Annotated in this window: 59 protein-coding genes (2 of these 59 only partly in view); 39 read left to right on the forward strand and 20 right to left on the reverse strand. The window is 56.3% G+C overall.

From position 1 onward, the window contains the following. Both L384_RS05380 and rimL read left to right on the forward strand, forming a co-directional pair. Window positions 1–468, forward strand: partial view of a glucan biosynthesis protein D gene (locus L384_RS05380; RefSeq protein WP_032609161.1) — the end only. 1,188 nt of this gene lie to the left of the window's left edge; the window shows 468 of its 1,656 coding nt (coding positions 1,189–1,656); its start codon lies beyond the left edge, outside the window; the stop codon is at window positions 466–468. Between the two features lie 105 nt (window positions 469–573). Continuing rightward, the gene (gene rimL / locus L384_RS05375) at window positions 574–1,113 is read left to right on the forward strand and encodes a 50S ribosomal protein L7/L12-serine acetyltransferase (RefSeq protein WP_023324633.1); all 540 of its coding nucleotides are present in this window, start codon (window positions 574–576) and stop codon (window positions 1,111–1,113) included. Here the strand turns inward: rimL and ydcK are convergent. After that, window positions 1,108–2,088: a YdcK family protein gene (gene ydcK / locus L384_RS05370; protein WP_023324634.1), complete on the reverse strand. Its 981-nt coding sequence runs from the start codon at window positions 2,086–2,088 to the stop codon at window positions 1,108–1,110. The genes rimL and ydcK overlap by 6 nt on opposite strands. A gap of 121 nt (window positions 2,089–2,209) precedes the next feature. On the opposite strand from ydcK, the gene tehA reads away from it, so the two are divergent. Next, window positions 2,210–3,205, forward strand: a complete 996-nt coding sequence (tehA, locus tag L384_RS05365) for a dicarboxylate transporter/tellurite-resistance protein TehA (protein WP_023324635.1) — start codon at window positions 2,210–2,212, stop codon at window positions 3,203–3,205. Further along, window positions 3,205–3,798: a tellurite resistance methyltransferase TehB gene (gene tehB / locus L384_RS05360; protein WP_003857227.1), complete on the forward strand. Its 594-nt coding sequence runs from the start codon at window positions 3,205–3,207 to the stop codon at window positions 3,796–3,798. Before tehA ends, tehB begins: the two co-directional genes overlap by 1 nt. Here the strand turns inward: tehB and pepT are convergent. Continuing rightward, window positions 3,795–5,024 (reverse strand): peptidase T, encoded by a 1,230-nt coding sequence (pepT, locus tag L384_RS05355; RefSeq protein ID WP_023324636.1) that lies wholly within the window; start codon window positions 5,022–5,024, stop codon window positions 3,795–3,797. The two genes, tehB and pepT, sit on opposite strands and share 4 nt — an antisense overlap. 111 nt (window positions 5,025–5,135) lie before the next feature. Here pepT and L384_RS05350 point away from each other — a divergent pair, with 111 nt between their 5' ends. Then, window positions 5,136–6,731 (forward strand): ABC transporter substrate-binding protein, encoded by a 1,596-nt coding sequence (locus tag L384_RS05350; RefSeq protein ID WP_023324637.1) that lies wholly within the window; start codon window positions 5,136–5,138, stop codon window positions 6,729–6,731. Between the two features lie 133 nt (window positions 6,732–6,864). Further along, complete coding sequence (locus L384_RS05345) at window positions 6,865–7,539, forward strand: DUF3313 domain-containing protein (protein ID WP_003857221.1); 675 nt, start codon at window positions 6,865–6,867, stop codon at window positions 7,537–7,539. Window positions 7,540–7,573: 34 nt separating this feature from the next. Here the strand turns inward: L384_RS05345 and L384_RS05340 are convergent, their stop codons facing one another. Continuing rightward, window positions 7,574–8,470, reverse strand: coding sequence for a DMT family transporter (locus L384_RS05340; RefSeq protein ID WP_003857219.1), 897 nt, complete (start codon window positions 8,468–8,470; stop codon window positions 7,574–7,576). Window positions 8,471–8,644: 174 nt separating this feature from the next. On the opposite strand from L384_RS05340, the gene L384_RS05335 reads away from it, so the two are divergent. After that, entirely contained in the window at window positions 8,645–9,517 is an 873-nt protein-coding gene (locus L384_RS05335; protein ID WP_003857218.1) for a helix-turn-helix domain-containing protein, read from the forward strand. On the opposite strand, the gene L384_RS05330 is transcribed toward L384_RS05335, so the two are convergent. Then, window positions 9,497–10,663: a benzoate/H(+) symporter BenE family transporter gene (locus L384_RS05330; RefSeq protein WP_023324638.1), complete on the reverse strand. Its 1,167-nt coding sequence runs from the start codon at window positions 10,661–10,663 to the stop codon at window positions 9,497–9,499. The two genes, L384_RS05335 and L384_RS05330, sit on opposite strands and share 21 nt — an antisense overlap. 92 nt (window positions 10,664–10,755) lie before the next feature. Between L384_RS05330 and L384_RS05325 the strand changes: the two genes are divergently transcribed. Next, window positions 10,756–11,283 (forward strand): helix-turn-helix domain-containing protein, encoded by a 528-nt coding sequence (locus L384_RS05325; protein ID WP_003857214.1) that lies wholly within the window; start codon window positions 10,756–10,758, stop codon window positions 11,281–11,283. Between the two features lie 80 nt (window positions 11,284–11,363). Continuing rightward, window positions 11,364–13,328 (forward strand): peptidase U32 family protein, encoded by a 1,965-nt coding sequence (locus L384_RS05320; protein ID WP_023324639.1) that lies wholly within the window; start codon window positions 11,364–11,366, stop codon window positions 13,326–13,328. Here L384_RS05320 and L384_RS05315 read toward each other — a convergent pair. Next, the gene (locus L384_RS05315; RefSeq protein WP_015570548.1) at window positions 13,325–13,558 is read right to left on the reverse strand and encodes a DUF2554 family protein; all 234 of its coding nucleotides are present in this window, start codon (window positions 13,556–13,558) and stop codon (window positions 13,325–13,327) included. The two genes, L384_RS05320 and L384_RS05315, sit on opposite strands and share 4 nt — an antisense overlap. A gap of 243 nt (window positions 13,559–13,801) precedes the next feature. Here L384_RS05315 and L384_RS05310 point away from each other — a divergent pair, with 243 nt between their 5' ends. After that, entirely contained in the window at window positions 13,802–14,164 is a 363-nt protein-coding gene (locus tag L384_RS05310; protein WP_003857209.1) for a hypothetical protein, read from the forward strand. Window positions 14,165–14,312: 148 nt separating this feature from the next. Here L384_RS05310 and ftrA read toward each other — a convergent pair whose 3' ends face one another. Continuing rightward, window positions 14,313–15,311: a transcriptional regulator FtrA gene (gene ftrA / locus L384_RS05305; protein ID WP_022651184.1), complete on the reverse strand. Its 999-nt coding sequence runs from the start codon at window positions 15,309–15,311 to the stop codon at window positions 14,313–14,315. 73 nt (window positions 15,312–15,384) lie between these two features. On the opposite strand from ftrA, the gene L384_RS05300 reads away from it, so the two are divergent. The 8 genes from L384_RS05300 (at window position 15,385) to zinT (ending at window position 23,394) form a co-directional block, all read left to right on the forward strand. Then, a complete protein-coding gene (locus L384_RS05300; RefSeq protein ID WP_023300088.1) occupies window positions 15,385–15,795 on the forward strand; it encodes a rhodanese-like domain-containing protein in 411 nt (136 codons plus the stop codon). Between the two features lie 156 nt (window positions 15,796–15,951). Next, window positions 15,952–17,055 (forward strand): cobalamin-independent methionine synthase II family protein, encoded by a 1,104-nt coding sequence (locus L384_RS05295; RefSeq protein ID WP_023324640.1) that lies wholly within the window; start codon window positions 15,952–15,954, stop codon window positions 17,053–17,055. Window positions 17,056–17,256: 201 nt separating this feature from the next. Next, window positions 17,257–18,528, forward strand: a complete 1,272-nt coding sequence (gene urtA / locus L384_RS05290) for an urea ABC transporter substrate-binding protein (protein WP_023314140.1) — start codon at window positions 17,257–17,259, stop codon at window positions 18,526–18,528. 22 nt (window positions 18,529–18,550) lie between these two features. Next, window positions 18,551–20,125 carry an urea ABC transporter permease subunit UrtB gene (urtB, locus tag L384_RS05285; protein ID WP_023324641.1) on the forward strand — a complete coding sequence of 525 codons (1,575 nt, stop codon included), beginning with the start codon at window positions 18,551–18,553 and terminating at the stop codon, window positions 20,123–20,125. Further along, the gene (gene urtC, locus L384_RS05280) at window positions 20,125–21,198 is read left to right on the forward strand and encodes an urea ABC transporter permease subunit UrtC (protein ID WP_003857195.1); all 1,074 of its coding nucleotides are present in this window, start codon (window positions 20,125–20,127) and stop codon (window positions 21,196–21,198) included. The genes urtB and urtC overlap by 1 nt, the downstream gene beginning before the upstream one ends. Continuing rightward, window positions 21,198–21,995: an urea ABC transporter ATP-binding protein UrtD gene (urtD, locus tag L384_RS05275; RefSeq protein ID WP_015570541.1), complete on the forward strand. Its 798-nt coding sequence runs from the start codon at window positions 21,198–21,200 to the stop codon at window positions 21,993–21,995. The genes urtC and urtD overlap by 1 nt, the downstream gene beginning before the upstream one ends. 9 nt (window positions 21,996–22,004) lie before the next feature. Then, window positions 22,005–22,703, forward strand: coding sequence for an urea ABC transporter ATP-binding subunit UrtE (gene urtE / locus L384_RS05270; RefSeq protein ID WP_023324642.1), 699 nt, complete (start codon window positions 22,005–22,007; stop codon window positions 22,701–22,703). A gap of 52 nt (window positions 22,704–22,755) precedes the next feature. Next, window positions 22,756–23,394, forward strand: a complete 639-nt coding sequence (zinT, locus tag L384_RS05265) for a metal-binding protein ZinT (RefSeq protein ID WP_003857190.1) — start codon at window positions 22,756–22,758, stop codon at window positions 23,392–23,394. Window positions 23,395–23,440: 46 nt separating this feature from the next. On the opposite strand, the gene ydeE is transcribed toward zinT, so the two are convergent. Continuing rightward, complete coding sequence (gene ydeE, locus L384_RS05260) at window positions 23,441–24,658, reverse strand: efflux MFS transporter YdeE (RefSeq protein ID WP_023324643.1); 1,218 nt, start codon at window positions 24,656–24,658, stop codon at window positions 23,441–23,443. A 193-nt stretch (window positions 24,659–24,851) separates the two neighbouring features. On the opposite strand from ydeE, the gene eamA reads away from it, so the two are divergent. Then, window positions 24,852–25,751 (forward strand): O-acetylserine/cysteine exporter, encoded by a 900-nt coding sequence (gene eamA / locus L384_RS05255; RefSeq protein ID WP_023324644.1) that lies wholly within the window; start codon window positions 24,852–24,854, stop codon window positions 25,749–25,751. Between the two features lie 38 nt (window positions 25,752–25,789). Here the strand turns inward: eamA and marB are convergent, their stop codons facing one another. The 3 genes from marB to marR are packed head-to-tail and all read right to left on the reverse strand — an operon-like array spanning window position 25,790 to window position 26,873. After that, on the reverse strand, window positions 25,790–26,005 hold the full coding sequence (gene marB, locus L384_RS05250; RefSeq protein WP_003857184.1) for a multiple antibiotic resistance protein MarB: 216 nt from the start codon (window positions 26,003–26,005) through the stop codon (window positions 25,790–25,792). A 32-nt stretch (window positions 26,006–26,037) separates the two neighbouring features. Then, window positions 26,038–26,418, reverse strand: coding sequence for an MDR efflux pump AcrAB transcriptional activator MarA (gene marA / locus L384_RS05245; protein WP_001303241.1), 381 nt, complete (start codon window positions 26,416–26,418; stop codon window positions 26,038–26,040). A gap of 20 nt (window positions 26,419–26,438) precedes the next feature. Continuing rightward, on the reverse strand, window positions 26,439–26,873 hold the full coding sequence (marR, locus tag L384_RS05240; protein ID WP_023314145.1) for a multiple antibiotic resistance transcriptional regulator MarR: 435 nt from the start codon (window positions 26,871–26,873) through the stop codon (window positions 26,439–26,441). 256 nt (window positions 26,874–27,129) lie between these two features. Here marR and L384_RS05235 point away from each other — a divergent pair, with 256 nt between their 5' ends. Beyond that, the gene (locus L384_RS05235; RefSeq protein WP_023324645.1) at window positions 27,130–27,795 is read left to right on the forward strand and encodes a MarC family NAAT transporter; all 666 of its coding nucleotides are present in this window, start codon (window positions 27,130–27,132) and stop codon (window positions 27,793–27,795) included. Window positions 27,796–27,838: 43 nt separating this feature from the next. On the opposite strand, the gene L384_RS05230 is transcribed toward L384_RS05235, so the two are convergent. Then, a complete protein-coding gene (locus L384_RS05230) occupies window positions 27,839–29,035 on the reverse strand; it encodes a sugar transporter (protein WP_003857178.1) in 1,197 nt (398 codons plus the stop codon). A 176-nt stretch (window positions 29,036–29,211) separates the two neighbouring features. Here L384_RS05230 and L384_RS05225 point away from each other — a divergent pair, with 176 nt between their 5' ends. Then, on the forward strand, window positions 29,212–30,000 hold the full coding sequence (locus L384_RS05225; protein WP_023324646.1) for a PhzF family phenazine biosynthesis protein: 789 nt from the start codon (window positions 29,212–29,214) through the stop codon (window positions 29,998–30,000). A 22-nt stretch (window positions 30,001–30,022) separates the two neighbouring features. Continuing rightward, the gene (locus tag L384_RS05220) at window positions 30,023–30,835 is read left to right on the forward strand and encodes a PhzF family phenazine biosynthesis protein (protein ID WP_032628241.1); all 813 of its coding nucleotides are present in this window, start codon (window positions 30,023–30,025) and stop codon (window positions 30,833–30,835) included. On the opposite strand, the gene L384_RS05215 is transcribed toward L384_RS05220, so the two are convergent. Next, a complete protein-coding gene (locus L384_RS05215) occupies window positions 30,832–31,710 on the reverse strand; it encodes a putrescine utilization regulator PtrR (RefSeq protein WP_017382364.1) in 879 nt (292 codons plus the stop codon). The genes L384_RS05220 and L384_RS05215 overlap by 4 nt on opposite strands. Before the next feature lie 99 nt (window positions 31,711–31,809). Between L384_RS05215 and sad the strand changes: the two genes are divergently transcribed. From sad to L384_RS05175, 8 genes are all read left to right on the forward strand, one after another. Next, on the forward strand, window positions 31,810–33,192 hold the full coding sequence (gene sad, locus L384_RS05210) for a succinate-semialdehyde dehydrogenase (RefSeq protein WP_023324648.1): 1,383 nt from the start codon (window positions 31,810–31,812) through the stop codon (window positions 33,190–33,192). Window positions 33,193–33,318: 126 nt separating this feature from the next. Then, the gene (locus tag L384_RS05205; RefSeq protein ID WP_032628243.1) at window positions 33,319–34,908 is read left to right on the forward strand and encodes a methyl-accepting chemotaxis protein; all 1,590 of its coding nucleotides are present in this window, start codon (window positions 33,319–33,321) and stop codon (window positions 34,906–34,908) included. 62 nt (window positions 34,909–34,970) lie between these two features. Next, the gene (gene glsB / locus L384_RS05200) at window positions 34,971–35,897 is read left to right on the forward strand and encodes a glutaminase B (protein ID WP_003857165.1); all 927 of its coding nucleotides are present in this window, start codon (window positions 34,971–34,973) and stop codon (window positions 35,895–35,897) included. Then, window positions 35,897–36,259, forward strand: coding sequence for a DUF4186 domain-containing protein (locus L384_RS05195; RefSeq protein WP_003857163.1), 363 nt, complete (start codon window positions 35,897–35,899; stop codon window positions 36,257–36,259). The genes glsB and L384_RS05195 overlap by 1 nt, the downstream gene beginning before the upstream one ends. 58 nt (window positions 36,260–36,317) lie before the next feature. Beyond that, window positions 36,318–37,283, forward strand: coding sequence for a sensor domain-containing diguanylate cyclase (locus tag L384_RS05190; protein WP_003857161.1), 966 nt, complete (start codon window positions 36,318–36,320; stop codon window positions 37,281–37,283). An 82-nt stretch (window positions 37,284–37,365) separates the two neighbouring features. Further along, window positions 37,366–37,893 carry a GNAT family N-acetyltransferase gene (locus L384_RS05185; protein ID WP_023324650.1) on the forward strand — a complete coding sequence of 176 codons (528 nt, stop codon included), beginning with the start codon at window positions 37,366–37,368 and terminating at the stop codon, window positions 37,891–37,893. A 116-nt stretch (window positions 37,894–38,009) separates the two neighbouring features. Then, window positions 38,010–39,461, forward strand: a complete 1,452-nt coding sequence (locus tag L384_RS05180) for a tagaturonate reductase (protein ID WP_023324651.1) — start codon at window positions 38,010–38,012, stop codon at window positions 39,459–39,461. 201 nt (window positions 39,462–39,662) lie between these two features. Further along, window positions 39,663–40,577 carry a bestrophin family protein gene (locus L384_RS05175; RefSeq protein WP_003857155.1) on the forward strand — a complete coding sequence of 305 codons (915 nt, stop codon included), beginning with the start codon at window positions 39,663–39,665 and terminating at the stop codon, window positions 40,575–40,577. Here L384_RS05175 and L384_RS05170 read toward each other — a convergent pair. Next, the gene (locus L384_RS05170) at window positions 40,565–41,113 is read right to left on the reverse strand and encodes a GNAT family N-acetyltransferase (protein ID WP_023314155.1); all 549 of its coding nucleotides are present in this window, start codon (window positions 41,111–41,113) and stop codon (window positions 40,565–40,567) included. The genes L384_RS05175 and L384_RS05170 overlap by 13 nt on opposite strands. A gap of 186 nt (window positions 41,114–41,299) precedes the next feature. Between L384_RS05170 and L384_RS05165 the strand changes: the two genes are divergently transcribed. The 6 genes from L384_RS05165 to L384_RS05140 all read left to right on the forward strand — a co-directional run bounded on the left by L384_RS05165 (window position 41,300) and on the right by L384_RS05140 (window position 46,889). Continuing rightward, window positions 41,300–41,908: a hypothetical protein gene (locus L384_RS05165; protein ID WP_023324652.1), complete on the forward strand. Its 609-nt coding sequence runs from the start codon at window positions 41,300–41,302 to the stop codon at window positions 41,906–41,908. Next, entirely contained in the window at window positions 41,905–42,345 is a 441-nt protein-coding gene (locus L384_RS05160; protein WP_023324653.1) for a GNAT family N-acetyltransferase, read from the forward strand. Before L384_RS05165 ends, L384_RS05160 begins: the two co-directional genes overlap by 4 nt. 145 nt (window positions 42,346–42,490) lie before the next feature. Further along, window positions 42,491–43,486, forward strand: coding sequence for an alpha/beta fold hydrolase (locus tag L384_RS05155; RefSeq protein ID WP_003857149.1), 996 nt, complete (start codon window positions 42,491–42,493; stop codon window positions 43,484–43,486). 44 nt (window positions 43,487–43,530) lie between these two features. Next, window positions 43,531–44,271 carry a response regulator gene (locus L384_RS05150; RefSeq protein WP_022651194.1) on the forward strand — a complete coding sequence of 247 codons (741 nt, stop codon included), beginning with the start codon at window positions 43,531–43,533 and terminating at the stop codon, window positions 44,269–44,271. After that, window positions 44,268–45,563 (forward strand): ATP-binding protein, encoded by a 1,296-nt coding sequence (locus tag L384_RS05145; RefSeq protein WP_023324654.1) that lies wholly within the window; start codon window positions 44,268–44,270, stop codon window positions 45,561–45,563. The genes L384_RS05150 and L384_RS05145 overlap by 4 nt, the downstream gene beginning before the upstream one ends. 135 nt (window positions 45,564–45,698) lie before the next feature. Next, on the forward strand, window positions 45,699–46,889 hold the full coding sequence (locus L384_RS05140) for a cytochrome c biogenesis protein/redoxin (protein WP_023324655.1): 1,191 nt from the start codon (window positions 45,699–45,701) through the stop codon (window positions 46,887–46,889). 6 nt (window positions 46,890–46,895) lie between these two features. On the opposite strand, the gene tam is transcribed toward L384_RS05140, so the two are convergent. After that, entirely contained in the window at window positions 46,896–47,654 is a 759-nt protein-coding gene (tam, locus tag L384_RS05135) for a trans-aconitate 2-methyltransferase (protein ID WP_023324656.1), read from the reverse strand. Between the two features lie 84 nt (window positions 47,655–47,738). Continuing rightward, window positions 47,739–48,323, reverse strand: a complete 585-nt coding sequence (locus L384_RS05130; protein WP_023324657.1) for an NUDIX hydrolase — start codon at window positions 48,321–48,323, stop codon at window positions 47,739–47,741. 86 nt (window positions 48,324–48,409) lie between these two features. On the opposite strand from L384_RS05130, the gene L384_RS05125 reads away from it, so the two are divergent. Both L384_RS05125 and L384_RS05120 read left to right on the forward strand, forming a co-directional pair. Further along, entirely contained in the window at window positions 48,410–49,168 is a 759-nt protein-coding gene (locus L384_RS05125) for a DeoR/GlpR family DNA-binding transcription regulator (RefSeq protein WP_023324658.1), read from the forward strand. A 104-nt stretch (window positions 49,169–49,272) separates the two neighbouring features. Then, window positions 49,273–50,565, forward strand: coding sequence for a glycoside hydrolase family 28 protein (locus tag L384_RS05120; protein WP_023324659.1), 1,293 nt, complete (start codon window positions 49,273–49,275; stop codon window positions 50,563–50,565). A gap of 177 nt (window positions 50,566–50,742) precedes the next feature. Here the strand turns inward: L384_RS05120 and L384_RS05115 are convergent, their stop codons facing one another. The 3 genes from L384_RS05115 to L384_RS05105 all read right to left on the reverse strand — a co-directional run bounded on the left by L384_RS05115 (window position 50,743) and on the right by L384_RS05105 (window position 52,475). Then, window positions 50,743–51,228, reverse strand: coding sequence for a GNAT family N-acetyltransferase (locus L384_RS05115; protein WP_003857133.1), 486 nt, complete (start codon window positions 51,226–51,228; stop codon window positions 50,743–50,745). After that, window positions 51,216–51,482: a type II toxin-antitoxin system TacA family antitoxin gene (locus L384_RS05110; RefSeq protein WP_003857131.1), complete on the reverse strand. Its 267-nt coding sequence runs from the start codon at window positions 51,480–51,482 to the stop codon at window positions 51,216–51,218. Before L384_RS05110 ends, L384_RS05115 begins: the two co-directional genes overlap by 13 nt. A gap of 63 nt (window positions 51,483–51,545) precedes the next feature. Then, window positions 51,546–52,475 (reverse strand): LysR family transcriptional regulator, encoded by a 930-nt coding sequence (locus L384_RS05105; protein ID WP_022651200.1) that lies wholly within the window; start codon window positions 52,473–52,475, stop codon window positions 51,546–51,548. A 129-nt stretch (window positions 52,476–52,604) separates the two neighbouring features. On the opposite strand from L384_RS05105, the gene L384_RS05100 reads away from it, so the two are divergent. Then, window positions 52,605–53,993, forward strand: a complete 1,389-nt coding sequence (locus L384_RS05100; RefSeq protein ID WP_023324660.1) for an MFS transporter — start codon at window positions 52,605–52,607, stop codon at window positions 53,991–53,993. Between the two features lie 21 nt (window positions 53,994–54,014). Here the strand turns inward: L384_RS05100 and L384_RS05095 are convergent, their stop codons facing one another. Together L384_RS05095 and L384_RS05090 are read right to left on the reverse strand one after the other, a co-directional pair. Next, on the reverse strand, window positions 54,015–55,010 hold the full coding sequence (locus L384_RS05095) for a DUF2891 domain-containing protein (RefSeq protein ID WP_023314163.1): 996 nt from the start codon (window positions 55,008–55,010) through the stop codon (window positions 54,015–54,017). A 9-nt stretch (window positions 55,011–55,019) separates the two neighbouring features. After that, window positions 55,020–55,815, reverse strand: partial view of a DUF979 domain-containing protein gene (locus L384_RS05090; RefSeq protein WP_003857123.1) — the 3' portion only. 191 nt of this gene lie beyond the right edge of the window; the window shows 796 of its 987 coding nt (coding positions 192–987); its start codon lies off the right edge, out of view; the stop codon is at window positions 55,020–55,022.

Below are 55,815 nucleotides of genomic sequence, written 5' to 3' on the forward strand. Positions count from 1 at the left end.
GAGAAACCGGTGCAGGCGGGTGATGAGCTGGACTTCAAATACCGTCTCTACTGGAGCGCGCAGCCGCCGGTGCGTTCCCCGCTGGCAAACGTCTACGCCACCCGTACCGGTATGGGCGGCTTCCCGGAGGGCTGGGCGCCGGGTGAAAATTACCCGAAAGTGTGGGCCCGTCGCTTTGCCATTGACTTCGTCGGGGGCGATCTGAAGGCCGCCGCACCGAAGGGCATTGAGCCGGTGATCACCCTGTCCAGCGGTGAAGCGAAGCAGGTAGAGATCCTCTATGTCGAGCCATTCGACGGGTATCGCATTCTGTTTGACTGGTATCCAACCTCTGACTCCACCGAGCCGGTGGATATGCGCCTGTTCCTGCGCTGTCAGGGCGATGCCATCAGCGAGACCTGGCTGTACCAGTACTTCCCGCCCGCGCCGGACAAACGTAACTACGTTGACGACCGGATCATGCGCTAGTCCTTATGGGTTTGTGCCGGGTGGCGGCTTCGCCTTAGCCGGCCTGCTCTGGACGCATTTGTAGGCCGGGTAAGCGTTAGCACCACCCGGCAATTAAGAGGCACTATGTCTTCAGAAATCATCCCCGTTAACCAGGAAATCGAGCTTCGCGCCGTCGAAGAGCGCTATACCACCGATCTGCACAACCTCGTAATCAAAAACAAAACCTGGCTGCAAACCGCCTTCGACTGGGCGCAGCATGTCGGCAGCGAAGAGGACACGCGCCGCAACGTGCAGAGCAACCAGATGCTGCACCAGCGCGGTTACGCCAAAATGTTCCTGATTTTCATGAAGGACGAGCTGGTGGGCGTGCTGTCCTTCAACGCGATCGAGCCTGCGAATAAGACCGGGTACATTGGATACTGGCTTGACGAGGCGCATCAGGGGCAGGGTATTCTTTCTCAGGCGCTCCAGACGTTTATGCGCTATTACGTTGAGCGCGGCGAGATCCGCCGTTTTGTGATCAAGTGTCGCGTGGATAACCAGAGCAGTAACCGGGTGGCGCAGCGCAACGGTTTCACGCTCGAAGGTTGTTTGCGGGAAGCGGAAATGCTCAACGGCCGTTACGATGACGTGAACCTGTACGCCAGAATCTTCCCGCTATAGCGCCCCCAGCAGCGGCGTCCGGGTGATCCGCGTGTCGCCGTTGATCACTTTGGCTCCCCGGACGTGAATGCTTTCACCCTCCAGCGCCTCGATAACCGCATCGTCCGTTATTTCCACCTGATGCTCGATCAGGACATCGCCGCTGATACGCGCCCGCCCCTGAATAACCACTTTGTCATCAATCAGGATCGGCCCGCCGCGTAACCACGCCTCGCCGCCTATTAATACGTGGTGTTTAATGACGCAGTTGCCTTCTACGAGGGCGTTTTCCGCGACCTGTGAACTGTACCGCACGGTCGGGATGGCATCATCCTCCAGACCGGCCAGCAAACGGGCGTTGCCGTACACTTTGGCGCAGTCGCACACCCAGACGTTATTCAGCGCGTTGCCCTCAAGAATGGCGCGTTCGAACACCTCGGCACGGTGCTCAACAAAGGCCCAGGTCACCATGGCATCGCCGTAGATTTGCGCCTGATGCACAATACGCGACTGGCTGACCGTGGCTCGGTCATAAATTTGCAGGATCTGCTGACGGTCGGGTGTCAGCCCTTTGGCTGCAATCACCAGGCTGTTATGCAGCACCCGCGCGTCACCCGCGATACGACATTCCCCGCGTACGGTGGAATGCTGAATGGTGACGTTGTCACGTATCATCGCGCCGTGACTCACCTCTGCCGCGTCAAGCCAGCCGTTGCCGCCAACGTGTGCGCGGTGGCTTACGATGCAGGGTTGGGTGAGGCGGGCGTTACCGGATATCCTGGCCCCGGCAAACACCACGCTGTTTTCATCGTAAACCCAGCAATCCCCGTCCTGGGCGAGCGCGTGTTCATCCTCAACCCAACCGCCTTTAGTCCCGCTGGTCACATCGTTAAAATCCTTCACGGCAATAATTTGTCTTAGAGGCGTTGTGCACGGTGTTGATCCGTCCTGCCAGCGCCAGAGACGCGTTTCATTGCTGAGCCGATATTTTGTCATCGTATTATCCCTGAAAAGCCTTTCAATAAACGTAGCAAAGTTTTGGTTTTTCGAAGTGCTGGCGTCCGCACAGGAAACCCCTTAAAATGGCATTTAAAATACATTTTAAACTTTAAAAAAAATGCATAACCTAAACCAACGCGTTCTTAACTTGCCCGCCGGGTATTTCGGTATGGTCCTCGGGACCATAGGTATGGGGTTCGCCTGGCGTTATGCCAGCACCATCTGGCCGGTGACGCGCTGGCCGGGCGAGATCCTGGTGGCGCTGGCGGTGGCGATCTGGTTCCTTCTGAGCGTGGCGTTTCTTACCCGTGCGGTACGGTTTCCACATAGCGTGTTGGCCGAGATGCGGCATCCGGTAATGAGCAGTTTTGTCAGCCTGTTTCCTGCCACAACGCTGCTGGTGGCCATCGGCTTTGTGCCGTGGTATCGCCCGGTGGCGCTGGGGTTGTTTAGCGTGGGCGTGGTGATCCAGCTTGCGTATGCCGCCTGGCAAAGCGCCGGGCTGTGGCGCGGCAAGCATCCGGAAGAAGCCACGACGCCGGGACTCTATCTGCCGACGGTGGCGAACAATTTTATCAGCGCGATGGCCTGCGGTGCGCTAGGCTTCCACGACGCGGGGCTGGTGTTCCTTGGTGCCGGGGTCTTTTCCTGGCTGAGCCTGGAGCCGGTCATTTTACAACGCCTGCGCAGCGCGGGCGAGCTGCCCGCTGCCCTTCGTACCTCGCTCGGGATCCAGCTTGCGCCTGCCCTGGTGGCCTGTAGCGCCTGGTTTAGCGTCAACGGCGGCGAAGCGGACACCTTCGCCAAAATGCTTTTCGGCTATGGCCTGTTGCAACTCCTGTTTATGCTGCGTCTGATGCCGTGGTATCTGTCGCAGCCGTTCAACGCGTCGTTCTGGAGCTTCTCGTTCGGGGTGTCGGCGCTGGCGACCACCGGTTTACATCTTGGGCAGAGCAGTCCGTCAGGGTTCTTTCATGCCCTCGCTGTTCCCCTGTTTATTTTCACCAACGTCATCATCGCGATGCTGCTGGTCCGTACTTTTATCTTGCTGATGCAGGGCAAACTTCTGGTGCGCGCTGATAAGGCACTGCTTATGCAATCTGAGGAAAAATAATGACTGTCGATGAAAACTACTTTACTGAGAAATATGGGCTGACCCGCACGCACTCAGAGGTGCTGCTCAGCGCGGACATTGTTAAGCCGGGAAAAACGCTCGATCTCGGTTGCGGAAATGGCCGTAACAGCCTCTACCTCGCTGCCAATGGCCATGACGTGACGGCGTGGGATAAAAACCCGATGAGCATCGATAACATTGAGCGCATTAAGGCGGCGGAAGGGATCGCGAATCTGCAAACGGCGATTAAGGATCTGAACAACCTGACCTTTGACGGCGAATACGACTTTATTCTTTCCACCGTCGTGTTGATGTTCCTCGAAGCGAATACCATCCCTGGTCTTATCGCCAATATGCAGCGTTGCACTAAACCAGGCGGCTATAACCTGATCGTTGCCGCCATGGATACGGAGGATTATCCGTGCACCGTCGGCTTCCCGTTTGCCTTCAAACCCGGTGAACTGAGTAACTACTACGAAGGCTGGGAGCTGATCAAGTACAACGAAGAGGTGGGGGAACTCCACCGTACCGATGCCAACGGGAACCGTATCAAGCTGCGCTTCGCTACCATGCTCGCACGCAAGCCCGCTTAACGCGCGGCCAGCAGACAGAGTTGCAGGGCCGTGCGACAGGAGGCCTCGAACGACGACAGCGGTAAAAACTCAAACTTCGAGTGGAAGTTATGGGCGCCGGTGAAGAAGTTCGGGGTGAGCAGGCCTTTGGCTGACAGGGCCGCCCCATCCGTGCCACCGCGCATGGGGATCGGTTTTGGGGTGATGCCGAGCGATTCCATCGCCTCGAACATCAGGTCGATCGCGCGGCGGTCTTCGCCAATCGCATTGCTGATATTGCTGTAGGTATCCTCAATGCGATACTCCACGTTTGCCGTGGGATGCTGCGCGGCTATTTGCGCCGCCACATCGGCAATGTGCTGCTTGCGGGCGGCGAAACCATCTTTGTCAAAATCACGAATATTGGCTTTCAGTATCGCTTCGTTCTGCCCGGCCTGGATGCCGTTAAACCAGATAAAACCTTCGCGCCCCTCGGTGCATTCCGGGGTTTGCTGGCGATCGAAATGGCTGATGAAATCCGTTGCCATCAGCAGCGGATTGACCAGCACCCCTTTGGCGGACATCGGGTGCGCCGTGACGCCGGTAAAGCGAATTTCAGCCGCCGCCGCGTTAAAGTTCTCGTAAACAATTTCGCCCAGCTCGCAGCAGTCGATGGTCCAGGCAAAATCGACGTCGAAGCGCTTTAAATCCAGCGCTTTCGCGCCGCACAGGCCAATCTCTTCATCGGGCACAAACGCCACCACAATATCGCCATGGTTGTGCTCAGCGGTGAGGTTTTCCAGCACCGTCATGACCACGGTGACGGCCGCTTTATTATCTGCGCCTAATACGCTGGTTCCGTCGCTGAAAATAATCTCCTCATCAGGATAAGCCAGAATTTCCGGGTGCTCTTTTACGCGCAGCCAAATATCTTTCTCTTTATTCAGACAGAGATCATCCCCCGTAAAGGTTAATATTTGTGGATGAATATCCGGGGATAAACCGACGTCGACGGTGTCGATATGGGTAATAAAACCAATCCGCGGCGCGCCGGGAACATTACCTTTTTTCACGGCGGTAACGGTGGCGAACTCATCTATCACAATATCGTCTAACCCCAGCGTTTTCAGCTCCTTCGCCAGCTCCCGCGCCATGTCGTGCTGGCCCGGGGTGGAGGGCAGGGTTTTGACTTTCGGGTCGCTCTGGCTGGTGATGGCGAGATAGCGGAAAAAGCGTTGGGTTAATTGTCTGGAGAGTTCTGAGCCCATAGTGTTTCCTTCTGTATTTATTTTTCATGTGTTTGCGCCATCACTTTAATGTTATTTATGAAATGGCAAAAGAAGTAATTAGCCGTCGAATTAAAAAGACAGGAATAAATGATGAAAAGCACATTCACAATGATAACGCTGGCGCTTGCTGCACTGACGGTCAGTTCCACCGTCGCGGCAAAAACGCTGGTGTATTGCTCCGAAGGATCGCCGGAAAATTTCAATCCTCAGCTCTATACGTCGGGGACCAGCGTGGACGCCAGCGCCGTACCGGTTTATAACCGTCTGGTCGATTTCAAACCGGGCACTACCGAACTGGTGCCGAGCCTGGCGGAAAGCTGGGAGGTAAGCGAGGATGGCAAGGTCTACACCTTCCACCTGCGCAAAGGGGTGAAATTCCACAGTAATAAGCTGTTCACGCCGACGCGCGATTTCAACGCGGACGACGTGATTTTCTCGTTTATGCGCCAGAAGGATGTGAATCATCCTTACCATAACGTCTCCAACGGCAGTTATTCCAACTTCGAAAGTCTGGAGTTCGGCAGCCTGATTACCGCCATTGATAAAGTTGACGATCGCACCGTGCGCTTCACCCTGGCGCATCCGGAAGCGCCGTTTGTCGCTGACCTGGCGTGGTACTTTGCCTCCATTCTGTCGGCAGAGTACGCCGATGCCATGCTGAAAGCGGGCACGCCAGAAAAGGTCGATATGCAGCCGATTGGCACCGGGCCGTTTAAGCTGTCGCAATATCAGAAGGATTCCCGCATCCTCTTTACCGCTTTCCCTGACTACTGGCAGGGAAAATCGAAGCTGGATCGTCTGGTGTTCACCATCACGCCGGACGCCTCGGTACGTTTTGCCAAAGTCGATAAGAATGAGTGTCAGGTGATGCCGTTCCCGAACCCGGCGGACCTGCCGCGTATGAAGGCTAACAAAGACATCAACCTGATGAGCAAGGCCGGTCTGAATACCGGTTTCCTGGCGTTTAACACGCAAAAGCCGCCGCTAGATAACGTAAAAGTGCGCCAGGCGCTGGCGATGGCGATTAACAAACCGGCCATCATTGAGGCGGTCTTCCACGGCACCGGCACGGCGGCAAAAAACCTGCTGCCGCCTGGCGTCTGGAGTGCCGACAGCGAGCTGAAAGACTACGATTACGATCCAGAAAAAGCGAAAGCGCTGTTAAAGGAGGCGGGGTTTGCCAACGGCGTAAGCATCGATCTGTGGGCCATGCCCGTGCAACGGCCGTATAACCCGAACGCGAAGCGTATGGCGGAGATGATCCAGGCGGACTGGGCGAAAGTTGGCGTGCAGACCAAAATCGTGACCTACGAATGGGGCGAATACCTGAAGCGCGTGAAGGGCGGGGAGCATCAGGCTGCGCTGATGGGCTGGACAACGGCGACGGGGGATCCAGATAACTTCTTCGGCCCGCTGTTTACCTGTACGTCCGCCAACGGCGGGTCGAACTCGGCCAAATGGTGCTATAAGCCGTTTGATAACCTGATTGCCGAAGCTAAATCGATAACCGATCGCGATAAACGCGTGGCGCTGTACAAGCAGGCGCAGCAGATGATGCACGATCAAATGCCGGCGGTAATGATTGCCCACTCGACGATTTTTGAGCCAGTCCGTAAAGAGGTCACGGGCTATGAAATTGATCCCTTCGGCAAACACCTGTTCTGGCAAGTGGACCTGAAAGAGTAATTTTCACTGCCCGGTTTCGGTCGGGCAGTTTTTTCGCTATTTGTGCTGTCTTCGTCATTTTTTGCCACAACACATCGCCCCATTTTTTGTTATAACTTCAAGTGCATACTTGCAGATAACATGGAATACCATCATGCGTACTCACACTTTTTTTAAAGTTGCAGTGCTTTCTGGTCTGTTGGCCCTTTCAGGCTGTGCGTCCAAAGTCGCAGCCCCCGATCAATATTCAGGCTTTTTAAAAGATTACTCAGGCTTGCAGGAGATGAAATCTGCAACCGGGAAGCCAACCCTGCGTTGGGTTGATCCTTCTTATAATGAGGCGAATTATGACAGCATTATCTGGACGCCGATAACCTATTACCCGACGCCAAAACCGACCACTCAGCTTGGGCAAAAAACGCTTGATGAGCTGTTGAATTATACCAATACCAAACTGAAAACCGCGATTGGCCAGCGTAAGCCGATTGTGACGACGCCGGGCAAACATAGCCTGATCTTCCGCGGCGCCATCACGGGTGTGAGCTCAGACAAAGAAGGTTTGCAGTTCTATGAAGTGGTGCCTGTCGCGCTGCTGGTTGCGGGTACGCAAATGGCCACGGGCCATCGTACCATGGATACGCATCTGTTCTTCGAAGGTGAGTTAATCGACGCGGCTACGAACAAACCGGTGATTAAGGTTGTTCGTAAGGGGGAAGGGAAAGAGCTGGCGAACGAGAATACGCCAATGGGCTTCGGCACCCTGAAGCAGGTTGTGGATGACATGGCAACGGATGCCACTATGTTTGATGTTCATCAGACAGCAAATTAATAAAAAAAGGCCTGCATTTTCGCAGGCCGTTTTTTTATGCCGTCCGCAGGCGGCGGAACCAGGTTTCCGGCTTCGTAAACATCACCATATTCCCCCCCAGTATCAACAACAGGCCGACGATCCCGTTGAGATGCCACACGTAACCCTCGTACACCGTTGAAATCGACAGCGCCACCAGCGGGAACAGCAGGGTGCTGTAGGCGGCTTTACCGGGACCAATGCGGCCTACCAGCGTAAAGTAGGCGCCGAAGGCAATCACCGAGCCAAACAGCGCAAGATAGAGCAGCGCCCCCATATAGCTCACCGTCCATTCCGGCATAAAGTTATCGCCTCTGAAGAGGGCGATAAGTCCCATCACGACGGTGCCATACAGCATCGCCCAGGCGTTGGTGGTCATGGTTTCCAGCCCGTTTCGCTGATGACGCATGCTGATCATATTCCCCAGCGAGAAGCCGTAGGTGCCGAGGGCGGAAAGCCCGATGCCCGTAAGCAACGACGCGCTCCAGCCGCTGGCGAGCAGATCGTTCCAGAACAGGGTAATGATCCCGATAAGCCCCAGCGCTGCCGCCGTCCAGAAGCGTGCGGGTGGACGCTGGCCGAAGAAGATAAAGCTGTTGATGGCGTTATACAGCACGGCCATCGAGAAAATCACCGACTCAAGGCCGGTATTGATATGGGCGGCGGCGGTGTAAAAGCACCAGAAGTTGAAACAGAAAACGCAGCAGCCCTGAAGCATGCAGTAGAGATGATCCCGCAGCGCCAGCCTGCGCAGGCGGCGAAGGGCGACCAGGACGATCATCATCGTGGCGCTGGCCACGGCGAAGCGCCAGAAAATGGAGACCGGCGCTGCAACCGGCCCCTGTTGCAAAAAAATGGCGATCCAGGTCGTGCCCCAGATAACAACAACCAGCCCATAGAGTAATGCGTTCATGGTTTCTCTCTTCTCATACCGCGAAAAACAACAGTGTGGCGAAAGAAGATGGGCCCTGCTTTCATCGCCTTGCGCCGGACTTGCAAATTCTTGCGCTTTTTTCTCGCACAATGGCTGGTAACAGGCTGCAACACTTCTTAGACTGACAGTCTGATTAATCACCTGTTTACGGCCATGTCTCTCGTTTACGACACCTTTGAAACGTTACGCCAACAAAATGCGGTGCTGCGGGAAACCGTCGCGCTCAATACTGGCATTCAACTGGCGGCGTGGTACAACAAGCACGACACGATCACCGTGAAAAGCAACCATCACACCCTTAGCCTGTACGTGGCAGATGGCTATGAAAGCTATCAAAAAACGCCGGGTGGCTGGAAAAATGGCGGTGGGCCGGATCGTTTTTGTCTGATGCCGGAAGAGAGCGAATCCACGTGGGATATTCGTGACGACCTGTCGTTCGTGCACCTCTACTGCACCGATGAACACCTGCGGGACGTGGGGGAGAAAATCTGGGATAAACGACCGCTATCGCTGACGCTGGAGGAAAAAATATTCGGCAGCGATCCGAAAATCACCGCCCTTTATCGCCAGTTTTTGCTCGGCTGCGACTGGCAGCAAAACGCCAATCAGCTCACCCTGAGCACCGCGTCGACCTTATTGCTGACGCATTTAGTCCAGCACTATTCCAGCGTACAGTGGAAGCTGCCGGTAGTGACCGGCGGGTTATCGCCGTTTGTGCTGCGCAACGTGCTGGCCTTTATCGAGGAAAACCTGGCGCAACCCTTAACGCTGGCGGAACTGGCGGGCCAGGCCGCACTCAGTGAGTATCACTTTGCGCGGATGTTCCGCCAGTCGATGGGCCTGGCGCCGCATCAGTACGTCATGCAGCGCCGCATGGAGAAGGCCAAAGCGATGGTGCAGCACACGACCACGCCGCTCACCGACATCGCGCTGGCCTGCGGATTTAACTCCGCCAGCCATTTCAGTAACCGTTTTCGCAGCATGACCGGCATTACGCCGTCGCAGCTACGCGCGGCGAAGGCGTGAGAAGACGGCGTAACAGATCCCTCCCAACACCAGCCCCCAGAAGGCGGAGCCAATCCCCAGGAGCGTGACGCCGCTGGCGGTCATCAGGAAGGTGACGATCGCCGCGTCGCGCTCTGCTTCATGATTCAGTGCCTGATACAAACTCCCGCTGATAGTGCCGAGCAGGGCCAGCCCGGCCAGCGCCTGGATGCCGCTCAGCGGCAGGGCGGCCATCAGCCCCGAAATCGTCCCGCCGAACACCCCCGCCAGCAGATAAAACCCACCTGCGGCCGCCGCAGCCAGCCAGCGTTTACTGGCATCCGGGTGGGCGTCCGGGCTCTGGCAGATGGCGGCGGTGATGGCGGCGATGCATATAGAATAGACGCCGAAGGGGGACAACAGCAGCGCCAGCCCGCCTGTGGCAACGATCAGCGGTGAGACCGCCAGCGGATAGCCCGATGCCTGCATGGTGGCGAAGCCGGGCGCATTCTGCGACGCCATGGTCACCAGGAAGAAGGGTAAGCCGATGCTGATCAGGCTGGTGAAGGTGAACGCAGGGGCAATGAATTCCGGCATGATGACCGATAACGTCATCCTGTTCGTGACAACGTCACCTCCAGCCCAGGCAACGAACACGCCCACCAGCAGCGTGGCGACAATGGCGTACCGGGGCGCTACAGCTTTGGCCACCAGCCAGGCGGCCAGCATACTGCCGCAAAGAAAAATGTGTCCCTCAAGATTGCTGAATGCCTTCAGGCCAAACTGTAACAGCACGCCCGCCAGCATAGCGGCGGCAAGCGAGTGCGGGATCAGTTTCATCAACCGGGCAAACAGGCCGGTGACGCCGCACAGCAGAATCAGCGTATTCGCGAATATAAATACCCCGATGGTTTCCGCCAGCGTCACGCCATGCAGGCTGGTGGCGAGCAACGCCGCGCCAGGAGTCGACCAGGCGGTCAGCACGGGGGCTTTATACCACCACGACAATGCCAGCGTGCTGATCCCCATCCCGAGCCCTAGCGCGGTCATCCATCCGGCGATTTGCTGTGTACTGGCGCCAGCCGCCGCAGCCGCCTGCCAGATAATGGCGGCAGAGCTGGCATAGCCCACCAGAACGGCAACAAAACCGGCCAGCACGGCAGGAAAGAGAGAGGCAGTCGATCGCATGGAAACTCCGTTGTGCGTTATAACGTCCGGGATAAGGTATCACTGTGCGCTATAGCGTACAAGTGGTATGCTTTACCGCAACGGGAGGAACTATGGATATCACTCAACACCTGGCAACCACACTGAAAGCGCTGCGTCTGGCGCGGGGCTGGAGCCTGTCAAAACTGGCGGAAGAGACGGGCGTGTCGAAAGCGATGCTTGGGCAAATCGAACGCAATGAGTCCAGCCCGACGGTCTCTACCTTGTGGAAAATCGCCACCGGGCTGAACGTACCTTTTTCGGCGTTTATCACTCCAGAAAGCGAACCGCAGGCGGTATTCGATCCGCAGCAGCAGGCGATGGTGGTGAAACCGCTTTTCCCCTGGGATGAACAGCTTAAGTTCGACCATTTCTCCATCACCCTGTCGCCCGGCGCGCTGAGCGAGTCCACGCCGCACGAAGCCGGGGTGATCGAACATGTGGTGGTGATAAGCGGTGAGCTGGATATGCAGATCGACGGTGTCTGGCGCACAATATACGCTGATTCCGGCGTGCGTTTTGCCGGCGATAAACCGCACGCGTACCGCAACAGCAGCGCCCGTACGGTGCATTTTCACTCCCTGATCCATTATCCCCGCTAAAGCGTCGCAAAACGGTTTCACTGACACAGACTTCTGACTACAATAGCCGCCATTTTGACCATAACGGATAACGACGAAGTATGCGCCTGCACTCCCATCATCTTGAACTGCTAAGCCCGGCCCGCGACGCCGCCATTGCCCGTGAAGCCATTCTTCACGGTGCGGATGCCGTCTACATTGGCGGCCCTGGCTTCGGTGCCCGGCATAACGCCAGCAACAGCCTGCGCGACATTGCCGAGCTGGTACCGTTCGCTCACCGTTTCGGGGCGAAGGTGTTTGTGACCCTGAACACCATTCTTCATGATGATGAGCTGGAGCCCGCGCAGCGTCTGATCACCGATCTCTACCAGACCGGTGTTGACGCCCTGATCGTTCAGGATATGGGTGTTCTGGAACTGGATATCCCGCCGATTGAGCTGCACGCCAGCACTCAGTGCGATATCCGCACCGTCGAGAAGGCGAAGTTTCTTTCGGACGTCGGGTTTACGCAGATTGTGCTGGCGCGCGAGCTGAACCTGAACCAGATCCGCGATATCCATCAGGCGACCGACGCGACCATTGAATTCTTTATCCACGGTGCGCTGTGTGTGGCCTATTCCGGGCAGTGTAATATCTCTCACGCCCAGACGGGGCGCAGCGCTAACCGGGGCGACTGCTCTCAGGCCTGCCGTCTGCCGTATACCCTGAAAGACGATCAGGGCCGCGTGGTGGCATTCGAAAAACACCTGCTGTCGATGAAAGATAACGACCAGACGGCGAACCTCGGTGCGCTGATCGATGCTGGCGTACGCTCCTTCAAAATTGAAGGGCGCTACAAGGACATGAGCTACGTGAAAAATATCACCGCCCATTATCGTCAGATGCTGGATGCCATCATCGACGATCGCGGTGATCTGGCGCGCGCCTCCGCCGGGCGTACAGAGCATTTCTTTATTCCGTCTACGGACAAAACCTTCCACCGCGGCAGCACGGACTATTTCGTGAATGCCCGTAAAGGGGATATTGGCGCGTTCGACTCACCGAAGTTTATCGGCCTGCCGGTGGGTGAAGTGCTGAAAGTGGCGAAAGATCATCTTGACGTTCAGGTGACAGAGCCGCTGGCGAACGGCGATGGTCTCAACGTGATGATCAAACGTGAAGTAGTGGGTTTCCGCGCCAATACGGTGGAGAAAACCGGCGAAAATCGCTATCGCGTCTGGCCGAACGAAATGCCTGCCGATCTCTACAAAGCCCGTCCTAATGCGGCGCTTAACCGTAACCTGGATCACAACTGGCAGCAGGCCTTGCTCAAGACCTCCAGCGAGCGCCGCATTGCGGTGGATATCGCGCTGGGGGGCTGGGAAGAGCAGCTGATCCTGACCATGACCTGCGAAGACGGCATCAGCGTGACGCATACGCTCGACGGCCTGTTCGAGGTGGCGAACAATGCGGAGAAAGCGCTCAACAACCTCAAGGATGGCGTGGCGAAGCTGGGGCAGACCATTTATTACGCGCGCAATATTGAGGTGAATCTGCCGGACGCGCTGTTCGTGCCGAACAGCCTGCTGAACCAGTTCCGCCGTGAAACGGCCGAGATGCTGGATGAAGTACGCCTGGCAAACTATTCGCGCGGCAGCCGTAAGGCCGAAGCGGTGCCTGCGCCGGTCTACCCGGACACGCATCTTTCTTTCCTCGCGAACGTATACAACCACAAAGCGCGTGCGTTTTATCATCGTCACGGCGTGCAGCTGATTGACGCCGCGTATGAAGCGCATGAAGAGAAGGGCGATGTGCCGGTGATGATCACCAAACACTGCCTGCGGTTTGCTTTTAACCTTTGTCCGAAACAGGCGAAAGGCAATATTAAAAGCTGGAAAGCGACGCCGATGCAGCTGGTGAATGGCGATGAAGTGCTGACGCTGAAGTTTGACTGCCGTCCGTGTGAAATGCACGTTATCGGCAAGATGAAGAATCACATCTTCAAAATGCCGCCGCCGGGAAGCATTGTGGCCTCCGTCAGCCCTGACGATTTGATGAAGACCCTGCCGAATCGTAAAGGCAGCTAACCCGCAGAGTGGGTATCCGGTTTGCGCGATTTCTGCCAGGCATGGTGCTCGCGCAACCCCTCCGCAGACTCCTCAGCCGCGCTGCGTAACTCGTCGCTGTCAGCTTCATGACGAAGCTGATGGTCGGCGTTTTTCACATACACAAATTCATGCCCTTTGTGCTCCGCCATAATCTGCCCTGAGAACAGGGCGCTAATCACCAGCAGTAGCGAAAATTCTTTTCTGAACATCCTTTATCCCCTGAAAATACGCTACGGTCATCGTAGGGATAATTTCATAGAGTAATTATTCGACTCTTTAAATTTGAGAAAATAGACTGTCAAAAATTGTGGTCGCAATAAAACTCACTTAAGACTATTCTTAAAAGCAATATCGCCGTTGTAAACTCCCATTTCTGGTATGCAAAGAGAAGCTAGATTTATTGGGAAATCATTTACAATAAGATTTTTCTGGCTAAGGATTGGATCGAATAAATGAAAAAAATAATCGTGCTATCACTTCTGGGCGTAGTGGTTGCGGTGGGTGCTGCGGCCAGCATCTATTCAAATGAAGAACCAGAATATATTCAGTCAGCAAAAAGCCGTGTCGGATCGTATTTAACCAGCGATTACGGACGTGTCGAATGTAATAGCACCCAGGTAAGTGAAGATCGCTGGGAGCTGGGCTGTACCAATAAGGCGAGAGGCAAAACCTTCCAGTTCGCCGTTTACCCACCCGAGCAGGCACCGTATGGGGTCTCACGTGCGTTTTATCTCGAAGCGATTAATGATGATGCCCGCCAGAGTGCAGATCAGGGGCTGATGCGTTATCTGCAAATTAATACCAAAGCGGGTTAATCGATTCGTTTATGCTTCGTTGAGGCTCACAGTGGTAGATTGCTGGTGATCCACATCCCGGTAGGGAATACCGGAGCGTAGATACCAAAATACAAATCTATCCATGCAAGCATTTACCGCCAGATTATGGCGGTTTTTTTTTGCCCGTTTATCGTACCGGCTGTAAAAATTGTTTGCGATATTGCGCGGGCGAAAGCGCAAATTGCTGCCGGAAATGGTGGCGCAGCGTGGCGCTTTGTCCAAATCCGGTTTGTTCCGCAATATTATCAATGCTGAGCCGACTGTTTTCGAGATAATCTTTTGCCCGCTGCAATCGCGCAGTCAATAACCAGCGCGCGGGCGTTGTCCCGGTCGCGTCCTGGAAACGGCGCAGAAAGGTGCGTTGACTCATACCCACCCGCAGGGCCAGCGATTCGACGGTATGGGAAACGGCCAGATGCTGGTGAAGATAATCGAACAGCTGGCCCAGGCGCTGGCTCTCCCGCAACTGAGCCACCGGTCGGCTAAGTTGCTGGGTTTGCGAGCCGTCCCGATGGGGCGGGATCACCAGTCGACGCGCCACGCGGTTTGCTGCCTCCATACCGTAATTCCGGCGCACCACGTGCAGACACAGATCAATCCCCGCGGCGCTGCCGGCGGAAGTGAGAATATCGCCTTCGTCCTGGTAGAGCACATCTTCGACCACGGTGATGGCGGGAAAGCGTGTTTTCAGAGCTTGCGTGTAGCGCCAGTGGGTGGTTGCCTTCCGCCCGTCAAGCAGGCCTGAGGCTGCCAGAACGAAAACGCCAGAACAGATCGAGAGTAGCTGGCAGCCGCGGGCATGCGCCGCGCGGAGCGCCTGGCAGAGCGCTTCGGGTACGGGTTCATCCAGCCCTCGCCAGCCGGGTACAACAACCAGATCCGCCGTTTCAAGCAGACGCAGATCGCCGTCGGCCAGAATACGGATCCCGCCCGTTGCCCGGAGCTCGCCGCCATCCACGCTCGCCACGGCGAACTGATACCAGTCATCGCCCATCTCCGGGCGCGGCAAGCCAAAGATTTCTACCGCCACGCCAAACTCAAAGGTACATAAACCGTCATATGCCAGCACGACCGCGCGCGGCGAGGGATGTCTTAAGTTTGTCATCTTTTTGCTGTTTTCTGGCATAGGCGGACGCATTCATGAGCTGAATTAAGGGATAGAGTAGTGTTAACACAAACACCACAAATGAGGAAGATTCATGAGCTATGTTACTGAATTTCCGGCTGCTGAACCGCAGGAAGCCGTGGGGCATTTCCTGCGTCGTCTGAGCGTCGAGACGGACTGCGCCGATGTCCATCACGCGGTATCCAGCGGTGAGCAGGACTTTGTTCTGCTGCACGTTGTCGGGAAGCCTGAACATTTTGCCCGGCGGCATCTGCCCGGCGCGCTGCATTTACCCTGGAGCCAGATCACCGCCGAGCGGATGAAAGCGTGGCCAGAGGGCACGCTGTTTGTCGTCTATTGTGCAGGCCCGCACTGCAACGGGGCGGACAGGGCGGCGCTGAAGCTGGCGCGTCTGGGTTTGCCGGTCAAGATTATGCTCGGGGGCATGACCGGCTGGGAAGATGAGCGGTTCGCGTTTGCGGGATCTTCATCACCCGCTCTGTGAACATGAATTTTTTTCAACACAGATGAAATTTTCTCGTTTGTCGGCGGCGAGTCGGTATGACATCTTTTTAGGACGTTTAGACATCCAGAAGTCTAAAGATTCAAGAGATGAATTATCACTGTGGGCAATTAACGCCGACAGACAGAGGAGATTTCCATGCAGCGACACCACGCCCCGTACCGCGCCGATGTAGTCGGCAGTTTTTTACGCCCGGATTCCATTAAACAGGCCCGTCTGCAATTCGCCAGCGGTGAGATCGATGCCGGTCAGCTTCGCGCGGTTGAGGACGAGGCCATTCGCCATGTTGTCGAGCAGCAGTGCGCCTGCGGTCTGCATGTGGTAACGGACGGTGAATTCCGCCGCGCCTGGTGGCACTTTGACTTCTTTGACGGGCTACAGGGCGTGGAGCGTTATGATTCGCAGCAGGGCATTCAGTTCAACGGGGTGCAGACCAAAGCGCATGGCGTGCGCGTAACGGGCAAACTGGGCTTCGGCGATCATCCTATGCTGGAAGATTTCCGCTACCTCAAAAGCATCAGCGGTAACGCACAGCCGAAGATGACTATTCCGAGCCCGAGCGTGCTGCACTTCCGCGGTGGCCGCAAGGATATTGATGCCACGGTCTACCCGGATCTGAAAGATTACTTTGACGATCTGGCGACCACCTGGCGCGATGCCATTCGGGCCTTTTACGATGCAGGCTGCCGCTATCTGCAACTGGATGACACCGTCTGGGCCTACCTTTGTTCAGAAGACCAGCGCCGCCAGATCCGCGAGCGCGGTGATGATGCAGACGAACTTGCCCGAACCTATGCCCGGGTGCTGAATAAGGCGCTGGAGGGCAAACCGGACGATTTGACCATCGGGCTACACGTCTGCCGCGGTAATTTCCGCTCAACCTGGATTTCCGAAGGCGGCTATGAGCCGGTGGCGGAGGTGCTGTTCGGCACGGTGAACGTCGACGCGTTCTTCCTGGAGTACGACAACGACCGTAGCGGCGACTTCGCGCCACTGCGTTTTGTGCGCCCGGGTAAACAGCAGGTGGTGCTGGGGCTGATCACCACCAAGCACGGTGAGCTGGAGAACCCGGAAGGGGTGAAAGCGCGTCTGGAAGAGGCCGCGCGCTACGTGGCGAAAGAGCAGATTTGCCTCAGCCCGCAGTGCGGATTTGCCTCCACGGAAGAGGGTAACAGCCTGAGCGAAGCCCAGCAGTGGGATAAAGTTCGCCTGGTGACGCAAATCGCCAGCGACGTCTGGTAACATCGTTTACAACGCTGCATTATTACAGTGCAGCGCTGTACCATTCTGAGTCGTTTCCCGTAGATCCTCTCTTCGAACCCGTTTAAATCCTGCCTCTGCAACCTGGCACTCTTTTTGCTCTCCTGCAACTGACGTTACTTTTTTCTGCGTCCGGGCGGTAACGGACGTCTTCGCACAGCTTTCTTTTTCAGGAGTGAAAATATGCACCGTCGTACCTTTATAAAAGCGTTCGCCTTGTCCGCCTCCGTGGTCGCCATGGGAGTGAGTTTTGGCGTTCAGGCCGCAGAGACCATTAAAGTCGGGATCATGCACTCACTCTCCGGCACGATGGCCATTTCAGAAACGCCCCTGAAAGATGTCGCCCTGATGACCATCGACGAAATCAACGCCAAAGGCGGCGTACTCGGGAAAAAGCTGGAGCCGGTGGTGGTTGACCCGGCCTCCAACTGGCCGCTGTTTGCCGAAAAGGCCCGCCAGCTTCTGAGCCAGGATAAGGTCGCCGTGGTGTTTGGCTGCTGGACCTCCGTATCGCGTAAATCGGTTCTGCCGATTTTTGAGGAGCTGAACGGTTTGCTGTTCTATCCGGTGCAGTACGAAGGTGAAGAGATGTCACCTAACGTCTTCTATACCGGCGCGGCGCCTAACCAGCAGGCGATCCCGGCGGTGGAGTACCTGATGAGCGAGGACGGCGGCAGCGCGAAACGCTTCTTCCTGCTGGGAACGGACTACGTTTACCCGCGCACCACGAACAAGATCCTGCGCGCCTTCCTGCACTCGAAAGGCGTGGAAGATAAAGATATTGAAGAGGTCTACACCCCATTTGGTCATAGCGATTACCAGACCATCGTCGCCAGTATCAAGAAATTCTCTGCGGGCGGTAAAACGGCGGTGGTCTCCACCATCAACGGTGATTCCAACGTGCCTTTCTATAAAGAGCTGGCGAACCAGGGGCTGAAAGCCACGGACGTGCCGGTTGTGGCGTTCTCGGTGGGCGAGGAGGAACTGCGCGGCATTGATACCAAACCGCTGGTGGGTAACCTGGCGGCGTGGAACTACTTTGAATCCGTCGATAACCCGACCAACCAGACCTTTGTCGCGGCCTACAAAGCTTACGCGAAAGCCCATAAGCTGCCGAATGCCGATACCGTCGTCACCAACGATCCGATGGAAGCGACCTACGTCGGCCTGCATATGTGGGCGCAGGCGGTTGAAAAAGCGGGGACAACCAACGTGGACAAAGTGCGCGCGGCAATGGCGGGCCAGTCGTTCAACGCGCCGTCCGGCTTTACGCTGACCATGGATGCCACCAACCACCACCTGCATAAGCCCGTCATGATTGGTGAAATCGAAGGCAACGGCCAGTTCAACGTCGTCTGGCAAACCGAACAGCCGGTACGCGCTCAGCCGTGGAGCCCGTTTATCGCCGGGAATGACAAAAAACCTGACCAGCCGATGAAAACCGCCAGCAACTAAGCCACCACCAGGGAGAGACGTCATGAACGCCATACGCATGATGATTGCGATTGTGTGGCTTACCGGACTGCTGCCAGGGATGGCGCAGGCATCGGATGCCGATGATTTCGTTGCCGCTAGCCGCAGCCAGCAAACCGCCATGCTGACCCGCTGGGCAGCCACGCCGGAACCTGCACGTTTGCCGCTGCTTAAGGCGCTGCAACAGGAGAACCTTTATACCGACAGCCAGAAGAAGGCATTTACCCGCATCGACGGCGAAATGGTTGCCCTGGGCGCGGCAAAGAGCGCCGAAGGAACGACCAAAGCCGTGCGGCTGACCAACCGGCTGCGCGTGTTAACCGTCACGGCGCTGGCGACGCATCAGCTTGTTAGTGACAGTGTCACAGAAAGGCGTCATGCCGCGCGGCAACTTCAGCGTGACGCCCAGCCGGATATGCTCGGGTTTCTGCAACAGCGGGCTAATCGCGAAACGGACGACGTCACCCGACAGTCGCTGAGGCTGGCGCTGGCAAATCTTCAGCTGGCGAGTCCGCAGGCGGAAACGCGCCTTAACGCGGTTGAACTGCTGGGACAGTCTGACGATCCGGACGTGCAGGCCACGCTGACGCCATTCACCCGGGCGCAAACCGAGCCGGACGCACGGGTACGTGCCGCCGCCGCTGAGAGCCTGGACCGTATTCAGCACCGGCTGATGTGGGGCGAACTGCTGGGGCAGGCCTTCATGGGCCTGTCGTTGGGATCGGTACTCTTGCTGGCCGCGCTCGGGCTGGCTATCACCTATGGTCTGCTGGGGGTGATTAACATGGCCCACGGCGAAATGCTGATGCTCGGGGCGTATGCCACCTGGATGGTGCAGCAGGTTATGGCGCAGTGGATGCCTCAGTGGCTGGCGCTCTATCCGGTGGTGGCGCTGCCGGTGGCGTTTTGCCTGACGGCAGGTATCGGGATGGTGCTGGAGCGCACGGTGATCCGCCATCTGTATGGCCGCCCGCTGGAAACCCTGCTCGCCACCTGGGGGATCAGCCTGATGCTTATCCAGCTGGTGCGCATGACCTTTGGCGCTCAGAACCTTGAGGTCGCAAACCCGGCCTGGCTGTCCGGCGGGGTGCAGGTTTTCGCCAACCTGACGCTGCCGTGGAACCGTATTGTGGTGCTCGGGTTTGTGTTGCTGGTGCTGTTCTTCACCTGGCTCATTCTGAATAAAACGCGTCTGGGGCTGAACGTGCGGGCGGTGACGCAAAACCGCAGCATGGCGGCCTGCTGCGGCGTCCCCACCGGACGGGTAGATATGCTGGCGTTTGGCCTCGGGTCCGGCATTGCCGGGCTGGGCGGCGTGGCGTTGTCCCAGCTGGGGAACGTGGGACCGGAGCTGGGCCAGGGATACATCATTGATTCGTTCCTGGTGGTGGTGCTCGGCGGCGTCGGCCAGCTGGCCGGTAGCGTCGCGGCGGCCTTTGGTCTGGGGATCTTCAATAAAATTCTTGAACCGCAGATGGGCGCCGTGCTGGGCAAGATCCTGATTCTGGTGGCGATCATTCTGTTTATCCAGAAACGTCCGCAGGGGTTATTCGCACTTAAAGGGAGGGTGACAGACTGATGAGCCAGCCATTGACCTTAACACTGGCGCGCAGGGCACCGCGCACCGCGCAAATCTTCGGCAGTCTGCTGGTTGCGGCGCTGCTGGTGCTGCCTTTTCTCGCGCTGTTGCCCGCCACCCATCCGCTGGCCGTTTCCACGTGGATGTTGACGCTCATCGGCAAGATCCTCTGCTACGCGGTGGTCGCCGTGGCCCTCGATCTGGTCTGGGGCTATGCCGGTATGCTCTCGCTGGGGCACGGCATATTCTTCGCCCTGGGCGGCTATGCGATGGGCATGTACCTGATGCGCCAGGCGGCCGGAGACGGGCTGCCCGCGTTTATGTCGTTTCTCTCGTGGAGCGAACTGCCCTGGTTCTGGTGGGGAACGCAGCATTTTGCCTGGGCACTGGTGTTAATTGTGACGATACCCGGCCTGCTGGCGCTGGTCTTCGGCTGGTTTGCTTTCCGCTCGAAGATCAAAGGGGTCTATTTCTCCATCATGACCCAGGCGCTGACCTATGCGGGCATGCTGCTGTTCTTTCGCAACGAAACCGGCTTTGGCGGCAATAACGGCTTTACCGGCTTTACCACGCTGCTCGGGTTTTCCGTCACGGCGACTACCACGCGGATCGCGCTGTTTCTCGCAACGGTCATGCTGCTGCTGCTGGCCCTGGGCACAGGCTACGCGCTGGCGAAGAGTAAATTTGGCCGCATTTTAACGGCGGTGCGCGATGCGGAAAACCGTCTGACGTTCTGCGGCTATGATCCGCGCGGTTTCAAGCTGCTGGTCTGGACGCTTTCCGCCGTGCTGTGTGGCCTGGCGGGGGCGCTGTACGTTCCGCAGGTGGGCATTATCAACCCGGGTGAAATGTCGCCGACCAACTCGATTGAAGCGGCCATCTGGGTGGCGCTGGGCGGCCGCGGCACGCTGGTGGGCCCGGTGATGGGCGCGGCGCTCGTCAACGGTGCGAAGAGCTTTTTCACCGTGGCGATGCCGGAGTACTGGCAGCTGTTTCTGGGGCTGATTTTCATCGCCGTGACGCTGTTTTTACCACGCGGCGTGTTCGGTCTGTTTCGTAAGGGAGAGAATTAATGCAGCCCTCTGAAGGACTCTTTACCCGCCAGCTACCGGGCGATCGTTACCGTGAGCAGACCGATCCGGTGTTGCAGCTCGAGGCCATTAACGTCAGTTTCGACGGTTTTCAGGCGTTGACCGATCTTTCGCTGAATATCGGCGTCGGAGAATTGCGCTGCATCATTGGCCCTAACGGCGCCGGTAAAACCACGCTGATGGACGTGATCACCGGCAAAACCCGGCCAAAAAGCGGGAAAGCTATTTACGATCAGTCCATCGATCTGACAGCCCTGGAACCGGCGGCCATCGCCCGTCAGGGCATTGGCCGTAAGTTCCAGAAGCCGACCGTGTTTGAAGCGCTGACCGTAGGGGAAAACCTCGAAATCGCCATGAAAGCCGACAGGTCCGTCTGGGCGAGCCTGCGGGCCACGCTCAGCGGCGAGCAGCGCGACCGCATTGACGAGATGCTGGTTTTGCTGCGGCTTGGCAGCGAGCGCGATCGCCGTGCCGGACTGCTTTCCCACGGACAGAAGCAGTTTCTGGAGATCGGCATGCTGCTGGTGCAGGACCCGCACCTGTTGCTGCTGGACGAACCCGCCGCCGGTATGACCGACGCAGAGACGGAATACACAGCCGAGCTGTTCCGAACCCTGGCAGGCAAGCATTCGCTGATGGTGGTTGAGCACGATATGGGCTTCGTCGAGACCATCGCCGACCACGTCACGGTGCTGCATCAGGGGCGGGTACTGGCGGAAGGTTCGCTTCGCGAGGTACAGGCCAATGAACAGGTAATTGACGTCTATCTGGGACGTTAAGGAGAGGGGATGTTACAGGTTTGCGAACTGAATCAGTACTACGGCGGAAGTCATATTCTGCGCGGGGTGAGCTTTGAGGCGGTCGTCGGGGAAGTTACCTGCCTGCTGGGGCGCAACGGGGTGGGCAAAACCACGCTGCTGAGGTGCCTGATGGGGCTGATCCCGGTGAAAGCCGGGGAGGTCGTCTGGCAGGGAAAGACCATCACTCACAGTAAACCGCACCAGCGAGTGCAGTCCGGCGTGGCGTATGTTCCGCAGGGGCGGGAGATTTTTCCGCGTCTGACCGTAGAAGAAAACCTGCTGATGGGGCTGACGCGCTTCTCAGCGGGAAACGCAAGGAGCGTACCGGAGGAGATTTGGCAGCTTTTCCCGGTGCTGAAGGAGATGAAGCACCGACGCGGAGGCGATCTTTCCGGTGGTCAGCAACAGCAGCTGGCGATTGGTCGCGCGCTGGCGAGCCGTCCACAGTTACTGATTCTGGATGAACCCACGGAAGGTATTCAGCCGTCGGTGATTAAAGAGATTGGGCAGGTGATCCGCAGCCTGGCGAACCGGGGGGATATGGCGATCCTGCTGGTGGAGCAATTTTATGATTTTGCGGCAGAGCTGGCCGACAGCTATCTGGTGATGTCGCGCGGCAGCATCGTCCAGCAGGGGCGCGGGGAGAATATGGAGCAGGAGGGCGTTCGCGGGCTGGTTGCGATCTGAAATGTTATAATATAACATCCCTGTTCTTATAAAACGGAATGAGGATTTTGCTGTGGCTGCACAACCTGGAAAAATTGCGCTGACTTTGGGAACGCTGCTGGTAAGCGGCTCGCTTTTTGCCCATTCGCACGGTCATCAGATGACGGAGGCGGAACAGAAGGCGGCAAACGGCGTCTTTGAGGATAAAGACGTCAGGGACAGGAAGCTGTCTGACTGGGACGGAACATGGCAGTCTGTTTACCCGTTCCTGCTTGATGGTTCGCTGGATCCGGTTTTCGAAAAGAAAGCGCAGAAGGGAGAAAAATCTGCTGCCGAGGTGAAGGCCTACTACCGCAAGGGTTACGCGACGGACGTGGACGCCATCGGCATTGAAAACAACGTGATGGAATTCCACCGAGGCAAAACGGTGAGCAGCTGCCGCTACGACTACAGCGGCTACAAAATTCTGACCTATGCGTCGGGGAAAAAAGGTGTGCGCTACCTGTTTGAGTGCAAGGATAACGCGAGCGAGGCGCCTAAGTTTGTGCAGTTCAGCGACCATATCATCGGGCCGAAAGCCTCTTCACACTTCCATATCTTTATGGGCAACACCTCCCACGAGGCGCTGCTGAAAGAGATGGATAACTGGCCGACCTACTACCCGAATGAGATGTACAAGGAGCAGGTGGTGGAGGAGATGTTGCACCACTAAGGTGTTGGTTTTGCCGGGGGACGGCTTCGCCTTACCCGGCCTGGGATTAGGGTTTTCCAGGTCGGGTAAGCGCAGCGCTACTCGACACGCTATCTTCACTTTTCACGCGCATCCCGCGCAATATCATCAGCCAGGCAGCAATGATGGCGGCCATCATAATGATAAATAATGACCAGTGCGGCAGATGGGTCAGGATGAGCCCGGTGATCATCGGGTTCGCCGCCGCGCCCAGCCAGCCCAGCGCTTGTGCGGAGAAGTAGCTCGCCTTCATGCCCGGCGGGGCGATATTGTCGATCAGCATGTATTCACCCGGTGCATAAATAATCTCACCCAGGGTGAAAATCGCTGCCGCGATCCCCCAGTAAATCAGGTTCTCGCCGGAAAGCATAAACCCCCCCAGCCCGAGGATGAAAAAAAGCGTCGCGGCGGTCATTAGCGGACGGATATTGCTGGCGGTGATCTTCCGTCCAAGCGCATATTGCAGGGTGACGACCACCGCCGCGTTGACGGGCAGCACAACGGCCACCACCTTTTCTGCGAAATCACTGTCCGCATGTGCGGCGAGGACATACTGGGAAATGCAGGTGGCGAACGATCCACCCACATACGACGCCAGCAGCCCGGAGAGCGTGTACCAGAACAGCGCCCGGTCTTTCAGCAGCACCGAGGGTTGCCATGGCATTTTCTCCTCAGGGCTGTCCGAGGCTATGCTTTTCTGCACAAAGAAATGGATAAACCCGAGCGGCAGTGCGGCGCAGAAGGCCGCCAGCCAGAACGGCAGTTGCAGGCTGTACATCACAAGCAGGGTGCCGATCGGCGGCCCGATCGTCCAGCCGATGTTCAGGAAACTGTAGTTGAGTGAGAAAACGCGCGCCTTTTCGCTGGAGGTCAGCACGTCGGCAAACCATGCTTTCAGCACCGTTGAGAAGACGGAATAGGCGCAGTTAATCAGGGCAAAGAACAGCACTACCAGCGTCACGTTATTCACCAGCGGAATGGCCACAAACCCGGCGATAAAGGCGACGATGGCGATCAGCATATAGCGTTTTTTGTCGAATTTATCCGCCAGGATGCCAAACCCCAGGCTAAACACCACGCCAATGGTCAACGCCACGGTAAGGGCATAGCCAATATTCTCCACGCTCATATCGTACACGCGTGTGAGATATATGGTCATAAAGGGCAGCGTTGCCCCGCGGCCAATTGTTAATAACAATGACGATGCCAGCAGCGCTGCGGTTGAGCGCCTGATTGATGGTTTCATTTTCCTGCCCGACAAATGCTTATGCTTTTTTTGTTGTGTTATTACAGGATTATCATGGGATAGGCAGCTTGTATAGCACCCAATTTATCCGCAAGTGCTTCTCTTCAGTACCAGAATTAATGATCTTCTCGCGGGGCTATTTTTTCTGTTACCTTGAAGTGTTTACAAAATTTTAATATTTCAGGGGCGGAAAATGACGCGGAAAGACGGGCTGTTAGCGTTGCTGGTTGTCGTGGCGTGGGGACTCAATTTTGTGGTCATCAAAATGGGGTTGCACAACATGCCTCCACTGATGCTGGCGGGTCTGCGCTTCCTGCTGGTGGCGTTTCCGGCGCTGCTGTTCGTCGCCCGCCCGAAAATTCCCCTCAAGCTGCTGCTGGGCTACGGCCTCACCATCAGCTTTGGTCAGTTTGCGTTTCTTTTTTGCGCTATTAAATTCGGTATGCCTGCGGGCCTGGCTTCGCTGGTGCTTCAGGTGCAGGCGTTCTTTACCATCATTCTCGGCGCGTTTGTCTTTGGCGAACGCTTGCAGGGCAAGCAGCTGGCGGGCATTAGCCTTGCGGTCTTTGGCGTGCTGGTGCTGATTGAAGGCAGCCTCAACGGTCAGCATGTCGCGCTGCTGGGCTTTATGCTCACCCTGGCGGCGGGTCTGAGCTGGGCGTGCGGCAATATCTTTAACAAGCTGATAATGCAGCACGAGGCGCGTCCGGCGGTCTTATCGCTGGTGGTCTGGAGCGCGTTGATCCCCATCGTACCATTTATGGCCGCGTCATTTATTCTGGAGGGGCCGCAGGCGATGCTGAAAAGCCTGGTGGAGATCGACCTGACGACTATTTTGTCGCTGATCTACCTGGCGTTCGTTGCCTCAATCATTGGCTATGGTATCTGGGGATCGCTGCTCGGACGCTATGAAACCTGGCGCGTGGCGCCATTATCGCTGCTGGTACCGGTGGTCGGGCTTGCCAGCGCCGCACTGTTGCTGGATGAAACGCTCGGCGTGCTGCAACTGTGTGGCGCAGGGCTGATTATGGCCGGGCTGTATATCAACGTCTTTGGCTTGCGGGTGCGTCGGGCGACGCGGGTGCAGAGTTAAGGCAGAAAAAAGCCCCGCATTAGCGGGGCAAAAACGAATTACAGGTCGTGGTTGTAATACGGCACGCCTAATTCGTCGGATTTGTCGCTGCCAGCGCCCATGTGATTGAAGTCCCAGGGCGACTGGTTTTGCGTGGACGGCATAATCATGGTGTCACGATTATTTTGCTGCCCCGCACTGGGGGTTTGCTCCGCGAAGCTCTGGCCGGAAACCAGCACCAGCAAGGTGAGGGCGGCGGAGGCGATAAATTTCATGATTTCCTCGGTTACGTCTTAACAGGCGATGATTAACTGCAATGTTTTAGCGGATACAGATAACGGGATTCACCCGGCATACTGGTAATACGGTACTTATGAGGCGGCACGTCAAAGTAGTTCTTGAACGTACGCGTCAGGGTTTGTTGCGATTCAAATCCGTAACGTTCCGCCAGATAGAGGATCGGCTCATTGCTTTCTTTCAGTTTTTGGGCAATCTCCGTCAGCTTGCGGCTGCGAATATATTGTCCTAATGAATGGCCGGTCTCTTTTTTAAACATCCGTTGCAGGTGCCATTTTGAGTAACCTGAACGCTCAGACACTTTCTCAAGGGAGAGCGGGGATTCCAGGTTATCTTCGATCCAGTCCAAAATGCTATGAATGGTGATAGCGTCAGTATTGCGTCTGGACATCGTCATACCTCTTTTTCTGTTTACGGCAGAATTTTCTTGAGTAAAAGCTCAAGCGTTGCCACTTCATCTGCCGATAAGTTTTTTGTCAGTTCCTGGTGCAGTGTTTGTCCTACTAATTGATGACATTGCTCACACATGGCCGCGCCATCGCTGGTCAGTTTCACCAGTACGCCACGTTTGTCATTTGGGTTAGGGCTTCGTTCTACCCATCCTTTACAGACGAGACGATCCAGCATGCGGGTTAACGCACCCAGATCGACAGAGAGCACCTTTTTCAGCTCAACCGGCGTGATACACACTTCGCAGCGAATGGAACACAGCACTTTGAACTGTGTTGCGGTGATATCCAGCGGTGACAGATAGTCATTGAGCAGGCGATCTTTTTTCTGATTAACCATATGAATAAGACGACCCAGTGGGATTATGTCGTTAAAGAGGTCACTGGTGCTTTTCACAATGGTTGCCCTGGCAAGTAGTTTAGTCACGGCAGATATTATTGCTCAGGCAAGTATAAGTCAACTGAATGAATCGGCCGATGCCACGAAATGCTAAAACGCTTCAGGAACTCATTCTGTACGCTTTTAAATCATACAGATAATCTGGGGTTATCAGTTACGCGAGACAATTATGGTTACGCTGCGCGGATGGCTACGGACGAGGATTTGCCCCTATAATTGCGATGTTGAATAAGGATAAGGACTGCGGTGCATTATGTTGGATTTGATTAAAGCAGTGGGACTTGGGCTGGTGGTGTTGCTGCCGCTAGCGAACCCGTTAACGACGGTGGCGCTTTTTCTGGGGCTGGCGGGGAACATGAACAGCACGGAGCGCAATCAGCAGTCGATGATGGCCTCTGTGTATGTCTTTGCCATAATGATGGTGGCTTATTACGCCGGGCAACTGGTGATGAATACCTTTGGTATTTCGATTCCCGGTCTGCGTATCGCTGGCGGGCTGATCGTGGCCTTTATTGGTTTCCGGATGCTGTTCCCGGCGCACAAAGCGCACGAATCCCCGGAAGCCAAAAGCAAATCGGAGGAGCTTGAAAGCGAACCGAGCGCCAACATCGCGTTTGTGCCGTTAGCCATGCCGAGCACGGCAGGGCCGGGAACGATTGCGATGATCATCAGTTCCGCCTCAACGGTGCGTGATGGGTCGACATTTCCGCACTGGGTTATCACCGTTGCGCCGCCGATCATTTTTGCGCTTATTGCCATTATTGTCTGGGGGTCATTGCGCAGTTCCGGGGCGATTATGCGCTGGGTGGGCAAGGGGGGGATTGAGGCTATCTCCCGTCTGATGGGCTTCCTGCTGGTCTGTATGGGCGTGCAGTTTATTATTAACGGCGTGCTGGAGATTGTTAAGACGTATCATTGAGAACGTTGCCGGGTAAGCGCAGAGCCACCCGGCACAACAAACGTCAACCGTGGCTGGTCTGTTCTTCCATCGCGACCGGCCATTTACGGAAGATAAGCACCGACCAGATCAGCGCGATCAGCGCCGGAATCGCCCCGAGATAGCCAATGGCCGACATCGATACATGCAGGCTGATCTGATTTCCCACCAGCGCACCGGCGCCAATCCCCAGATTAAAAATCCCGGAGAAGAGCGACATCGCGACGTCCGTGGCGTCCGGGGCCAGCGCCAGCACTTTGACCTGCATTCCCAGACCAATAATCATGATCGCCACGCCCCAGAACAGACTGAGGATCGCCAGATGACTCTCGCTGCCTGCCGCAGGCATCAGTAACAGCAGACATGCCAGCAGCAGGCCAATCGCACTGCTTACAAGCGCAGACGCATGCTGATTGCCCAGCTTCCCGAACAGGATGCTGCCGATAATCCCCGCGCCGCCCAGGATCAGCAGCAGAACGGTGGCAAAGTTAGCGCTAAAGCCCGCCACAACCTGAACAAACGGCTCAATATAGCTGTAGGCCGTGTAATGGGCGGTCACCACAATCACGGTCAGCAAATAGATGCTCATCAGCGCCGGTCGACGCATCAGCAGCGGAAGACTTTTCAGCGAGCCGGAGTGTTCGCTGGGCAGTTTTGGCAGCAGTTTGATCAGACACACCAGGGTGATCAGCGCCCCCATGCCGATGGCAAAGAAGGTGGTGCGCCAGCCGAAGTATTGACCCACAATGCGCCCGATCGGCAGGCCTAACACCATCGCCAGCGCCGTTCCGGTGGCAATCAGGCTCAGCGCCTGGGCGCGTTTCCCCGCCGGGGCCAGACGAATGGCGAGCGATGCGGTGATCGACCAGAAAACGGCATGGGCAAACGCGATGCCGACGCGGCTGATGACCAGCACGGTGAAGTTCCATGCCATAAATGACAGCACATGGCTGGCAATGAACACCACAAACAGCCCAATCAGCAGCTTACGACGTTCCATCTGGCTGGTCAGCAGCATAAACGGCAGCGACATCAGCGCTACCACCCATGCATAGATGGTCAGCATAATGCCAACCTGTGCCGTTTCCATATGGAAGCTGGCCGCAATGTCGGACAGCAGCCCAACCGGAACAAATTCCGTGGTGTTGAAAATAAACGCTGCGATGGCGAGCGTGACCACGCGTAGCCACGCGACCCTGCGGGAAACCGTGTGTGTTGTCATAGGGATATCTGGGATTCGTTGCCTGAAAGATGAGGAGACGATCTTAAAGCCTTAAACGGCGAAAACTCAACCGTTATGTGATATGAATCACAAAATTTACCTTCATGCAGCGGTAGCGAACGCGGTTGTTTTCATTGAAGATAAAGAACAACACAACAAAAACAGGCGGTAACACAATGCAGGAGATTGATTTTTATCTGGTAGATGCGTTCAGCGCGTCCTCCTTTGGCGGCAACCCGGCGGCGGTGTGCCCCCTCGACGCGTGGCTACCGGATGAGACGTTACTGCGGATGGCACAACAGCATAACCAGTCGGAAACCGCCTTTTTTGTGTGTACCAAAGGGGGGATCGAGTTGCGCTGGTTCACCACGCTAACCGAGGTTAATCTGTGTGGTCACGCGACGCTTGCCGCGGCGTATGTTCTGTTTAACGAACTGGATTATCCGGACTCACGCCTTCATTTTGACACTGCCTCTGGTCGCCTGACCGTCAGCCGTGAAAGTGACTGGATGACCCTGGACTTCCCGGCCTGCCCGACGCAGGCACAGACGCCGCCACCGGAGTTGCTCACCGCACTCGGTATCAGCCACTACGTCGAGGCGCGAAAAGGCCGCGCCTGGGTGCTGGTACTGGAGAGCCGCGAGCAGGTGGAAGCCATTAATCCGGATTTCTCCGCCATGACGCCGGGGGAGCATAAAGTGGCCGTCACCGCCCGGGACGAAGGAGAATACGACTTTATCAGTCGTTTCTTCTCGCCGGGCGTGGCCGTGCCGGAAGATCCTGTCACCGGCTCCGCGCACACCATGCTGATCCCTTACTGGAGTGAACGGCTTGGCAAAACACAGATGTTTGCCCGCCAGGTTTCCGCCCGTGGAGGAGACGTACGCTGCGAACTCAAGGGCGACCGCGTGCGGATGGGCGGGCAGGCGGCGCTGTATCTGAAGGGCACAGTATTTCTGCGCTGAATAAATCTAAGAGGAACAAATGATGCAGGAAATTGATTTTTATCTGGTAGATGCCTTCAGCGACAGGGCGTTCGGCGGCAATGCGGCGGCGGTGTGTCCGCTGGAAGCGTGGCTATCGGATGAGACGCTGCTGAAGATGGCGAAGCAGCATAATCAGTCAGAGACGGCGTTTTTTGTCCGAACGGATAACGGGTTTGAGCTGCGCTGGTTTACCACGCAGGATGAAATTAACCTCTGCGGCCACGCAACCCTCGCGGCTTCTCACGTTATTTTTGAATACCTGGATTATCCGCATACGGAAATCACCTTCACCACGCGCTTTGTCGGCGAACTGACGGTACAACGCAGCGGCGACTGGCTGACGCTTAATTTCCCGGCGTGGTCAACCGAGGTTGTCGATACTCCACCCCCAGTGCTGTTCAGCGCGCTGGGCATTAACGCGGCAAACGAGGTGCGTGTGGGGCGTGACTACATGGTGGTGCTCGACAGCCAGCGGCAGGTGGAGGCGCTGACGCCGGATATTACTGCCATGCTCCCGCTGGGGAAAATGGTCTGCGTTACAGCGCCGGGAGATGAGTATGATTTCGTCAGCCGCTTCTTCTGCCCGGGGGAAGGGGTGCCGGAGGATCCGGTGACGGGATCAGCTCACAGCATGCTGATCCCGTACTGGAGCGAAAAGCTTGGTAAAACGCAGATGTCGGCCCGCCAGGTCTCCTTGCGCGGCGGGGATCTGCGCTGCGAGCTGAAAGGCGACCGCGTGCTGATTGGCGGGCAGGCCACGCTGTATATGAAGGGAAAAATTTTCCTTCGACTCCAGGACTACGTTCAACTTTAACAACTGGGCGCAGGTGGCTGACGCTCGTTCAGCAGCGCGATAAATGCCTCCAGCTGGCGGGTCATCGCCCCGCGTCGCCACACCAGCCAGGTGGTGAGCCAGCGCCAGTTTTCCGCCAGCGGCCACGCCGCCACCTGATGATGCCCCGGCATGCTCTCCAGCATGGAGCGGGGCATCAGCGCAATGCCTGCCCCGGCAATCACACAGGCGAGCATCCCGTGGTAGGACTCCATCTCATGGATCCTTCCCGGCGTTACGCGGTCGGCATGGAACCAGCTCTCCAGATGACGCCGGTAAGAACAGTTGGCGCGAAAGGCATACACGTCGCTGCCGCTCACCTGCGTGGCTTTTGACACTTCCGCGTGGCCCGCAGGGGTGACCAGCATCATCTCTTCCCGGTAAACCGGCATCCCTTCCAGTTCCGGGTGCGAGAGCGGCCCGTCGACAAAGGCGGCGCTAAGCGTCCCTTCAAGCACGCCGTCAATCATCGTACCGGAAGGCCCGGTGGATAACGCAAACTGAATGCGCGGATAGCGCTGGTTAAACCGCGCCAGACTTTCCGGAATGCGTACGGCGGCGGTACTTTCCAGCGCGCCGAGCGAGAATAATCCCTGCGGTTCATCCCCGGCGACGACCATTCGCGCTTCGTCGACCAGCGCCAGGATCTGTTTGCTGTAGCGCAAAAAATTGTGCCCGGCGGGGGAAAGCCGCAGGCGCTGATTCTCGCGAATAAACAGCTCCACGCCGAGATCCGCTTCTAGCTGTCGGATGCGGGTGGTGAGGTTTGAGGGCACCCGGTGTACCTTCTGCGCCGCCTGGGTAATGCTGCCGGTCAGTGCGACGGCGTTAAACATCTCAAGCTGAGTTAAGTCCATACCGTTCTCGATTCGTGAATAAGGTGGTGAGTATTATTCATTTTTAAGAAATAGCAGAGTAGGCCACAATCAATCAACTGTTATTACGTGGAGAACATCATGACCTATTCATCTGCTACCCATGCCCACTCTGTCAACCCGGCTACCGGCGAAACGCTGGCTGCTTACCCGTGGGCAACGTCCCGTGACGTTGAGCGTGCCATTGCACAGGCGGATACTGGTTTTCGTCAATGGCGACGCGAAAGCGTGGCGCACCGGGCGCAAAAACTTCGCGATCTGGGTGCGGCACTGCGTAGCCGTGCGGAAGAGATGGCGCAGACTATCTCCCGGGAGATGGGCAAGCCCATTGTGCAGGCGCGTGCGGAGGTGGCTAAGTCCGCCAGCCTTTGCGACTGGTACGCTGAACACGGCCCGTCGATGCTGCACCCGGAATCAACCCAGGTCGAAAATGCGGTGATTGAGTACCGTCCGCTGGGACCTATTCTTGCGGTGATGCCGTGGAACTTCCCGCTCTGGCAGGTGCTGCGCGGTGCGGTGCCGATCCTGCTGGCAGGGAACAGCTATCTGCTTAAACATGCGCCTAATGTGCTCGGCTCGGCGGAGCTGATCGGGAAGGTATTCGCGGATGCCGGTTTCCCGGAGGGGGTCTTTGGCTGGGTGAACGCGACGAATGACGGCGTCAGCCAGGCGATTAACGATCGGCGTATCGCGGCGGTGACCGTAACCGGCAGCGTTCGGGCTGGTGCGGCAATTGGCGCGCAGGCGGGCGCGGCGCTGAAGAAATGCGTGCTGGAGCTGGGCGGTTCCGATCCGTTTATCGTTCTGAACGATGCGGATCTTGATCTGGCCGTCAACGCGGCGGTGGCCGGACGTTATCAGAATACCGGACAGGTTTGTGCGGCGGCAAAACGCTTTATTGTGGAAGCGGGCGTAGCGGACGCCTTTACCCAACGCTTTGTTGACGCGGTCAAGGCGCTGAAGATGGGCGCACCGGATGAGGAAGATAACTATATTGGCCCGATGGCGCGATTTGATCTTCGCGATGAACTGCATCAGCAGGTGCAGGCTACGCTGGCGGAAGGGGCGACCCTGCTGCTCGGCGGAGAGAAGCTTGCCGGGAGCGGTAACTATTATGCGCCAACCGTACTCGGCGGCGTCACCCGACAGATGACGGCCTTCCGTCAGGAGCTGTTTGGCCCGGTGGCCGCGATTACCGTCGCCAATGATGCGGCGCACGCGTTGCAGCTGGCTAACGACAGCGATTTTGGCTTATCGGCGACGGTCTTTACCGCTAACGATGCGCTGGCTGAAACCTTCTCTCGCGAGCTGGAGTGCGGCGGAGTCTTTATCAACGGCTATAGCGCAAGCGATGCGCGCGTTGCCTTTGGCGGAGTGAAGAAGAGCGGCTTCGGGCGAGAGCTATCTCATTTCGGTCTGCATGAGTTCTGTAATGTGCAGACGGTGTGGAAGGATCGCATCTAATATTGTTGCCGGGTAAGGCCAGGCCGCTACCCGGCAGTTCACGTTTCCTGTCATTTTTGCGTAATGGTTCTGTCATTTTCGTTTCGTAGACTCGCCGCGTCTAACGTATTGTTACAGAAGAAAATTATGAACCTAACGCAAATTTTTAGTCGTCTTGCGCCGCGCTTTATTCCTCGTCAGTTTGGCCTGCTGACCGGCATCTTTTGTATTATTGGCCTTTTCTCCGCCCTGCAACTCTCTTCCTCCTTCCTGCTCACCGCCTCCCTGAATCAAGCCCAGCGTAACGAACAGCGCAATCAGCTGGCCTGGCAGCAACAGAGCAGGCTGGATCAGGCCCGTATTTCGCTGCTTGCGGCGAGCGATCTGCTCAACCGCTCCGGAGTGTACTTTATGCAGGATAAAGAGACCGGTTCGGAAGGGAGCTGGCATAGCCTGATGGACGAGGCGCAAAAATCCCTGGCGGCGTCTCAACAGGCATGGCAAGCATGGCTCGCGCTTAATCCTCCGCAGGACGAGGGGCTTGTTAACAGCTATCAGCTGTTCTTCGGTGCCATTAGCGAGCAGGCGGAAGGGCTGGTGAAAACCAACAGCATCGACCTCTTTTTTGCCGTACCCGCCCAGGCCTTTCAGACCGATTTTAATGACAACTTTGCACGCTATCAGCAACGGAGTGAGAAGCAGGCGATACAGGGGCGTCAGTTGCTCATGGAACAACTCTCAGGCCTGCAACGGCTGTTCCTGTTTGCGCCGCTGGTGCTGCTGGCCATTGCCATAGCCGTCTGGTTTGGAATGGCGAAGTGGGTGATATCCCCGCTACGCCGTCTGATTATCCATATTAACCAGCTTGCGGCAGGGGATTTATCAGGCACGCCGCCTGACGTTGTGCGCTTTAACCGTGAAATCAGCCAGCTCTGCGGCAGTATTACCGCCATGCAGCTTGGGCTACAGCAGCTGGTGACTCAGGTCAGCGAGGCCACTACCGCCATGGTTGAAAATATTGGGTCACTTGCGCAGGGGAATCAGAAGCTTTATCAGCAGTCTACGCGACAAGCCAAAGAGCTGGAGGAGGTGACCGCGCATATCGCCGATCTCGAAACCCACGTTGAGGGGAACACAGGTTATGCAAAACTCGCCCGCTCGCGCGCGGATGAAGCCCGACAGGCTGCCGTAGGCGGGGAGCAAATGATGACGGCGGTGAATGGCTCGATGCAGACGATCGTCGACCGATCCTCAGAGATGCGCGGGATCGTCGCGATGATCGACAGCGTGGCGTTTCAGACCAACATTCTCGCCCTCAATGCTGCCATTGAAGCCGCCCATGCAGGAGAGCAGGGGCGCGGATTTGCGGTGGTCGCCCGGGAAGTGGGGTTGCTGGCCAGAAAAAGCAGTCACTCTACGCAAACCATCCAGGCGCTGATTAACCACTCGCTTCAGGGCATTGAGGAAGGATCTCAGGTGGTAAACCGTCTGGAAGAGAATTTGCAACAGGTCACCGGGCTGGTGGCGAATCTGAGCAGCCTGCTGAATGATATTTCCTTGGCCACCCTGAATCAGGGGGATAGCATCCATCAGATGACCCGTCAGCTTCAGGCGCTGAATCAGGTATCACGTCAGACTGATGTGCTGGTTAGCGAAGCGTCAAATGCCTCTGAGCGCCTGCATCAACAGTCCGATCTTTTGTTGCAGGCCGTCTCGCGTTTTCGTCTCCCTGCCTGACGTGACGTATAAGCCTCTGTTATACTCGCAGCCCGTTTTAGCCTGAGGGCAAGGAGCAAAGTGTGGCTGCGGTCATCCATAATGAGATGCTGGACGAGATTCTGGCGCAGGTTCGTCCGTTACTGGGGCAGGGTAAGGTTGCCGATTACATTCCCGCGCTGGCCTCGATCAGCGGTAATAAGCTCGGCATCGCCATTTGTACTGTCGACGGGCAGCGTTTTCAGGCGGGAGACGCGCTGGAGCGATTTTCCATTCAGTCGATCTCAAAAGTGCTTAGCCTCGTTGCCGCCATGCGCCAGTATGACGAGCAGGAGATCTGGCAGCGGGTGGGCAAAGATCCGTCCGGTCAGCCGTTTAACTCCCTTCTTCAGCTGGAAATCGAACAGGGTAAGCCGCGTAACCCATTTATTAACGCCGGGGCGCTGGTGGTGTGCGATATGCTGCAAAGCCGGCTGAGCGCGCCGCGCCAGCGGATGCTCCAGATTGTGCGGCAGCTTTCCGGCGTGCAGGATATCGCCTACGATCCGGTGGTAGCGCGCTCTGAGTTTGAACACTCTGCACGTAACGCCGCCATCGCCTGGCTGATGAAGTCCTTCGGCAACTTTCATAATGACGTTGCCACGGTGCTGCAAAACTATTTTCATTACTGCGCGCTGAAGATGAACTGCGTTGAACTGGCGCAGACTTTTCTGTTTCTGGCGCATCAGGGCCATGCCCCTCATCTGGGCGAGGACGTTGTCTCCCCGATGCAGGCCCGGCAGATCAACGCCTTAATGGCAACCAGCGGAATGTATCAGAATGCCGGGGAGTTTGCCTGGCGCGTGGGGCTGCCGGCTAAATCCGGCGTTGGCGGTGGGGTCGTGGCGATTGTCCCCCACGAGATGGCGATTGCCGTCTGGAGCCCGGAACTGGACGAGACCGGAAATTCACTGGCGGGCGTAGCGGCGCTGGAACAGCTGACCAAACGTCTTGGACGGTCCGTATACTGATGTCCACGTTAGATCCTCTGTTCGCGCGCCTGGCTCGCTCCACGTTTCGTTCACGATTTCATTTAGGGACGAAAGAGCGGCAATACTGCTGGGATAAGGGCGCAGAGACTATCGATAAGCATGCCGCCGATTTTGTCGCCGCGCGGCTGGCGCCTGCACACCCGGTGAATGACGGTAAGCAGACGCCGATGCGCGGCCATCCGGTTTTTATCGCCCAGCATGCCACGGCAACCTGCTGTCGGGGCTGTCTGGCTAAGTGGCACGCTATTCCGCAGGGCGTGCCGCTGAGTGCGCAGCAACAACAGTATATCGTCAACGTAATCCATCATTGGCTGGTCATAGAGGTAAATCGTGCCTCCTGAACTGACAATGTCTCTGTTTAAGCTACGCTTTTACTAATGCTCAGCGTCAGGAGACGTTATGAAGGCACCTCAAATTCCCGTTAATGAAGCGGAGCGCATGAATGCGCTGCGCGAATCCGGTCTGCTTGAGATCGACAATTATCCCGCGTTTGATCGTCTTACGCGGCTGGCAACACGCTTTTTCAGGGTGCCGCTGGCGATGATTACGCTGGTGGATGACCACGCCGCGATCGTGAAATCTGCTGACGGCCGGGCACTCGCCAGCCAGCCTCGCGACCTCTCGTTTTGCGGTCATACGATCCTGGGTGACGCGCCGCTGGTGGTGAGTGACACGCTCCTGGACGAACGCTTCGCGGATAATCCGCAGGTGGCGGGAGGTCCGGGCGTGCGCTTTTATGCCGGTTTCCCGCTGCGTTTACGCGACGGGGCGTGCGTAGGATCGTTGTGTCTCATTGATTACGCGCCGCGGGAGTTTACCGCTGCGGATGCCGCCGTACTGGCCGATCTCAGCGCGCTGGCGGAGGATGAATTTGCAGCCGTTAGCGCCGCCACGACCGATGAACTCACGGGATTGTTTAACCGTCGCGGGTTTAACCAGTTTGCGCAGTTTGCACTGTCGGTTTCGCAGCGTCGGGCAGAACCGTTAACCCTTGGCTGGCTGGATCTGGACCATTTCAAAACCATTAACGATCGCTTCGGACATCAGGAGGGTGACAAAGCTCTGAAAGCGATGGCCGCCCTGATGCGTTCCTCGTTCCGCGAGGCCGATCTGCTGGTACGTTTCGGGGGAGATGAGTTCGCGGTGCTGTTTGCGGATACCGATGAGCCTGGCGCCTGGATCGCCATGCAGTATCTCGTCGAACAAACGGAAAAGTATAACGCGCGTCAGCTGCATCCCTGGTCGTTACAGTTCTCCTGGGGGCTGAGCGAGTTCGATCATCACCGCAACGATATTCAGGCATGGTTAAAACACGCGGATGCGCAAATGTACGCCATGAAGCGGCAACACCACGGCGAAAAATGACATAACGAAATCCTATGTCATCGCTTATTGCGTTACAAAAATGTTAATAGCAAAGTGGAGAGATTCAACCTAAGGACGCGCAATGAACTCTCCCATGCTGATTAAACCTCTCTCCCGACAGGACATCCTCACCCACATTGATGCCCTGAACGATATTCTCGTCAACTGTGTCAACGGCGGCGCCTCCGTCAGCTTTATGCTGCCTTTTTCTGCCGCGAAAGCCCAAACCTTCTGGCTCGGCGTCGCAGACAGCGTCGGGCGCGACGAGCGTACCGTCCTGGGCTGTTTTGATGCGGAGCAGGGGCTGGTTGGCACGGTCCAGCTGATTACCGATCAGCCTGAAAACCAGCCGCACCGTGCTGATGTCGCGAAACTGCTGGTTCATGAGAAAGCGCGCCGTAAAGGGGCGGCAATGGCGCTGATGGAATCCCTGGAGGCGGTTGCGCGTGAAAAAGCGCTTACGGTGCTGGTGCTTGATACCTCAACCGGCAGCGGCGCGGAGACGTTTTATCAGAGAGCGGGCTGGCAAAAGGCGGGGGAGATCCCACGCTACGCCCTGATGCCGAACGGGGACATGACGGCGACCTCGATGTTCTATAAATTTCTTTGATATTTTTCACCATCGCGTCCTGAGTTGATCCAGACAGGGGTTCTGGTCCTGAAGTTTTGATAAGTTATCACACCAATCTTATCAGGCTGTATGACTAATCATAAAGGACCTCCATTGTGAACACTCTCAACCGTCGTGATTTTCCCGGTGCGTGCTACCCTGAACGTATCATCCAGTTTGGCGAAGGTAACTTCCTGCGCGCGTTCGTTGACTGGCAAATCGACCTCTTAAACGAGCATACCGATCTCAATGCCGGTGTGGTGATTGTGCGGCCGATCCAGAGCGATTTTCCGCCGTCGCTGAGCACCCAGGATGGTCTGTATACCACAATTATTCGTGGTCTGAATGAGCAGGGAGAAGCGGTAAGCGATGCGCGTCTTATTCGTTCCGTAAATCGTGAAATCAGCGTCTACAGCCAGTACGATGAATTTCTGGCGCTCGCCCATAACCCGGACATGCGGTTTGTCTTCTCCAATACCACGGAGGCGGGCATCAGCTATCATGCGGGGGATAAGTTTGACGATGCGCCTGCTGCCAGCTATCCGGCCAAACTGACGCGTCTGCTGTTCGAACGCTTTACCTACTTTAACGGGGCTGCGGATAAAGGCTGGATCATTATTCCTTGTGAGCTTATCGACTACAACGGCGATGCCCTGCGTGAACTGGTGCTACGTTATGCACAGGAGTGGGCACTGCCGGCGGCATTCATTGCGTGGCTGAATGATGCTAACACTTTCTGTTCGACGCTGGTTGACCGCATTGTTACCGGCTATCCGCGTGATGAGGTGGCAGAGCTGGAAGCCGGGCTGGGCTATCACGACAGCTTCCTCGACACGGCGGAACATTTCTATCTGTTTGTTATTCAGGGGCCGAAATCACTTGCAGCTGAACTGCGCCTGGATAAATACCCACTCAACGTCCTGATTGTTGACGATATCAAACCGTATAAAGAGCGTAAGGTGGCGATCCTCAACGGCGCGCACACGGCGCTGGTTCCGGTCGCTTTTCAGGCCGGCCTGGATACGGTTGGGGAAGCCATGAACGACGCGGAAATTTGCGCGTTCGTAGAGAGAGCTATTTATGAGGAGATTATTCCGGTCCTGGATCTGCCGCGCGACGAGCTGCACTCCTTCGCCAGTGCCGTAACGGGGCGTTTCCGTAATCCGTACATTAAGCATCAGCTGCTGTCGATTGCACTGAACGGGATGACCAAGTACCGCACCCGCATTCTGCCGCAACTGCTGGCAGGGCAGAAGGTGACCGGCAAACTGCCAGCACGTCTGACCTTTGCTCTGGCGGCGCTGATTGCATTTTACCGTGCCGAGCGCAACGGTGAGCGCTATCCGGTGCAGGACGATGCGCACTGGCTTGAACGTTACCAGCAGCTGTGGACGCAACATCACGACAAACAGGTCACTACCCGTGAACTGGTATCGTCGGTGTTAAGCGTGAGCGAGCACTGGGAACAGGATCTCACTCTGGTGAACGGACTGGTAGAACAGGTTGCGCTGGATCTGGATGCAATTTTAAGCAAAGGCATGCGCGATGCGGTAAAACCGCTCTGCTAATCATAATGCCCGGCGTTGGCCGGGTTTTTTAAAGACCCTATTTAGTTACAACATACTATCCGTTCTTTTTTTAGAAAGCACTTGCGGCACCGTGCGGTTCAGGCTTAACAGGTCAGAAAATGCAATGAACTATTAACATGCTTGCAACCGTGAGGGGGATCACGTTTAATAGCCGCGCTCTTTACTTTTCTGAAGCTGATTATGATTGTTCGTCCTCAACAGCACTGGCTGCAACTGATTTTTGTCTGGCATGGTTCGGTACTTCCCAAAATTTATACCCGACTGCTGCTTAACTTCCTGCTTTCCATCGCCGTGATTGTCATGCTGCCGTGGTACACCTCGCTGGGTATCCGGTTTACCGTCGCGCCGTTCAGCATTCTGGGTGTGGCTATCGCCATCTTCCTGGGGTTTCGCAATAACGCCTGTTATTCGCGCTACGTTGAGGCGCGTCTGCTTTGGGGGCAGTTGATGATAGCGGCGCGCTCGCTGTTTCGCGAGGTAAAAAACACCTTGCCGGATGATAAACATCTTGGAGAGTTTGTCCGCCTGCAAATCGCGTTTGCTAACTGTCTGCGAATGACTCTACGCAGAGAAACCAATGCCGATCAGCTGTCCCGCTATCTGGCTCCAGACGATTTACGCAAAGTGATGGACGCCAACTCGCCGGCGAACCGTATCCTGCTGATCATGGGGGAGTGGCTGGCCGTGCGGCGGCGTAGCGGGCACCTTTCAGACATTCTGTTTCACAGCCTCAACAACCGCCTGAATGATATGTCCATCGTGCTGGCTGGCTGTGAGCGTATCGCCAATACGCCAGTCCCGTTTGCCTATACGCTGATCCTGCACCGGACGGTGTATCTGTTCTGCATCATGCTGCCGTTTGCGCTGGTCGTTGACCTGCATTACATGACGCCCTTTGTCTCTGCACTGATTTCCTACACCTTTATCTCGCTGGACACGCTGGCGGAAGAGCTGGAAGATCCGTTTGGGACGGAAGATAACGATCTGCCGCTGGACGCCATCTGCAACATGATGGAGCGCGATCTGTTGCAGATGAACGATGAAGAGAACATACCTGAAAGACTGATGCCGGATAAGCATTATCAGCTGACCTGACGGGCATTCCACTCGTCGCGGGTGATTTCCCACAGCTCCGAATCCAGCAGACCGCTGACATAGGCTTTCTTCTCCGTCCTGATGAGCCGCATGCCGCTGCTGTCTGAAATACATCGGGAGCGGCTGTTTGCAGCCGCTTTCGGCGCGCGCAACACCGGTTTATTGAGCGTATTGAACCAGTAATCCGTGGCCGCAATACTCGCCTCGCGCATATATCCCTGGCCCTGAAATTCCGGCGCGAGCCAGAAGCCCCGATTGTTGTCCTCCACGTCATACAGGCAAATCAACCCCATCAGTTCGTCAGGCGCTTCGCGACGGCGAATCGTCCAGAACCACGCAATCCCTTTGGCCATATCGGGCAGTGCAACGTTGTTGACATAATTTTCTGCACCGTTTTCCGGGTAGGGCCAGGGGACTGAAGCCACCATATAGCGGACAATCTCCCAGCGCGGATAGTGTTGCTGGATCTGGACGGCATCTTCTGCAATCAGGGGGCGTAATATCAGGCGCTCGGTGGTAAGCGTGGGTATGGTCATCCGCTGATCTCCATAATTAAGCGTTATGCTTTTGTTTGGGTTCTGGTATTTTCATCTTAATAACATTCTGTTGCGATGTACTGTACTTTAGATACGATGAAAACGATGTTGAGTTAACGTAATCAACCGGCCTGAAAAGGTGAAGGAATACATTATCGGTACTATCCAGTCACTGGCGGTTTTTTGATGAAAATTCTGCACTTGTTAACCGGACACGTTTCTTACGAGCTCCTGCAACACGGAAAACGGATTGAGGACGCTATTGCCCGCCATGACAATGATTTATTAAACCATTCCACACCCGAACTGGAGCGGTATTTTTCACGCCCGCTTAGTGAGCTGCCACGGCAAAATGCTTATCCGGTAGCGATATTATTACCGCTATTTCTGGTGATTTTTGCGTTTAATTTGCTGCCATTTCTCCAGACAATATCCAGTATGTCGCCAACGCTACATACACTCAGTTTTTTTGTCCCATCGCTAGCGATACTTATCTTCCTGATGCTCGCGAGTGCCTTCCTTGCCCGGGGATACACTTCAGGGCTATCAGGGTTTTTAGCGCTTTTCATCATCCTGCTGACATTAACGGTACTGCAATGGCTTCACTATCTGACCATTTCTGATGGCAGTAGCTGGCAGCTGATCATTGCAACGATCGCTTTGGTAATTAGCCGTATGGTGTTAAACAGTCGAGGCTTTGTGCTGTTCACGCTATATTGTCGTTCGAAGCGTCTTGCCACGCTGGCTCGCATCATGCGCCTAAAGAGCGGCAAGGATAATGTGAGGAACACATGACACTCATCGTACGCCCGTTACAGACAGAAGATTACCCACAATGGCGACCGCTGTGGGATGGCTATACCCATTTTTATGAGTGCTACCTTGACGAGTCCGTTACCGCGGCCACCTGGGACAGGGCGCTCGCAGATTCATCATCTCTGTTTTGCCGTGTCGTGGAGAAGGACGGCCGCGTCATCGGCTTCGCCATGTGCGTCCTGCATGAAGGGACCTGGTCAACCGCGCCCGTTTGCTATCTGGAAGATCTGTTTGTTGACGCTGCCGAACGTGGCGCAGGGGCGGGTAAAGCGCTTATCGACGCCCTGATCGATGAAGGCAAGCGGGAAGGGTGGTCAAAACTCTACTGGGTAACCCGCATGAACAATCCGGCGCGTAAGCTGTATGATCACTATGGTGAAGCCGACGATTACGTCCGGTACCGAATCTCGCTTTAGTCGTTTAATACCTGGGTTTGTATCACACTGTATCTGCCTCTGTGATACATACACAGGTATGCAATAAAACCGCATCCGCACACATCTCCTGTACAAACGCATGGTGTTATATCTCCGTCAACTGAACTTACCCGGAGATAACATCATGTTTAATAAACTCGCATACTCAGCCGTCGCCCTGACCGTATCACTTGGCACCGTGATGTCCTGCCAGGCAGAAGCGACGGGTAAGGATTACGCGTCGGCCTTTAACCAGGTTAAACAGATTAACGCTGGCGATTTGAACGTCGGTTACGTCGATATCGGGCCAAAAGAGGGGCAACCGGTGATCCTGCTGCATGGCTGGCCGTACGACATTCACAGTTATGCAGAAGTGGCCCCCGCGCTGGCCGCGAAGGGGTATCGTGTCATTGTGCCGTCCCTGCGCGGGTACGGCACCACACGCTTTATTTCTGATAAAACGCCGCGAAACGGCCAGCCTTCGGCAATGGCAAAAGACATCGTCAACCTGATGGACGCCCTGAATATCAAACAGGCGGTGTTTGCCGGTTATGACTGGGGGGCACGTACGGCAGATATCGTTGCAGCGCTCTGGCCGGAACGGGTGAAATCGCTGGTCTCGGTAAGTGGCTACCTGATCAGCAGCCAGGCGATTGGCAAACAACCTTTACCGCCGAAGGCAGAGGTTCAGTGGTGGTATCAGTTCTATTTCGCCACGCCGCGCGGGGCGGAGGGCTATGCTAAAAATACGCACGATTTTGCCCGGTTGATTTGGTCCCAGGCTTCGCCTGACTGGAAATTCAGCGATGCCACCTTCAATGCCAGCGCCAAATCCCTCGATAACCCGGACCACGTTGCCGTCACGCTCAGTAATTACCGCTGGCGTCTGGGGCTGGAGAAGGGTGAGCAGAAATATGACGCCTACGAACAAAAGCTAGCTACGCTGCCGAATATTACGGTGCCGACCATCACCATCGAGGGTGGTAACAACGGAGCACCACATCCTGCACCCGCAGCCTATGCGGGGAAATTCACCGGAAAATATGAGCACCGTACTTTCGGCGCAACGGTTGGCCACAACCCGCCGCAGGAAGATCCGCAGGACTTTGTTAAAGCCGTTGTCGACGCGGATAAGCTCTGATATGTGCTATTTTCAATCCGTTACCTCTTAATCAGGAGCCTGCGGTGGAGCATATTGATCACATCCTTGTCGTCGATGACGACAGGGATATTCGTGAACTGATTGTCGATTACCTCGTGAAATCCGGCTACCACGCCTCTGGCGCGGCGAACGGGAAAGAGATGCGCGTAGTGCTCGACAAACAGCATATCGACCTGGTGGTGCTGGACGTGATGATGCCCGGCGATGATGGCCTGACGCTGTGTCGACAGCTGCGCAGCAGCAGGCATAAGGATCTGCCGATCCTGATGCTCACCGCGCGCAACGAGGACACGGACCGGATCCTGGGACTGGAGATGGGCGCCGACGATTATGTGGTGAAACCGTTTGTGGCCCGCGAACTGCTGGCGCGTATCAAAGCTATCCTGCGTCGTTTTCGTACAATGCCGCCTAATCTTCAGGTGACCGAGGCAGGGCGCCTGGTGGTGTTCGGTGAATGGCAACTGGATACCGTGGCGCGTCATCTGATTGATAACGAGGGGATGGTTGTGGCGCTCAGCGGGGCGGAATATCGCCTTTTGCGCGTATTCCTCGATCATCCTCAACGGGTGCTGACCCGCGATCAGCTGCTGAACCTGACGCAGGGACGTGATGCCGAGCTGTTTGAGCGTTCGATTGATCTCCTGGTGAGCCGCGTGCGACAGCGCCTGAATGAAGATGCCCGCACGCCGGCCTACATTAAAACCGTTCGCAGCGAAGGCTACGTTTTTACCATGCCGGTGACCATCGTCGAGGCCAATGAATGACGCTGTGGCCCCGCACCTTACTGGCCCGGCTGCTGATCATTGTGCTGCTTGGACTCTTACTGGCTAACGCGCTCAGCCTGACGCTGGTCATGGTTGAGCGAATGCACAGCGCGCGCACGGTTATGCTGGGCAATCTTGAGAATGACGTGGCGACCAGCGTGGCCATTCTCGACCGGCTTCCGGCCAAAGAGAGGCCAGAGTGGCTGGAACGGCTCAGTCGCGGTAATTATCGTTATATCCTTGGCCCCGGCGAGGCAGGCGCCGCACCAACGGACAAGCGCTCGCGGGATGCAATTCGCACCCTGAAAGAGACGCTTTCAGCCCAATATCCGCTCCAGTTTACGGCGGTGCCAGGGCCAATCTCCCATATTCAGGCCCATCTGACGCTCCGCGACGGCGCACCGCTCACTATCGATCTGATCCCGCGCATGCCGCCTGTCGCCAGCTGGTTACCCGTGGTGCTAGTTCTTCAGCTGTTACTTGTCGCGCTCTGCTCCTGGATTGCCGTACGCCAGGTTGTCCGGCCTTTCCTGCAATTCACGCGTGCGGTTGATTCCCTCGATCCTGCGGCCCATTCACCGATGACTGAAAAAGGACCGGTTGAAGTGCGCCAGGCTGCACACGCTTTTAATGAGATGCAGTCGCGGATACAAACGTATCTGCGTGAACGCGCGCAGATTCTGGCGTCCATTTCTCACGATCTCCAGACGCCCATCACGCGAATGAAGCTGCGGATCGAAATGGCAGATCAGCCCGAACTCCGCGATAAGCTGCTGAGCGACCTGGATAATATGTCGCGCCTGGTACGGGAGGGGATTGCCTATGCCCGGTCATCAGAATCACTGGAAGAGACCACGCTGAAGCTGGAGCTGAACGCGTGGGTTAACAGCATCGCCAGTGATTATCAGGACATTGGTAAAAACGTGCAGTTTCATGCACGCAATGCGCGTCTGCCGATCGTTACTCGTCCACAGGCATTGCGCAGGGTAATGACCAATCTGCTGGATAATGCGCTCAAGTTTGGCGATAGCGCGGTTATAGAGATTGATGAAGATGAAAGGCAGGTAGCGATCCGCATTATGGATAACGGCCCCGGCATCCCGGAGGCAGAACTGGAGGCGGTGTTACAGCCGTTCTACCGGGTTGAAACGTCGCGCAACCGCGAAACGGGCGGCACCGGGTTAGGCCTCGCCATTGCCGCGCAGCTCACCGCCCAGCTTGACGGGAAATTGCATATTGCAAACCGGGCAGAGGGCGGGTTGGCCGTAAGCGTGACTCTTCCGCGCGGTTAATTGTACGCCTGTGTATCTGCACCCCATGCCGATACGCAGGCAGACAAAATTCAGCTTTTCGCACACGGCCTGAACACATTCGTACGGTCAAATAACCTCACTGCACCTTCGCAGCAACCGTATCGTGAGGTCGTTATGTTTCTGATAATCGCTTTTTTGGGCGGCATGATTAGCCTGCTCAGTCCGTGCACGCTTCCCGTCATTCCTCTGCTGTTCGCTGGCTTTCAGGGGCAGCGCAAACACATTCTGGCGCTTCTGGCGGGAATGATTGTGATGTTCACGTTGGTGGCGATGGTAGTAACGGTTGCCAGCGAGTGGATCGCTGACGCCACCGTTATCGGTCGCTGGATTGCGCTGCTGATACTGAGCATTGCCGCCCTGGCTCTGATCTTCCCGCAGTTTGCTCAGCGCATTGCCCGTCCGGCGGTCAGTGCGGGAAACGTTCTCAACACCCACAGCGTTCAGCGACACGGCCTGGTTTCGGCTTTTCTGGCAGGGCTGGCCGTTGGACTTCTGTGGTCCCCCTGTGCCGGACCGATTCTCGGGGCGATCTTCAGCATTAATATTGCGGGCCACTCGGCCATCGCAACCGGAGCGCTGTTAGCCGCTTACGGCAGTGGGGGCGCGTTGATGCTGGGGCTGCTTGTCGCGGGGGGCCGTAAGCTGATAACCCCTCTGAGAGCCAAATCCGCATTGATGGCGCGTTTGCGTCAGGGAGCGGGAGTGATGATGTTAGCTGCCGTTGCGTTCAACGCCAGCGGGATGACCTCAGCCCTGAAAGGTGCCAACGGTATTGCCGACCAGCTGGAAAACGCTCTGTTGAGCCTTGCGCAACCATCCTCCACGCAGGTGAAACTGCAACCAGTCGCTGACGCAACGCCAAGCAGCCAGCTACCATCATTAAGCGGCGGTACGGGCTGGGTAAACGGTGACCCTGTCACGTCTGAGGCCTTGCGGGGGAAAGTTGTGCTTATCGATTTCTGGACCTGGGACTGTATCAACTGCCAGCATACCCTTCCGCATGTTCGAGACTGGGCGAAGAAATATGAGTCACAAGGTCTGGTGGTGATTGGCGTCCATACCCCGGAATACCCCTGGGAAAAGCCGTTATCATCGGTGAAAAACGCGGTCAATAAATGGCAGCTGCCGTACCGCGTAGTGACGGATAATAACTACAAAATCTGGAGCGCGTTCGGAAATCAGTACTGGCCAGCGCATTACTATTTCGATGCGAAAGGGCAACTGCGTTACACCGCGTTTGGCGAAGGTAACTACGACAAGCAGGAGGCCGTGATTCAGCAGTTGCTCAAGGAAGCGCGTTCCTGATCCGGCTTACGGAACCCGCTGAGCCACCATAAACAGGCGCGGAAAAGCCAGCAGTATCTGCCCGTTCTCCTGGAGCGGATACTGCTCTTCCAGCAGCTCAAGGTAGCGTTTCAGATAGTTTTTCTGCTCGCTTTCGTTGAGTTCCTGTAACCACGGCCGTAACCCCGTCGCGCTGACCCAGTCAATAATCGCCTGATGAGAGCTCATCTGATGGAAGTAGGTGGTGCGCCAGATATCCACGTCACATCCCGCTTCCGTCAGAATATCGTAGTAGGCATGGATACCCGGCAATGGCTCGCGGCCACGATCGGGGTAGCCCTGTTCCCAGGCAACTTCACGCATCAGGGCGTGCGTCGGCTCAAGCCAGTTGTCAGGCATTTGCACCGCCAGCACGCCGTTTAACTGGAGCAGTGAAACCAGGTGTGGCAGAAGGTGGTAATGGTCCGGGATCCATTGCAATGAGGCGTTGGCGTAGATCAGGCTGAGCGGCTGGTCAGGTTTGTAGTGACGGATATCCGCCTCAATAAAGTAGCAGTCTGGCAGGGCCTGTCGGGCTTCCTCCAGCATGGCCGGGGAGTTATCCACGCCGGCGATCTGCGCAGAAGGCCAGCGCTGTTTCAGCAGCGCGGTGCTGTTGCCTGGCCCGCAGCCCAAATCCACGGCTGAGGTTATGTCAGCAAGCGGCACCCGGGCCAGTAACTCAGCGGCGGGACGAGTGCGTTCTGCGCTGTACTGTAGATAAAGAGAGGGATCCCAGTCGGCCATTTTCGCATCTCCATGTTGAGGTGTTCAGCAAGAATAGCACAGGCAAATACCTGCGCCGGGGCAGGTATCTGGCTAATGGTGAGATTATAAAATGCCTTTGAGGGCCAGGTGATAGAGCAGCATGATGGTTTTTCCGTCGACGATCTGCCCATTTTCAATGCCCCGAAGCGCGTCGTCCAGCGTCATTTCCAGCACGTCGATATCTTCCCCCTCAGCTTTAACGCCGCCGCCCGCGCTGGTCCGATCCTGCGGATGATATTCCGCCAGATAGAAGTAGAGTTTCTCGGTAACCGAGCCCGGGCTCATATAGGCCTCAAAAATTTTCTCTACGCGCGTCACCTTAAACCCGGTTTCTTCTTCCGCTTCGGCCTTAATCCGGCTTTCCGGGTCAAGGTTATCAAGCAACCCGGCGGCCGCCTCAATGAGATCCTCTTCGTGACCATTGATAAACACCGGGAAACGGAACTGACGCGTCAGAATGACGGTTTTGCTGTCGCGATTATAGAGCAGGATCGTCGCGCCATTCCCCCGGTCATACACTTCACGCTCTTGCCGCTGCCAGTCGCCATCGCTGCGCTGGAAGTCAAAAGTGTATTTTTTTAGGTTATACCAGTTGTCGGACAACGTTTCGCTGTTGATGATGCGTATATCTGCACGTTTTGATTGCACGTTTGGCTCTCCTCTCGTAGAGTAAGCATCATAAACAGCACTATCGTGCAAATACAAGACACATCGTGCAACATCAGGAATAAATCATGCTCACAAGCCAGCGTAAACAGTTGATTCTGGAAAAACTGGAGGCGGAAGGCCAGGTCCAGTCAACTGCGCTCAGCCTCTTTTTCTCGGTGTCTGAGGACACTATCCGCCGGGATTTACGTGAACTGGCGGCAGAAGGGCGTTTGCAGCGTGTTCACGGCGGTGCACTGCCAGCATCTTCAGCGATTGCGCCTTTTGCCGAGCGTCAGTCCGTCAAAATGGATGCAAAAAAACGCGTGGCACGGCGAGGCGCGCAGCTCATTTCACCGGGGCAGGTGGTGATCATTGATGGCGGGACGACCACCTCTGAACTTATTACATTCTTCCCACCCGATTTACCGATAACCGTGGTGACGCACAGCCCGGGTATCGCATTGGGTCTGGTCGGCCATCCGAGCATAGAGGTGATCCTGATTGGTGGTCGTTTGTATAAACACTCCATCGTCACGGTCGGCGCGGCCGCAATTGAAGGCATCAATAATATTCATGCGGATCTGTTTTTCATGGGTGTCACCGGCGTGCATCCTGAGGCCGGGCTGACCACCGGAGATTATGAAGAAGCGTGCATCAAACGTGCATTTTCCGGCAGAGCGGCGGAAACGGTGGTACTGGCCTCGCCGGAAAAGATCAACACGGCCTCGGCGTTCGTGATTGGCGACCTGTCGCTGGTGAATACGCTGGTTGTTGAAAACACAACGGATGAACGCTGGGTGAGCGCCATGAAAGAAAAGGGCGTTACGGTGATCGCAAGCCAGTAAATATCCGCTTTTTTGCCAGCCTGACCGCCAGGCTGTCAAAAAGACAAAGGTTATCCTTCACGCGGATTTCTAGACTAAGGCTTTCATTTGTTTAAGGACAAGCCATGAAAGCGATCTCCATTCTGGCGTGTGGCGCGGACCCAACCGCGCAACGCCTGTCAACGTCTGCCATTCAGCAGGCCATAAACAGTGCTCAAGAGAACGATGTCATTCTTATTCCGCAAGGCCGTTTTCTGACCGGCGCACTGTTTCTGAAAAGCGGTGTTTCGCTTCGCCTGGATGCTGGCGCACAGCTCGTTGGAAGCCAGGATCTGGCTGATTATCCCCTGATAAACACCCGGGTGGCCGGCATTGATATGCGCTGGCCGGCAGGCATTATTAATATCATTGATTGTGAAAACGTCAGCATTACCGGTACAGGCACGATAGACGGGCAGGGTGTCATCTGGTGGCAACGCTTCTGGGGCGACGACGAACGCAGCGGCATGGTTGGCGATTACAGCGCCAGAGGATTACGCTGGGTGGTTGATTACGACTGTCAGCGCCCGCGCAATATCCTGGTCTTTGAAAGCCAGAACATTCTGCTGCGTGATTTTACCAGTCGGGAGTCCGGATTCTGGAACATACACCTCTGTTATTCGCGCCGTATCGCGGTTGAGGGTGTGCAAATCAGCAATTCTGCGGGGCCGAGCACCGACGGGATTGACGTCGACTCCTGCGAACAGGCGCGGATTGAACGCTGCATTGTGTCCTGCAATGACGACAATATTTGCATCAAATCTGGACGAGGACGCGAAGCGGCGCAAAAAGCACGTACCGCGCGCGATATAGTGATTCGAGGATGTACGCTGAATAAGGGATCCGGGATCACGCTGGGGAGTGAAACTTCAGGTGGCATTGAACGCGTCCTGATAGAAGATAACGCGTTTAACGGAACGGGCGTCGGGTTCCGCATTAAGTCGGCCCGCAACCGTGGCGGGTTTATCCGTGATATCACCGTCCAAAATTTACGTCTTACGGACGTACGTTTTCCGGTGCTGATCCAGCTGAACTGGTTTCCGCAGTACAGCTATGGCGACCAGAGCAATTTATCTGATAAACCAGAACACTGGCGCAAGCTGGCTGAAGGTGTTGAGGGCGAAGCCGGTCTTACTGAGGTCAGCGGACTGACGATTAAAAATATGACGGCGCGTCGCTCAGACAACAAATATTTCTCGCGGGCATTTTTCATTGCAGGGTATCCGGAGCGTCCTGTGGCCGGGTTAACGCTGGAGGGGATTTTTATTGACGCGACAGAGTTTGGGAAAATTTCCGGTGTGGATGGGTTGCGCTTTCAGGATGTGCAGGTGACTGCCGTAGAGAACACGCAAGACTGTAACGACAGTTATGAACGTTGATGGCATAGAATCTATGGGCATAATTCGCTGAATGAGCAGAACAAGGCTGGGCCCGAAACGGCTGGATTTGTTCTTAATTAATATTAGTGCGCATAATGTATATTATGTTAAATTGGATATTATGAAGCCTATCCCTCGTCAGATAAGCCCATCGCATCCTACCCCCTCCCTTTGCCTCTACTGAGGAAGCCTGAGAAACAGTGTCCGTTCCTGAGTCTGCGATGCTTTAAAACCATGGTGGATATAAAACGCTTTGGCTTCCTCAGTGAGTGCATGAACCATAATCGCCCGCACCCCGATATTCTCAGCTACCCGATAACAGCGTAAAACCGCATCGTGGAGTAAATCGGCTCCCAACCCGTTTCCGCGTAACGAGACATCAACTGCCAGACGGGCAAGAATAATCACGGGAATGGGATCCGGCATGTTACGCCGCAGATTCCCTGTCGCTTGCGTATGGTTAACGCTGCCGGTAGCCAGTGAGTAAAATCCCGCGACCTGCTTCGTGCCCGTTTTACAAACGACAAAGGTTCGGGCTGCGCCGAGCGCCTGGTTTTTCAGACCTCTTTGTTTTAGCCATTCGTCAAGCACGGCCTCTCCGCTGACGAACTCCGCCAGTTGATGGACGCTGGATAAGGGCTCTGGTGCTGTTACACGTCCCACTGTGGTTTCCTTGCCAGCAGTTTTTCTATGGCCGGATCGTCCGCGACCGGGGCATCGAGCATGTCAATGAACTCTGCGTACTGTTCATCGTTAAAATTGAATACACGTCGATCGAGGATCACATTCTCGGCTGCCTGACAGGCCATCTCCAGAATGAAGTCCGTGCGTGATTTATGGAGGATCTCTGCGGCGGCATCGATAAGCGCCCGCTGGGATTCTTTGGCTCTGAGATTGAGTTGAACATCTGATTTCATAGGTATACCTCTTGTATAGCAATTGCTTTACAAGCATAGCATAAGCGGTGTGTATAGCAATCGCTATACAGAGCCCGAAATTATGTCTGACCTCTCCACACCGCATATCGCAAGAATTTGCTCTCTCAGCCAGCGGTGACCAGGGTCGCGTTCCATTCTTGGGTGCCACATCTGTGAAACCATAATACGACGGCTTTTGAACGGCAGCTCGAACAGATGTACCTGGTCCGTTACCTGCTGATTGAGTAAATAGAGCGCGGGTATCATGGTGATAAGATCCGATTCCAGCGCCACGGACAGTGCCGTCGGAAATCCCGGTACGACGCTGGCGATTTTACGTTTTGTCCCCAGTTCGGCCAGCGCATCGTCAACGGAACCGTGCAACGCGCCCTCGGGTGACGCTACCACATGGCCCCAGGCGACATAATCCTTCACGCCTATTTCTGCCTGCTTAGCCAGCGGGTGTCCCTTACGCACGACGCCCACAAACCGATCCTCAAACAGTCGTTGCAGCCGTATTTCAGGCCCCATATTGCTCTGGACGCCAATCTCCAGATCAACCAGCCCTTCCCGAAGATAGCGCGACGTTTTTTCCGGCTTAGGCGCAAAGCGTATACAGACGTCCGGCGCGGCGTCGGCCACAGCCGCTATAAGCGCAGGCCCAAACGCCACCACAAAACCATCGTTTGCCCTGATGGTAAAAAGGCGCGCCAGACTTTGCGCACTGAACGTTTCAGTTGAGGGCTGCAATACCGCCCTGGCCTCGTGCACTGCACGCCTGGCGCGATCCCGGGTCGCTTCGGCCCACGGGGTCAGTACCATGTTACGTCCGGCGCGCACCAGGATCGGGTCGCCTGTAACGTCGCGTAACCTGCTTAATGTCCGGCTCATGGCCGAGGTGCTGAGGTTCAGACGGCGTGCCGCACCTGCGACACTCGCTTCGCTCAGCAATATGTCGAGTGCAATCAGTAAATTAAAATCTGGATCGGTCATAGCGCTCATTCCTGTACATTCAGATAAGGCGTTTCATGCAACGATAAAGTGCAAATGGTGCGCCTTCCGCCCTGTAAAAGCCATCTTTATAGTTTTGTCATCCATACACTCTTCTCAGAGGACAACCTGATGACGCTCTTTTCCAGTCAACCCGGCGACGAAGGACTGCCTGGCCCGGCGCGCGCACGGGTGATGGCCGCAATTATGACCACCACCTTAATGGGCGTGTTTGATGGCACCATGATCAACATTGCCCTGCCCTCCATGGCTCAGGAGATGCAGGTACCTGCCAGTATTGCCGTCTGGTTCGCCAACGGGTATCTGCTGGCGGCCGCGATGTCGCTGGCGATATTCGCGGCGCTTGCGGCCCGCCTGGGTTATCGCCCCGTTTTTCTGGCAGGTCTGACAACCTTTACCCTGACATCGCTGGGTTGCGCGCTGGCGAAGACGCCCGAAGTGCTCATCGGTATGCGCGTGCTTCAGGGGATCGGCGGCGCGGCGACGCTGAGTATTGCCCCCGCAATCCTGCGATCCGTATTTCCCGGGCGATTACTTGGCCGCATTCTGGGGTTACACGCTCTGCTCATCGCCTCCAGCTCCGCTATCGGGCCGGTATTGGGTGGGACGATCCTTCACACCCTGAGCTGGCAATGGCTGTTTGCGATAAACGTGGTTCCCGGCACCCTCGCCTTACTGCTGGCAGTCAAAGCGCTGCCGCGGGATGCGGTTCGAAAGCAAGCGCCCTTCGACACCCCGGGCGCCATATTGTCGGCGCTGCTGCTGGGGTCGACGATCATGGCGGCGAACAGCCTCCAGGAGGCTACTTATCACCCCGGCAGTCTTTGCTGGACGGTGCTCGCTGCGCTGAGCGGCATGGCGTTTATCTGGCAGATCCGCCGCACGGATAACCCCTTACTGCCGCCGACGATGTTTAAAAATGAACGTTTTACCCTCGCGGCCTTCACGTCAATGATTGCTTTTGTCAGCCAGGGGATCACTTTTATTGCACTGCCTTTCCTGTTTCAGAGCGAATACGGCTACAGTCCGCTGTTGTCTGCCCTGCTGTTTACGCCGTGGCCGCTAGGGATCGTACTGATTGCGCCGCATGCAGGCCGGTGGGCGGACACGATTTCAGCCCCGGCGATATCCACCCTGGGGCTGGTGATTTTTGTCGTGGGTTTGATCCTTCTTGCGACATTACCCGACCGCCCTACAATGTGGGATATCTGCCTGCGGAGTCTGGTATGCGGCATGGGGTTTGGCTGCTTTCAGAGTCCCAATAACCGGGAAATGCTCTCCAACGTTATTCGTGAGCATGCGAGCTATGCATCCGGTGTTTTATCCATTATGCGCACGTTCGGGCAGTGTCTGGGCGCCGCCGCCGTGGCCGTTCTGCTGGCCGCAGATGAAAGGTCAATTCATGTTGCGCTATGGGTCGCAGCCGCAGCTTCTGCGGTAGCGGTCGTCGTCAGCGCGAGTCGGTTGCGTAAAATCACTCATCCTGCGGAAACAGGATGAGCACGAAAATATAACTAAGCGCTACTCCAGCGCCAGCAGCGCAAAACTCGCCAGCCAGTGGCCGCCGCTGTAGTGGCTGCCGACAACATGCTCCACGCTTGCCGAGAGATGGCGCGCAACGGCATCGTGTAATGGCTTCCGGGCGTGATGATTTTCCGGCAGAGCACGGGCAATGTGCTTCATACACCAGGCGCGGCTGAGGTTGAGACCGTCCAGATGCGCGATTTTCGGGTCGGTGCGGTCGCTCACCTCTGCCGGGTTCATCAGCGCAGAAACGGCGCCCACTTCAGGCAGAAACGCATCGAACCAGGCCGGGAAATCCTCCACCACCTTACTCATCAGCAGGGCCTCGGTCAGCGCTCCGGAGATATACTCGTCGCCACCCGGCTCATAATGCGCAGGATATTGCGTGTCCGCGAGGTAAAACCGCGTTGCCGCGTCCAGGATGGCGCGCTCAAGCGTGTCATCGTTCACCGCCCGGGCATAATCCAGCCCCAGCGCGAGCGCAAACGCCGTGTTGTAGTGCGTCCCGACGCGGATCGGATAGGTAAGCTTGCTGAGGTAATCCACCAGCCGCTGGCGAATATCCCGCGTTAACGGTTGCAGCGTCTGGTACCAGCGCTCCGCCTGCGGCAGTGACGATTGCTTCAGCTCCTGCGCCAGCGCCAGCAGCCAGCCGTAGCCATAAGGCCGCTCAAACGACGCGCGGAACGGCGCGGTAAAATAGGCCAACTCCTTCGCCACCTTCTCGTCGGTCAGGTGTTCTTCGAACAGAGTGATGATCTCTTCCCGGCACGGCAGTTCGGGCCAGAGACGCAGGCAGCGCAGCAGCAGCCAGTAGCCGTGCACCGCAGAGTGCCAGTCAAAACAGCCGTAAAAGATCGGGTGCAGCTCGCGAGGCGGCAGAACGTCGCCGTCATCGTTGAGCAGATGCATAATGTGGTTCGGGTATTCCTGACGTAAATAGGTCAACGGCATTCTGGCGAAGGCGTCAGCCTGATGTTGCGTTAATTCCATTGCAGCTCCTTAGCGAAACACGAGGAAATACATTAAGAACACGTTCACCACCAGCAGGGTTAACGCGGTCGGGATCTGGATCTTGATAACCTGATATTTGTCTTTTAGCTCCAGTAGCGCGGCGGGCACAATGTTGAAGTTGGCGGCCATCGGCGTCATCAGCGTGCCGCAATAGCCAGCGTACATACCGATAGCCAGCAGCGGCGCTGGGTTACCGTGATGGACATTAATCAGGAATGGCAGAGCGATACCGGCGCTTAACACCGGGAAGGCTGCGAAGGCGTTACCCATGATCATGGTAAACAGCGCCATCCCCACGCAATAAATGACCACCAGCATGAAGCGGCTGTCCGGGTTCACAAACAGGCTGACCACCTTTTGTACCGATTCGCCGGTATTCGCCACCACAAACACCCCGCCGAGCATGGCGAGCATCTGCGGCAGGATCACCGCCCAGCCAATGGTATCGACCAGCCGACGCGACTGACGAACCGCATGCAGCGGCGTACCTTTTGTCAGCCACCAGCCGGTGAGGATAGCTGCCACACAGGCCACGCACAGCGCCGCCAGCGTAAGCTGTTTCTGGTCGAGCAGATAGACACCGCCAATCGACACGCCTTTCAAAAATAGCGTCCCGATGACCGTTACCACGGGGATCATCAGTGCCGGTAAAAACAGCCAGTTTTTCAGCCGGTTCGACGAGGCAACGCGCTCCTCCTCGGTGGACATTTTATAACGCCCCTTCCCGACCAGCCCGAAACCGGCCAGCAGCGCAATCACGATAACGGCGCCGCCAATAATGCGA

It is taken from the genome of Enterobacter sp. MGH 38 (assembly GCF_000492855.1).
Taxonomy (GTDB): domain Bacteria; phylum Pseudomonadota; class Gammaproteobacteria; order Enterobacterales; family Enterobacteriaceae; genus Enterobacter; species Enterobacter hormaechei_C.

Coding starts and splice junctions, on each gene's coding strand:
- eamA (WP_023324644.1), top strand. CDS start 24,852: ATGACGCGGAAAGACGGGCTGTTAGCGTTGCTGGTTGTCGTGGCGTGG.
- L384_RS05295 (WP_023324640.1), top strand. CDS start 15,952: ATGCAGCGACACCACGCCCCGTACCGCGCCGATGTAGTCGGCAGTTTT.
- ydcK (WP_023324634.1), bottom strand. CDS start 2,088: ATGACAAAATATCGGCTCAGCAATGAAACGCGTCTCTGGCGCTGGCAG.
- L384_RS05350 (WP_023324637.1), top strand. CDS start 5,136: ATGAAAAGCACATTCACAATGATAACGCTGGCGCTTGCTGCACTGACG.
- L384_RS05125 (WP_023324658.1), top strand. CDS start 48,410: ATGCTCACAAGCCAGCGTAAACAGTTGATTCTGGAAAAACTGGAGGCG.
- L384_RS05325 (WP_003857214.1), top strand. CDS start 10,756: ATGGATATCACTCAACACCTGGCAACCACACTGAAAGCGCTGCGTCTG.
- L384_RS05110 (WP_003857131.1), bottom strand. CDS start 51,482: ATGAAATCAGATGTTCAACTCAATCTCAGAGCCAAAGAATCCCAGCGG.
- L384_RS05105 (WP_022651200.1), bottom strand. CDS start 52,475: ATGACCGATCCAGATTTTAATTTACTGATTGCACTCGACATATTGCTG.
- L384_RS05300 (WP_023300088.1), top strand. CDS start 15,385: ATGAGCTATGTTACTGAATTTCCGGCTGCTGAACCGCAGGAAGCCGTG.
- tehB (WP_003857227.1), top strand. CDS start 3,205: ATGACTGTCGATGAAAACTACTTTACTGAGAAATATGGGCTGACCCGC.
- urtB (WP_023324641.1), top strand. CDS start 18,551: ATGAACGCCATACGCATGATGATTGCGATTGTGTGGCTTACCGGACTG.
- L384_RS05345 (WP_003857221.1), top strand. CDS start 6,865: ATGCGTACTCACACTTTTTTTAAAGTTGCAGTGCTTTCTGGTCTGTTG.
- L384_RS05175 (WP_003857155.1), top strand. CDS start 39,663: ATGATTGTTCGTCCTCAACAGCACTGGCTGCAACTGATTTTTGTCTGG.
- ydeE (WP_023324643.1), bottom strand. CDS start 24,658: ATGAAACCATCAATCAGGCGCTCAACCGCAGCGCTGCTGGCATCGTCA.
- L384_RS05155 (WP_003857149.1), top strand. CDS start 42,491: ATGTTTAATAAACTCGCATACTCAGCCGTCGCCCTGACCGTATCACTT.
- L384_RS05120 (WP_023324659.1), top strand. CDS start 49,273: ATGAAAGCGATCTCCATTCTGGCGTGTGGCGCGGACCCAACCGCGCAA.
- L384_RS05185 (WP_023324650.1), top strand. CDS start 37,366: ATGAACTCTCCCATGCTGATTAAACCTCTCTCCCGACAGGACATCCTC.
- L384_RS05195 (WP_003857163.1), top strand. CDS start 35,897: ATGTCCACGTTAGATCCTCTGTTCGCGCGCCTGGCTCGCTCCACGTTT.
- L384_RS05335 (WP_003857218.1), top strand. CDS start 8,645: ATGTCTCTCGTTTACGACACCTTTGAAACGTTACGCCAACAAAATGCG.
- L384_RS05165 (WP_023324652.1), top strand. CDS start 41,300: ATGAAAATTCTGCACTTGTTAACCGGACACGTTTCTTACGAGCTCCTG.
- L384_RS05145 (WP_023324654.1), top strand. CDS start 44,268: ATGACGCTGTGGCCCCGCACCTTACTGGCCCGGCTGCTGATCATTGTG.
- L384_RS05100 (WP_023324660.1), top strand. CDS start 52,605: ATGACGCTCTTTTCCAGTCAACCCGGCGACGAAGGACTGCCTGGCCCG.
- urtE (WP_023324642.1), top strand. CDS start 22,005: ATGTTACAGGTTTGCGAACTGAATCAGTACTACGGCGGAAGTCATATT.
- ftrA (WP_022651184.1), bottom strand. CDS start 15,311: ATGCCAGAAAACAGCAAAAAGATGACAAACTTAAGACATCCCTCGCCG.
- L384_RS05160 (WP_023324653.1), top strand. CDS start 41,905: ATGACACTCATCGTACGCCCGTTACAGACAGAAGATTACCCACAATGG.
- tam (WP_023324656.1), bottom strand. CDS start 47,654: ATGGCCGACTGGGATCCCTCTCTTTATCTACAGTACAGCGCAGAACGC.
- L384_RS05235 (WP_023324645.1), top strand. CDS start 27,130: ATGTTGGATTTGATTAAAGCAGTGGGACTTGGGCTGGTGGTGTTGCTG.
- L384_RS05215 (WP_017382364.1), bottom strand. CDS start 31,710: ATGGACTTAACTCAGCTTGAGATGTTTAACGCCGTCGCACTGACCGGC.
- L384_RS05310 (WP_003857209.1), top strand. CDS start 13,802: ATGAAAAAAATAATCGTGCTATCACTTCTGGGCGTAGTGGTTGCGGTG.
- tehA (WP_023324635.1), top strand. CDS start 2,210: ATGCATAACCTAAACCAACGCGTTCTTAACTTGCCCGCCGGGTATTTC.
- L384_RS05315 (WP_015570548.1), bottom strand. CDS start 13,558: ATGTTCAGAAAAGAATTTTCGCTACTGCTGGTGATTAGCGCCCTGTTC.
- L384_RS05340 (WP_003857219.1), bottom strand. CDS start 8,470: ATGAACGCATTACTCTATGGGCTGGTTGTTGTTATCTGGGGCACGACC.
- L384_RS05320 (WP_023324639.1), top strand. CDS start 11,364: ATGCGCCTGCACTCCCATCATCTTGAACTGCTAAGCCCGGCCCGCGAC.
- L384_RS05140 (WP_023324655.1), top strand. CDS start 45,699: ATGTTTCTGATAATCGCTTTTTTGGGCGGCATGATTAGCCTGCTCAGT.
- L384_RS05330 (WP_023324638.1), bottom strand. CDS start 10,663: ATGCGATCGACTGCCTCTCTCTTTCCTGCCGTGCTGGCCGGTTTTGTT.
- sad (WP_023324648.1), top strand. CDS start 31,810: ATGACCTATTCATCTGCTACCCATGCCCACTCTGTCAACCCGGCTACC.
- L384_RS05170 (WP_023314155.1), bottom strand. CDS start 41,113: ATGACCATACCCACGCTTACCACCGAGCGCCTGATATTACGCCCCCTG.
- L384_RS05230 (WP_003857178.1), bottom strand. CDS start 29,035: ATGACAACACACACGGTTTCCCGCAGGGTCGCGTGGCTACGCGTGGTC.
- marB (WP_003857184.1), bottom strand. CDS start 26,005: ATGAAATTTATCGCCTCCGCCGCCCTCACCTTGCTGGTGCTGGTTTCC.
- rimL (WP_023324633.1), top strand. CDS start 574: ATGTCTTCAGAAATCATCCCCGTTAACCAGGAAATCGAGCTTCGCGCC.
- L384_RS05205 (WP_032628243.1), top strand. CDS start 33,319: ATGAACCTAACGCAAATTTTTAGTCGTCTTGCGCCGCGCTTTATTCCT.
- urtC (WP_003857195.1), top strand. CDS start 20,125: ATGAGCCAGCCATTGACCTTAACACTGGCGCGCAGGGCACCGCGCACC.
- urtA (WP_023314140.1), top strand. CDS start 17,257: ATGCACCGTCGTACCTTTATAAAAGCGTTCGCCTTGTCCGCCTCCGTG.
- L384_RS05220 (WP_032628241.1), top strand. CDS start 30,023: ATGCAGGAAATTGATTTTTATCTGGTAGATGCCTTCAGCGACAGGGCG.
- L384_RS05225 (WP_023324646.1), top strand. CDS start 29,212: ATGCAGGAGATTGATTTTTATCTGGTAGATGCGTTCAGCGCGTCCTCC.
- marA (WP_001303241.1), bottom strand. CDS start 26,418: ATGTCCAGACGCAATACTGACGCTATCACCATTCATAGCATTTTGGAC.
- L384_RS05190 (WP_003857161.1), top strand. CDS start 36,318: ATGAAGGCACCTCAAATTCCCGTTAATGAAGCGGAGCGCATGAATGCG.
- L384_RS05095 (WP_023314163.1), bottom strand. CDS start 55,010: ATGGAATTAACGCAACATCAGGCTGACGCCTTCGCCAGAATGCCGTTG.
- urtD (WP_015570541.1), top strand. CDS start 21,198: ATGCAGCCCTCTGAAGGACTCTTTACCCGCCAGCTACCGGGCGATCGT.
- pepT (WP_023324636.1), bottom strand. CDS start 5,024: ATGGGCTCAGAACTCTCCAGACAATTAACCCAACGCTTTTTCCGCTAT.